Annotated in this window: 62 protein-coding genes and 1 other annotated feature (2 of these 63 cut by a window edge); of the genes, 17 read left to right on the top strand and 45 right to left on the bottom strand. The window is 42.9% G+C overall.

What is annotated here, in order from left to right; genetic code table 11:
- The 7 genes from WMO31_RS09775 to WMO31_RS09745 all read right to left on the bottom strand — a co-directional run.
- Window positions 1-188 carry the start of a sensor histidine kinase gene (locus tag WMO31_RS09775; RefSeq protein ID WP_367999612.1) on the bottom strand. The gene continues 1,468 nt to the left of window position 1, outside the view, so the window shows 188 of its 1,656 coding nt (coding positions 1-188); it begins with the start codon at window positions 186-188; its stop codon lies off the left edge, out of view.
- Window position 189: 1 nt separating this feature from the next.
- Window positions 190-861 carry a response regulator transcription factor gene (locus tag WMO31_RS09770; protein ID WP_015522689.1) on the bottom strand — a complete coding sequence of 224 codons (672 nt, stop codon included), beginning with the start codon at window positions 859-861 and terminating at the stop codon, window positions 190-192.
- Between the two features lie 174 nt (window positions 862-1,035).
- A complete protein-coding gene (gene phoU, locus WMO31_RS09765) occupies window positions 1,036-1,683 on the bottom strand; it encodes a phosphate signaling complex protein PhoU (protein ID WP_021883569.1) in 648 nt (215 codons plus the stop codon).
- Window positions 1,683-2,432, bottom strand: coding sequence for a phosphate ABC transporter ATP-binding protein PstB (gene pstB, locus WMO31_RS09760; RefSeq protein ID WP_015522687.1), 750 nt, complete (start codon window positions 2,430-2,432; stop codon window positions 1,683-1,685). The genes phoU and pstB overlap by 1 nt, the downstream gene beginning before the upstream one ends.
- Window positions 2,433-2,455: 23 nt before the next feature.
- The gene (gene pstA / locus WMO31_RS09755) at window positions 2,456-3,292 is read right to left on the bottom strand and encodes a phosphate ABC transporter permease PstA (protein WP_101028832.1); all 837 of its coding nucleotides are present in this window, start codon (window positions 3,290-3,292) and stop codon (window positions 2,456-2,458) included.
- A gap of 82 nt (window positions 3,293-3,374) precedes the next feature.
- The gene (pstC, locus tag WMO31_RS09750; protein WP_195231811.1) at window positions 3,375-4,244 is read right to left on the bottom strand and encodes a phosphate ABC transporter permease subunit PstC; all 870 of its coding nucleotides are present in this window, start codon (window positions 4,242-4,244) and stop codon (window positions 3,375-3,377) included.
- Window positions 4,241-5,158 (bottom strand): substrate-binding domain-containing protein, encoded by a 918-nt coding sequence (locus tag WMO31_RS09745; RefSeq protein WP_337941125.1) that lies wholly within the window; start codon window positions 5,156-5,158, stop codon window positions 4,241-4,243. The genes pstC and WMO31_RS09745 overlap by 4 nt, the downstream gene beginning before the upstream one ends.
- A 282-nt stretch (window positions 5,159-5,440) precedes the next feature.
- Here WMO31_RS09745 and WMO31_RS09740 point away from each other — a divergent pair, with 282 nt between their 5' ends.
- Entirely contained in the window at window positions 5,441-6,814 is a 1,374-nt protein-coding gene (locus tag WMO31_RS09740; RefSeq protein WP_118101898.1) for a TrpB-like pyridoxal phosphate-dependent enzyme, read from the top strand.
- Window positions 6,815-7,336: 522 nt separating this feature from the next.
- Here WMO31_RS09740 and WMO31_RS09735 read toward each other — a convergent pair.
- The 8 genes from WMO31_RS09735 to WMO31_RS09700 form a co-directional block, all read right to left on the bottom strand.
- Window positions 7,337-7,759: a hypothetical protein gene (locus tag WMO31_RS09735; RefSeq protein WP_015522684.1), complete on the bottom strand. Its 423-nt coding sequence runs from the start codon at window positions 7,757-7,759 to the stop codon at window positions 7,337-7,339.
- A gap of 29 nt (window positions 7,760-7,788) precedes the next feature.
- Window positions 7,789-9,201, bottom strand: a complete 1,413-nt coding sequence (gene gatB, locus WMO31_RS09730; RefSeq protein WP_117839064.1) for an Asp-tRNA(Asn)/Glu-tRNA(Gln) amidotransferase subunit GatB — start codon at window positions 9,199-9,201, stop codon at window positions 7,789-7,791.
- Window positions 9,198-10,652, bottom strand: a complete 1,455-nt coding sequence (gatA, locus tag WMO31_RS09725; RefSeq protein ID WP_015522683.1) for an Asp-tRNA(Asn)/Glu-tRNA(Gln) amidotransferase subunit GatA — start codon at window positions 10,650-10,652, stop codon at window positions 9,198-9,200. Before gatA ends, gatB begins: the two co-directional genes overlap by 4 nt.
- A gap of 12 nt (window positions 10,653-10,664) precedes the next feature.
- Window positions 10,665-10,943, bottom strand: coding sequence for an Asp-tRNA(Asn)/Glu-tRNA(Gln) amidotransferase subunit GatC (gatC, locus tag WMO31_RS09720; protein ID WP_015522682.1), 279 nt, complete (start codon window positions 10,941-10,943; stop codon window positions 10,665-10,667).
- Between the two features lie 89 nt (window positions 10,944-11,032).
- Window positions 11,033-12,781 carry an aspartate--tRNA ligase gene (gene aspS, locus WMO31_RS09715; protein WP_021883559.1) on the bottom strand — a complete coding sequence of 583 codons (1,749 nt, stop codon included), beginning with the start codon at window positions 12,779-12,781 and terminating at the stop codon, window positions 11,033-11,035.
- Between the two features lie 135 nt (window positions 12,782-12,916).
- Complete coding sequence (locus tag WMO31_RS09710; protein WP_367999611.1) at window positions 12,917-16,336, bottom strand: FtsX-like permease family protein; 3,420 nt, start codon at window positions 16,334-16,336, stop codon at window positions 12,917-12,919.
- Window positions 16,337-16,358: 22 nt separating this feature from the next.
- Entirely contained in the window at window positions 16,359-17,060 is a 702-nt protein-coding gene (locus WMO31_RS09705; RefSeq protein ID WP_015522679.1) for an ABC transporter ATP-binding protein, read from the bottom strand.
- Window positions 17,061-17,241: 181 nt separating this feature from the next.
- Window positions 17,242-17,817 carry a uracil-DNA glycosylase gene (locus WMO31_RS09700; RefSeq protein ID WP_015522678.1) on the bottom strand — a complete coding sequence of 192 codons (576 nt, stop codon included), beginning with the start codon at window positions 17,815-17,817 and terminating at the stop codon, window positions 17,242-17,244.
- A 118-nt stretch (window positions 17,818-17,935) separates the two neighbouring features.
- Here WMO31_RS09700 and WMO31_RS09695 point away from each other — a divergent pair, with 118 nt between their 5' ends.
- Complete coding sequence (locus WMO31_RS09695) at window positions 17,936-18,505, top strand: PduL/EutD family phosphate acyltransferase (RefSeq protein ID WP_015522677.1); 570 nt, start codon at window positions 17,936-17,938, stop codon at window positions 18,503-18,505.
- A 66-nt stretch (window positions 18,506-18,571) separates the two neighbouring features.
- On the opposite strand, the gene WMO31_RS09690 is transcribed toward WMO31_RS09695, so the two are convergent.
- Window positions 18,572-19,096, bottom strand: coding sequence for a GNAT family N-acetyltransferase (locus WMO31_RS09690; protein WP_337606155.1), 525 nt, complete (start codon window positions 19,094-19,096; stop codon window positions 18,572-18,574).
- A gap of 4 nt (window positions 19,097-19,100) precedes the next feature.
- Entirely contained in the window at window positions 19,101-19,883 is a 783-nt protein-coding gene (locus WMO31_RS09685; RefSeq protein ID WP_367999610.1) for an alpha/beta hydrolase, read from the bottom strand.
- Between the two features lie 126 nt (window positions 19,884-20,009).
- On the opposite strand from WMO31_RS09685, the gene WMO31_RS09680 reads away from it, so the two are divergent.
- A complete protein-coding gene (locus WMO31_RS09680; RefSeq protein ID WP_046431894.1) occupies window positions 20,010-20,438 on the top strand; it encodes a DUF305 domain-containing protein in 429 nt (142 codons plus the stop codon).
- Between the two features lie 114 nt (window positions 20,439-20,552).
- On the opposite strand, the gene pckA is transcribed toward WMO31_RS09680, so the two are convergent.
- From pckA to WMO31_RS09635, 9 genes are all read right to left on the bottom strand, one after another.
- The gene (gene pckA / locus WMO31_RS09675) at window positions 20,553-22,157 is read right to left on the bottom strand and encodes a phosphoenolpyruvate carboxykinase (ATP) (protein WP_015522673.1); all 1,605 of its coding nucleotides are present in this window, start codon (window positions 22,155-22,157) and stop codon (window positions 20,553-20,555) included.
- A 306-nt stretch (window positions 22,158-22,463) separates the two neighbouring features.
- The gene (gene rplL, locus WMO31_RS09670) at window positions 22,464-22,841 is read right to left on the bottom strand and encodes a 50S ribosomal protein L7/L12 (protein ID WP_367999609.1); all 378 of its coding nucleotides are present in this window, start codon (window positions 22,839-22,841) and stop codon (window positions 22,464-22,466) included.
- A gap of 53 nt (window positions 22,842-22,894) precedes the next feature.
- Window positions 22,895-23,455, bottom strand: a complete 561-nt coding sequence (rplJ, locus tag WMO31_RS09665) for a 50S ribosomal protein L10 (RefSeq protein ID WP_021883551.1) — start codon at window positions 23,453-23,455, stop codon at window positions 22,895-22,897.
- A gap of 29 nt (window positions 23,456-23,484) precedes the next feature.
- Window positions 23,485-23,625: a sequence feature (ribosomal protein L10 leader region), on the bottom strand.
- A 27-nt stretch (window positions 23,626-23,652) separates the two neighbouring features.
- Window positions 23,653-24,348: a 50S ribosomal protein L1 gene (gene rplA / locus WMO31_RS09660; protein ID WP_117931594.1), complete on the bottom strand. Its 696-nt coding sequence runs from the start codon at window positions 24,346-24,348 to the stop codon at window positions 23,653-23,655.
- Between the two features lie 56 nt (window positions 24,349-24,404).
- Entirely contained in the window at window positions 24,405-24,830 is a 426-nt protein-coding gene (gene rplK, locus WMO31_RS09655) for a 50S ribosomal protein L11 (protein WP_015522670.1), read from the bottom strand.
- 113 nt (window positions 24,831-24,943) lie between these two features.
- On the bottom strand, window positions 24,944-25,471 hold the full coding sequence (nusG, locus tag WMO31_RS09650; RefSeq protein ID WP_015522669.1) for a transcription termination/antitermination protein NusG: 528 nt from the start codon (window positions 25,469-25,471) through the stop codon (window positions 24,944-24,946).
- Window positions 25,472-25,515: 44 nt separating this feature from the next.
- Complete coding sequence (gene secE, locus WMO31_RS09645) at window positions 25,516-25,773, bottom strand: preprotein translocase subunit SecE (protein ID WP_015522668.1); 258 nt, start codon at window positions 25,771-25,773, stop codon at window positions 25,516-25,518.
- 12 nt (window positions 25,774-25,785) lie between these two features.
- Window positions 25,786-25,935 carry a 50S ribosomal protein L33 gene (rpmG, locus tag WMO31_RS09640; protein ID WP_015522667.1) on the bottom strand — a complete coding sequence of 50 codons (150 nt, stop codon included), beginning with the start codon at window positions 25,933-25,935 and terminating at the stop codon, window positions 25,786-25,788.
- Between the two features lie 210 nt (window positions 25,936-26,145).
- Window positions 26,146-26,934, bottom strand: a complete 789-nt coding sequence (locus WMO31_RS09635) for a DUF7674 family protein (protein ID WP_046431899.1) — start codon at window positions 26,932-26,934, stop codon at window positions 26,146-26,148.
- Window positions 26,935-27,072: 138 nt separating this feature from the next.
- Between WMO31_RS09635 and murI the strand changes: the two genes are divergently transcribed.
- From murI to argS, 3 genes are read left to right on the top strand one after another with little or no spacing between them, the layout of a single operon-like run.
- Window positions 27,073-27,891, top strand: a complete 819-nt coding sequence (gene murI / locus WMO31_RS09630) for a glutamate racemase (RefSeq protein WP_015522666.1) — start codon at window positions 27,073-27,075, stop codon at window positions 27,889-27,891.
- An 11-nt stretch (window positions 27,892-27,902) separates the two neighbouring features.
- Window positions 27,903-28,367 carry a YwiB family protein gene (locus WMO31_RS09625; protein WP_021883548.1) on the top strand — a complete coding sequence of 155 codons (465 nt, stop codon included), beginning with the start codon at window positions 27,903-27,905 and terminating at the stop codon, window positions 28,365-28,367.
- 1 nt (window position 28,368) lies between these two features.
- Window positions 28,369-30,105 (top strand): arginine--tRNA ligase, encoded by a 1,737-nt coding sequence (argS, locus tag WMO31_RS09620; protein WP_367999608.1) that lies wholly within the window; start codon window positions 28,369-28,371, stop codon window positions 30,103-30,105.
- Between the two features lie 298 nt (window positions 30,106-30,403).
- On the opposite strand, the gene WMO31_RS09615 is transcribed toward argS, so the two are convergent.
- Entirely contained in the window at window positions 30,404-30,724 is a 321-nt protein-coding gene (locus tag WMO31_RS09615; RefSeq protein WP_298178856.1) for a dockerin type I repeat-containing protein, read from the bottom strand.
- A gap of 463 nt (window positions 30,725-31,187) precedes the next feature.
- Between WMO31_RS09615 and WMO31_RS09610 the strand changes: the two genes are divergently transcribed.
- A complete protein-coding gene (locus WMO31_RS09610; protein ID WP_021883545.1) occupies window positions 31,188-31,397 on the top strand; it encodes a helix-turn-helix domain-containing protein in 210 nt (69 codons plus the stop codon).
- 222 nt (window positions 31,398-31,619) lie between these two features.
- Here the strand turns inward: WMO31_RS09610 and WMO31_RS09605 are convergent, their stop codons facing one another.
- Window positions 31,620-32,129: a hypothetical protein gene (locus tag WMO31_RS09605; RefSeq protein WP_367999607.1), complete on the bottom strand. Its 510-nt coding sequence runs from the start codon at window positions 32,127-32,129 to the stop codon at window positions 31,620-31,622.
- A gap of 247 nt (window positions 32,130-32,376) precedes the next feature.
- Between WMO31_RS09605 and WMO31_RS09600 the strand changes: the two genes are divergently transcribed.
- Together WMO31_RS09600 and WMO31_RS09595 are read left to right on the top strand one after the other, a co-directional pair.
- Window positions 32,377-32,586, top strand: coding sequence for a helix-turn-helix domain-containing protein (locus WMO31_RS09600; protein WP_021883545.1), 210 nt, complete (start codon window positions 32,377-32,379; stop codon window positions 32,584-32,586).
- 70 nt (window positions 32,587-32,656) lie between these two features.
- Complete coding sequence (locus WMO31_RS09595; RefSeq protein ID WP_046431906.1) at window positions 32,657-32,908, top strand: hypothetical protein; 252 nt, start codon at window positions 32,657-32,659, stop codon at window positions 32,906-32,908.
- Here the strand turns inward: WMO31_RS09595 and WMO31_RS09590 are convergent.
- Both WMO31_RS09590 and WMO31_RS09585 read right to left on the bottom strand, forming a co-directional pair.
- The gene (locus WMO31_RS09590; RefSeq protein ID WP_367999606.1) at window positions 32,853-33,623 is read right to left on the bottom strand and encodes a YdcF family protein; all 771 of its coding nucleotides are present in this window, start codon (window positions 33,621-33,623) and stop codon (window positions 32,853-32,855) included. The two genes, WMO31_RS09595 and WMO31_RS09590, sit on opposite strands and share 56 nt — an antisense overlap.
- A 22-nt stretch (window positions 33,624-33,645) precedes the next feature.
- Entirely contained in the window at window positions 33,646-35,187 is a 1,542-nt protein-coding gene (locus WMO31_RS09585; RefSeq protein ID WP_367999605.1) for a 4Fe-4S dicluster domain-containing protein, read from the bottom strand.
- 352 nt (window positions 35,188-35,539) lie between these two features.
- Here WMO31_RS09585 and WMO31_RS09580 point away from each other — a divergent pair, with 352 nt between their 5' ends.
- Window positions 35,540-35,977 carry a hypothetical protein gene (locus WMO31_RS09580; protein WP_367999604.1) on the top strand — a complete coding sequence of 146 codons (438 nt, stop codon included), beginning with the start codon at window positions 35,540-35,542 and terminating at the stop codon, window positions 35,975-35,977.
- A gap of 78 nt (window positions 35,978-36,055) precedes the next feature.
- On the opposite strand, the gene WMO31_RS09575 is transcribed toward WMO31_RS09580, so the two are convergent.
- The 11 genes from WMO31_RS09575 to WMO31_RS09525 all read right to left on the bottom strand — a co-directional run bounded on the left by WMO31_RS09575 (window position 36,056) and on the right by WMO31_RS09525 (window position 44,622).
- Window positions 36,056-36,838, bottom strand: coding sequence for an acetyl-CoA carboxylase carboxyltransferase subunit alpha (locus WMO31_RS09575; protein WP_367999603.1), 783 nt, complete (start codon window positions 36,836-36,838; stop codon window positions 36,056-36,058).
- Between the two features lie 2 nt (window positions 36,839-36,840).
- Window positions 36,841-37,704 carry an acetyl-CoA carboxylase, carboxyltransferase subunit beta gene (gene accD / locus WMO31_RS09570; RefSeq protein ID WP_367999602.1) on the bottom strand — a complete coding sequence of 288 codons (864 nt, stop codon included), beginning with the start codon at window positions 37,702-37,704 and terminating at the stop codon, window positions 36,841-36,843.
- Between the two features lie 5 nt (window positions 37,705-37,709).
- Window positions 37,710-39,068: an acetyl-CoA carboxylase biotin carboxylase subunit gene (gene accC / locus WMO31_RS09565; protein WP_117949824.1), complete on the bottom strand. Its 1,359-nt coding sequence runs from the start codon at window positions 39,066-39,068 to the stop codon at window positions 37,710-37,712.
- Between the two features lie 69 nt (window positions 39,069-39,137).
- Window positions 39,138-39,557 carry a 3-hydroxyacyl-ACP dehydratase FabZ family protein gene (locus WMO31_RS09560; RefSeq protein WP_015522656.1) on the bottom strand — a complete coding sequence of 140 codons (420 nt, stop codon included), beginning with the start codon at window positions 39,555-39,557 and terminating at the stop codon, window positions 39,138-39,140.
- Between the two features lie 12 nt (window positions 39,558-39,569).
- Complete coding sequence (gene accB, locus WMO31_RS09555; protein ID WP_021883538.1) at window positions 39,570-40,043, bottom strand: acetyl-CoA carboxylase biotin carboxyl carrier protein; 474 nt, start codon at window positions 40,041-40,043, stop codon at window positions 39,570-39,572.
- A gap of 14 nt (window positions 40,044-40,057) precedes the next feature.
- Window positions 40,058-41,287, bottom strand: coding sequence for a beta-ketoacyl-ACP synthase II (gene fabF, locus WMO31_RS09550; protein ID WP_367999601.1), 1,230 nt, complete (start codon window positions 41,285-41,287; stop codon window positions 40,058-40,060).
- Window positions 41,288-41,304: 17 nt separating this feature from the next.
- Window positions 41,305-42,048: a 3-oxoacyl-[acyl-carrier-protein] reductase gene (gene fabG, locus WMO31_RS09545; protein ID WP_015522653.1), complete on the bottom strand. Its 744-nt coding sequence runs from the start codon at window positions 42,046-42,048 to the stop codon at window positions 41,305-41,307.
- 22 nt (window positions 42,049-42,070) lie between these two features.
- Window positions 42,071-42,973 carry an ACP S-malonyltransferase gene (gene fabD, locus WMO31_RS09540; protein WP_367999600.1) on the bottom strand — a complete coding sequence of 301 codons (903 nt, stop codon included), beginning with the start codon at window positions 42,971-42,973 and terminating at the stop codon, window positions 42,071-42,073.
- Complete coding sequence (gene fabK, locus WMO31_RS09535) at window positions 42,961-43,911, bottom strand: enoyl-[acyl-carrier-protein] reductase FabK (RefSeq protein ID WP_021883534.1); 951 nt, start codon at window positions 43,909-43,911, stop codon at window positions 42,961-42,963. Before fabK ends, fabD begins: the two co-directional genes overlap by 13 nt.
- 210 nt (window positions 43,912-44,121) lie before the next feature.
- On the bottom strand, window positions 44,122-44,451 hold the full coding sequence (locus WMO31_RS09530; protein WP_101070763.1) for a hypothetical protein: 330 nt from the start codon (window positions 44,449-44,451) through the stop codon (window positions 44,122-44,124).
- Between the two features lie 18 nt (window positions 44,452-44,469).
- Window positions 44,470-44,622, bottom strand: a complete 153-nt coding sequence (locus WMO31_RS09525; protein ID WP_155130864.1) for a hypothetical protein — start codon at window positions 44,620-44,622, stop codon at window positions 44,470-44,472.
- A gap of 153 nt (window positions 44,623-44,775) precedes the next feature.
- On the opposite strand from WMO31_RS09525, the gene WMO31_RS09520 reads away from it, so the two are divergent.
- From WMO31_RS09520 to WMO31_RS09510, 3 genes are read left to right on the top strand one after another with little or no spacing between them, the layout of a single operon-like run.
- Window positions 44,776-47,229 (top strand): transglycosylase domain-containing protein, encoded by a 2,454-nt coding sequence (locus WMO31_RS09520; RefSeq protein ID WP_367999599.1) that lies wholly within the window; start codon window positions 44,776-44,778, stop codon window positions 47,227-47,229.
- 45 nt (window positions 47,230-47,274) lie between these two features.
- On the top strand, window positions 47,275-48,510 hold the full coding sequence (locus WMO31_RS09515; protein WP_021883530.1) for a homoserine dehydrogenase: 1,236 nt from the start codon (window positions 47,275-47,277) through the stop codon (window positions 48,508-48,510).
- A 24-nt stretch (window positions 48,511-48,534) separates the two neighbouring features.
- Entirely contained in the window at window positions 48,535-49,740 is a 1,206-nt protein-coding gene (locus tag WMO31_RS09510; protein WP_015522647.1) for an aspartate kinase, read from the top strand.
- A 288-nt stretch (window positions 49,741-50,028) separates the two neighbouring features.
- Here the strand turns inward: WMO31_RS09510 and WMO31_RS09505 are convergent, their stop codons facing one another.
- The 4 genes from WMO31_RS09505 to nrdD form a co-directional block, all read right to left on the bottom strand.
- Window positions 50,029-50,244 carry a hypothetical protein gene (locus WMO31_RS09505; protein WP_367999598.1) on the bottom strand — a complete coding sequence of 72 codons (216 nt, stop codon included), beginning with the start codon at window positions 50,242-50,244 and terminating at the stop codon, window positions 50,029-50,031.
- 201 nt (window positions 50,245-50,445) lie between these two features.
- Window positions 50,446-50,745, bottom strand: coding sequence for a zinc-ribbon domain-containing protein (locus WMO31_RS09500; RefSeq protein WP_367999597.1), 300 nt, complete (start codon window positions 50,743-50,745; stop codon window positions 50,446-50,448).
- Between the two features lie 138 nt (window positions 50,746-50,883).
- Window positions 50,884-51,420: an anaerobic ribonucleoside-triphosphate reductase activating protein gene (nrdG, locus tag WMO31_RS09495; RefSeq protein ID WP_046431920.1), complete on the bottom strand. Its 537-nt coding sequence runs from the start codon at window positions 51,418-51,420 to the stop codon at window positions 50,884-50,886.
- A complete protein-coding gene (nrdD, locus tag WMO31_RS09490; RefSeq protein ID WP_101028935.1) occupies window positions 51,420-53,591 on the bottom strand; it encodes an anaerobic ribonucleoside-triphosphate reductase in 2,172 nt (723 codons plus the stop codon). The genes nrdG and nrdD overlap by 1 nt, the downstream gene beginning before the upstream one ends.
- Before the next feature lie 270 nt (window positions 53,592-53,861).
- Here nrdD and WMO31_RS09485 point away from each other — a divergent pair, with 270 nt between their 5' ends.
- The 4 genes from WMO31_RS09485 to WMO31_RS09470 form a co-directional block, all read left to right on the top strand.
- Window positions 53,862-54,503: a Crp/Fnr family transcriptional regulator gene (locus tag WMO31_RS09485; protein ID WP_293639500.1), complete on the top strand. Its 642-nt coding sequence runs from the start codon at window positions 53,862-53,864 to the stop codon at window positions 54,501-54,503.
- 377 nt (window positions 54,504-54,880) lie between these two features.
- The gene (locus tag WMO31_RS09480; RefSeq protein ID WP_015522642.1) at window positions 54,881-55,648 is read left to right on the top strand and encodes a DeoR/GlpR family DNA-binding transcription regulator; all 768 of its coding nucleotides are present in this window, start codon (window positions 54,881-54,883) and stop codon (window positions 55,646-55,648) included.
- A complete protein-coding gene (pfkB, locus tag WMO31_RS09475; protein ID WP_015522641.1) occupies window positions 55,626-56,531 on the top strand; it encodes a 1-phosphofructokinase in 906 nt (301 codons plus the stop codon). The genes WMO31_RS09480 and pfkB overlap by 23 nt, the downstream gene beginning before the upstream one ends.
- 15 nt (window positions 56,532-56,546) lie before the next feature.
- Window positions 56,547-56,588 carry the start of a PTS fructose transporter subunit IIABC gene (locus WMO31_RS09470; protein WP_117979572.1) on the top strand. 1,884 nt of this gene lie beyond the right edge of the window, so the window shows 42 of its 1,926 coding nt (coding positions 1-42); its start codon is at window positions 56,547-56,549; its stop codon lies off the right edge, out of view.

Raw genomic sequence — 56,588 nt, 5'->3', positions numbered from 1 at the left:
TTTGAAAGGTCGATTTCGCTGTCGGAATTATAAACGCTGATGATTTTATCGGTATATTGCCGAACCTCTGCCTCCTGTTCATCGGAAAACACAAACCAGAAAGCAGCTGTTGAAAAAACAGCCGTCAGAAGAATGGACACCACAGCGATAACCGAAAAGTTTTTTAAAAGCTTTTTACTCAGTTTCACTTTATTCCCCCGCCTTATATCCAACATTTCTCACAGTTTTGATGAGGTTTCCGCAGCTGCCGAGTTTTTGCCTGAGGGTTGTAATGTGCATATCAACCGTTCTGCTCTCGCCCTCAAAATCATATCCCCACACATTGAGAATGATATTTTCACGGGTAAGCGCCATCCCTTTATTTTTGAGAAGATACTTTAAAAGTTCGTATTCTTTGAAGGTGAGGTTACATTCCTCACCGCAGCTTGTTACAATGTGCTTGGAATCGTCAAAAACAATCTGACCGAGCTTGATGACATCCTGTCTGTCATCAACAGAACATCTGCGGAGGATTGCACGGACTCTTGAAATAAGCTCAAGGACTGAAAAAGGTTTTGTAATATAGTCATCGGCACCCATGTCAAGACCTTTGACCTTATCCATTTCACTTCCCTTTGCAGTAACAAGAATAACGGGAACATTTTTTGTCACGGCATCCCTGCGCATTTTTTCAAGCACGGAAAGTCCGTCAAAATCGGGTAACATAACATCAAGAATTACAAGCTGAGGAATTTCGGCTGTACAAGCCTTAAAAAAGCTCTTGCTTTCACCAAAGCTCTGAACCTCATATCCGCTGCTTTTCATAGCATAAGATTCAAGCTCTCTGATATCGGTATCATCTTCAACAATGTAAATTAACATCTAATACTCTCCCTCAACAAATGTGTATTTAAATGCACCGCAAAGGGGCGTCTGCACTTAAATTAAAATCGGAACATCCGCCATAATTATAGACTTTTTTTGCAAAAATGTAAAGTTTAATAAAACAAAAATCAGGAGCATACAGCTATGCTCCCGTTTGTTAAGCAAAATATATCAGTCGGACAAATCGCAGCTGCCTGTAATTGAAAAAGCAACCCACTCTGCAACATTAACCGCATGGTCTGCAATTCTTTCAAGATACTTTGCAATCATAACGATATCGAGAGCCTCTGAGCCAAGTTCCTTATTCTTATGAATGAGTTCAACCGTTTCATTCTTTGAACGGTTAAAAAGTTCGTCAACGATATCATCCTGACGGGCTACCTTTTTGGCAACCTCAATATCGCTCTTAACAAAAGCGTCAATAGCCTCCGTTACCATTTTTGAGGCATTGTCTCCCATTTCCAAAATGTGAGTAAGATTGAACACCTGCTTTTTGTCCTTGATGTAAACAGACATTTCAGCAATATCAACTGCCTGATCGCCGATTCTCTCAAGGTCGGTAATCATTTTGAGTGCGGCGGAAACATATCTGAGGTCGTGTGCAACAGGTGCCTGATGAAGAAGAAGGTGCAAACATCTGCTTTGGATGGATTTTTCCGCCTCGTTAATACGATTTTCATGTTCTCTTGCGATATCAAGCAAATCTTCGCCGTCAACAATCATCTTCATTGTATTTTTGATTGCCTGTTCAACAAGACCGCCCATTTCAATAAGGCTGTCGTTAAGCTGTGTAAGCTCTTTATCAAAATATTCTCTCATTAGCCAAACCTTCCCGTAATGTATTCTTCGGTACGCTTATCCTGCGGATTTGAGAAAATTGCGTCGGTTGAATTACATTCAACCATTTCACCGAGTAAAAAGAACGCTGTTTCATCTGAAATACGCAAAGCCTGCTGCATATTATGTGTTACCATAACGATTGTATAATCGTTTTTCAGTTTAAGGCAAAGCTCCTCAATTTTACCCGTTGAAATAGGATCAAGTGCAGAGGTTGCCTCGTCCATAAGCAGAACTTCGGGTTTTACGGCAAGTGCCCTTGCAATACAAAGTCTTTGTTGCTGACCGCCCGAAAGACCGAGAGCGCTCTTTTTGAGCCTGTCTTTAAGCTCATCCCAGATTGCGGCGTCACGCAAGGATTCTTCAACAATCCTGTCAAGTTCTTTCTTGCTTTTGATTCCGTGTGTGCGAGGACCGAAAGCGATATTATCGTAAATGCTCATCGGGAACGGATTGGCTTTCTGGAACACCATACCAACCCTTTTGCGGAGGATATTTACATCCATATCTCCGTAAATATCTTCGTTGTCAAGGCGAATGTCGCCTGTTATCTTACAACCCTCAACAAGGTCGTTCATTCGGTTGAGCGACTTTAAAAGAGTTGACTTACCGCAGCCAGACGGACCGATGAAGGCTGTGATTCTGTTTTTCTTCATACGGATATTTACATCCTTTAACGCATGAAATTTTCCGTAGTAAAGATTCATGTTTTCTATGGTAAATTTATCCATTGTAAAATAATTATCCTTTCCTGTTACTTCTTGTTGTTTCCGAGTTTCTTTGCAACAAATGCCGAGAGTGTATTGATTGCAAAAACAAGTACAAGAAGTACAACTGCGGTACCCCATGCCTGATCCGTATGAAGTCCTTCGTTGGTAAGTACATACATATGAACGGCAAGTGACCGTCCCGAATTGAGAGGGCCTGCCGCATAGCCTGTTGCCGAACCGTAAGTATAAATAAGTGCGGCTGTTTCGCCTACTATTCTGCCGACAGCAAGAATGATTCCGGCAAGAATACCGGGCATCGCACTCGGAAGAATAATTCTCATAATTGTTCTGAGCTTGCCCGAACCGAGTCCGTAACTGCCCTCACGGTATGAATCGGGAACTGTGAGAAGTGCCTCCTCGGTTGTACGCATAATTGTGGGAAGTACCATAATTGCAAGCGTAAATGCACCGGCAAGAAGTGAATAACCCCAGTTAAGAGCATACACAAAGAAAAGCATACCGAAAAGACCGTAAACAATTGACGGAATACCGGCAAGGGTTTCTGCCATTGTTCTGATTACCTTAACAAGCTTGTTGCCACGCTTTGCATACTCTGCAAGATAGATTGCCGCTCCCACACCGAACGGTACCGAAATTATAAGGGTTACAAGCGTAAGAACAATTGTGTTGATAATTGACGGCATACACGATACATTGTCGCTGTTGTACTCAAGTGAGAACAGCTCGGGGGTAAGGTTCGGAACACCTCGCACAAGAACATAGGCAATGATAAATATGAGAGCCGCCGCAGAAAGTGCCGCCGCAAGACCTACAAGAATGAGCAGTACAAGCGAAAGGGGCTTTCTTTTGTAGGCTTTCATTCTCTGTTTAAACGATACTTTGTTGATTGCCTTAATCTGTGACACATCAACCAAAGCGGCATCGTTTTTTATATTATCGCTGTTAGCCACGCTTTTCACTCCTACTCTTTATAGCCTGCATTGAAAGTGTGATGAGCAGAACAAATACGAACAGAACAACACCCGTTGCAATAAGTGCCTGACGGTGCAAGCCTGTTGAATAACCCATTTCAAGAACAATGTTTGCGGTCAGGGTACGAAGTCCGTCCGTAACGCTGTGCGGAATCTGAACCTTATTGCCTGCAATGAGTACAACTGCCATTGTTTCGCCCAACGCTCTGCCTATGCCGAGAACAACTCCTGCAAGAACGCCTGATTTTGATGCCGGAAGAATTGTCTTGAACACACTTCTTTCCTTTGTTGCTCCAAGTGCCAGAGCACCTTCGTAGTAGCTTTCGGGAACTGCCTTGATTGCCGACTCCGACACACCGATGATTGTCGGAAGAATCATAACTCCGAGTACGATTGACGCCGCAAGCCAGCTTGAACCGTCACCGCCGAAGTTATCACGGATGAACGGTACAACTACCACAAGTCCGAAGAAGCCGTAAACAATTGACGGGATGCCTGCCAAAAGCTCTGTTGCCGGTTTAAGCACCTTGTAAAGCGGTGCAGGACAAAACCTTGCAAGAAATACTGCTGTGAGAATTCCTATCGGAACACCGATTATGATTGCTCCCGCAGTAACATATATGCTTGCGATAATCATATCAAAAATTCCATATGATGCAGGCACATTCGTAGGCGCCCATTTCTGTCCGCCTACGAAATCAAAGAAGCCTATTTCTGCCATTGCAGGAACACCGTTACAGAATAAGAATATACAGATTATGACAACCGCCGCTATACTTGTTACAGCTGTGAGGAAGAAAACTCCCTGCATTGCCTTTTCACGAAATCTGTTTAATCTCATTTAATTATGTCACTCCAAACAGTTGTTTCACCTGTGTAAATTGATTTCACCTGATCAAGTGTGAGGTCATCACATGTGTTTGCATTGTTTACGATTACTGCGATACCGTCTTTTGCGATTGTTTCAACCTTGAGTGCGCTCTTTTCCTCATCTTTAAGGTCACGGGACGCCATACCGATATCACATGTACCGCCCATAGCTGACTGCATACCTGCCGATGAGTCGGATGTCTGGATTTCAACCTTAGCGTTTGTGTTTACCTTCTGATAAGCCTCGGCAAGCTTTTCCATTACAGGTGATACCGAAGATGAACCTGCTACGCTGATTTTGCCCGACGGCTTCTTACCGCTGTATGCGGCATTTTCCGAAACTGTTACATAACCGTTGTCTGAAACAATCTTCTGACCGTCTGAGCTCATTATGTAATCGACAAAATCCTGAGCAACATCGCTGAGTTCGCCCTTGTAAGCAATGTTGAACGGACGGCTTACTGCATAGTCGCCTGACTTTACATTATCGGCTGTTGCCTCAACACCGCCGATTTTAAGAGCCTTTACCGTATCGTTGAGTGAACCGAGTGAAATGTAACCGATTGCCGCATCGTTATCCTTAACATTTGTGATAACAGCCTCTGTGCTGTTGATTGTTACAGCCGAAGTAGTTGTGTTGTCTGTCTTGTTGTCGCCGTCCTTAACAAGAACGCCTGTAAGCTCTGTGAATGCGTCTCTTGTGCCTGAGCCTTCTTCTCTTGTTACAACAGAGATTGTTTTTGATGCGTCAAACTTTGCTGCGTCCGAACCTGCGTCGGATGAACCGTTTGATGAAGAATTTGCACCGCCGCAGCCTGCAAATGCAGAAACTGCAAGAACACCGAATAATGCTGTTGCCGTAATTTTTTTAGTCATAGATTTCATTTGAATTTTCTCCTTAAATTCATATCATTTGTGTACCTCTTTCGTACAACATCAGTCTATGACTGTTTTGTAAAATACGCTGTTTGTCAATTGTAAAAAGAGTGTAAATAAAAATATAGGTTTTGTATGCCAAAACAAATTTTTACAAATTTGCGTGACAAAGCCTTTTATTTGTGGTACAATATTACAGAAGTGTGCAGGATGTAAAATAATTCCTGCAAATTTTCAAAATGAGATTACATTCTGTTTACAGAGAAATATTATTCCAAGGAGGTCATTTTAGTGGCTGAAAACAAAATCCCATACAAAATATACCTTGACGAAAGCGAAATCCCGACACAATGGTACAATGTTCGTGCAGATATGAAAAACAAGCCTGCACCGCTTTTAAATCCTGCAACACTCAAGCCTATGACACACGCAGACCTTGCTCCCGTGTTCTGTGATGAGCTTATTGACCAGGAGCTTGACGATACAGACGCATACATTGACATTCCGGAAGAAATTCAGAACTTCTATAAAATGTACCGTCCATCTCCGCTTATAAGAGCATATTTTCTTGAAAAGGCTCTTGACACTCCGGCAAAGATTTACTACAAATTCGAGGGCAACAACACAAGCGGAAGCCACAAGCTCAACAGCGCAATTGCTCAGGCTTACTACGCTAAAAAGCAGGGACTTAAAGGTGTTACAACCGAAACAGGCGCAGGTCAGTGGGGTACTGCCCTTTCAATGGCTTGTTCATATTTCGGCCTTGACTGCAAGGTATTTATGGTAAAGGTTTCATACGAGCAAAAGCCTTTCAGAAGAGAGGTTATGAGAACCTACGGTGCAAGCGTTACTCCGTCACCGTCAACAACAACGGAAGTCGGCAAAAAGATTCTTGAGGCTCACCCCGGTACAACAGGAAGCCTTGGCTGTGCTATTTCTGAGGCTGTTGAGGTTGCAACTCATACAGACGGCTACCGTTATGTACTCGGAAGTGTGCTTAATCAGGTACTTCTTCATCAGTCCGTTATCGGTCTTGAAGCAAAAGCCGCTCTCGAAAAATACAATGTAAAGCCTGACATTATCATCGGCTGTGCAGGCGGCGGTTCAAACCTCGGCGGTCTTATCTCTCCGTTTATGGGTGAAAAGCTCCGTGGCGAAAATGACTACAAGTTTATCGCTGTTGAGCCGGCATCATGCCCAAGCCTTACAAGAGGTAAGTTTGCATATGACTTCTGCGACACAGGTATGATTTGTCCTCTCGCAAAGATGTACACACTCGGCAGCGGATTTATTCCGTCAGCCAACCACGCAGGCGGTCTTCGTTTCCACGGTATGAGTTCAACACTTTCTCAGCTGTATCATGACGGTCTTATGGAGGCAAGAGCAGTTGAACAGACAAGCGTGTTTGCAGCAGCAGAGCAGTTTGCAAGAGTTGAAGGTATTCTCCCTGCTCCCGAAAGCAGTCACGCAATCAGAGTTGCAATTGACGAGGCTCTCAAGTGCAAAGAAACAGGCGAAGAAAAGACAATTCTCTTCGGTCTTACAGGTACAGGCTACTTTGATATGGTTGCTTATCAGAAGTATAATGACGGCGAAATGAGTGACTACATTCCGACAGATGCCGACCTTCAGCAGGGCTTTGACGGCTTGCCAAAGGTTGACTAATGCGAGTGTCTCGCACCCGGTTCGTGTAGACAGTTTCATTTTTCTAAAACTTATTATGCCCGAGCATTACTCGGCACGCACATAACTTTTCAGAATGCGAGTGCATTTTTAGAATTACATAAAAAAGAGGTCAGCAATGCTGACCTCTTTTCAACTGTATTATTTCGGTAACTGTATCTCATTTATACAGTTTATTTTCATCATAAATTTTCTGTCATTACTTGGCGGGCGTCCAATGAACGCCCCTACGGAATTGTGCGAACGGTTGCAATGTTACGCTCGGGCATAATATGTTTTTTTACATTACAAACTGTCTTCCCGACATTAATTTTCCATTTTCAATTTTCAATTTTACATTTAATTAAAACTGTCTTCACGAACTGGGAACGGCGACTCGCCGTGTAGGCGGATATTGTCCGCCCATACGGTTCTAAAAGAAAAATTACAAAAACAAAAACGGTTGGATTACTTTTTTCGTAAATCCAACCGTTAATTTTTTATTTGGTAATCTAAAATCCGAACTTATTCTCTGCCGGCACGAACGCTTGCGGAGGCAAGTATATACACAAAACCGAGGAGAATATCGGTTGCTATGTCGAACACTTCAATCACAAAAACAACCTGTCCGTTGACAACATTAAATATGATGTTAAGCACTCCGATAAGCACAAGCACTACTGCGAGTTTGCCCGAAGTTTTCAACATTTTTTGCATATCCGGCGGTGATGTCTTTTTTGAAACGGCTCTCAGTCCCATTGAACCTACTGCGAGCTTCAGCACCATTGAAACGGTGACGGTCACGATTAGCATATAGTCAAAAACCGATGCCGATCCGCCGTCAAATGACGGGATAATCGTATTAACCAGCTTGTATGCAACCAAAATTCCCGAAAATATAACTCCGAGAAACATTACAACTGCCGTTACTTTGATTTTTTCTTTCATAAGACACACCCCCGTGAAGGTTTAAGTTATCAGCCGATAAGTTCCTTGATTTTTGACTCTGCAAGAGCAGGATCTGCCTTACCTCTGCTGTTCTTCATAACATTTCCGACAAGCGACTTAATCGCCTTTTCCTTGCCGTTCTTATAGTCCTCAACAGCCTTTGGATTGCCCTCAACAGCTTGCTTGCACAAATCGTTGAGTGCGTTTTCGTCAAGACCGCCCATATCGCTTTCGCTGATAAATTCAAGAGCACCCTTGCCGCTGTCAAGCATTTTTTCAAGCGTTGCCTTCGCAAGGTTGTTGCGGATTTTACCGCTGTCAAGAAGTTTTACAAGCTCGTTAAGCTGTTCCGGAGTAACCGCAACATCAAAGATTTCCTTGTCAGCCTCAGTTTCCGTTCTGCGGAATATCTGACCAATAATGAAGTTTGAAACTGTCTTTGGTGACTTAACACCCTCGCAAGCCTTGTCAAAATACTCGCTGATTTTGCGGTACTTTGTAAGAAGCTGTGCATCCTTTTCGGGAATTGCAAGTTCGTCAATATATCTTCTGCACTTGTCGGCAGGAAGCTCAGGCATTGCAGCCTTGATTTCCTCAACAACATCTTTCGGAACATGAATAGTAACGAGGTCGGGATCACGGAAATAACGGTAATCGTGAGCGTCCTCTTTACTTCTCATTGAAGATGTTGTGTTGGTTGCGTCGTCATAACGGAGAGTTTCCTGAACAACACTTCCGCCGTTTTCAATGAGGTCAACCTGTCTTTCAAACTCATACTCCATAGCCTTTGCTATGTTGTTGATTGAGTTCATATTTTTAATTTCGGTTCTTGTACCAAGCTTTTCGCTGCCCTTTGGACGAACCGAAATGTTTACATCGCAACGCATTGAGCCTTCCTGCATCTTACAGTCGGAAATTCCGATGTAACGCATAACCTGCTGAAGCTTTTCAACATACTCTCTTGCCTCGTCAATTGAACGAATGTCAGGCTCTGAAACGATTTCGATAAGAGGAACACCGCCACGGTTATAGTCAACATATGTGTCGCCGTGCTGATGAATGAGCTTTCCTGCGTCCTCTTCGATGTGAATATGGTGCAAACGGATTTTTCTGCCGTTTGAAAGCTCAACATAACCGCCTATAATAAGCGGAGCATAAAGCTGGCTGATCTGATATGCCTTTGAAAGGTCGGGATAGCAGTAGTTCTTTCTGTCCATTTTTGAAATCTCTGCGATTTCACCGTGAACTGCAAGACCTGCACGGATTGCATAGCGAACTACCTCACGGTTAAGCTTTGGAAGTGTTCCCGGCAGACCGATACACACGGGACAGCAATGGCTGTTTGGCGCACCGCCGAATTTTGTAGTACAGCCGCAGAAGATTTTTGTCTTTGTGGCAAGCTCAATATGGGTTTCAAAACCCGCAACTAATTCGTAACTCACAGCTTAACACCCCACTTTGTATCCTTAAAGTTTTCAGCAGCAGCCTGCTGATATTTGTATGCCGCATTAAGAATTTCAGCCTCGCCAAAGCTCTTGCCGATAAGCTGCATACCAATCGGCATACCCTTTGCGTTGAATCCGCACGGAACCGAAACACCCGGCAGACCTGCAATATTGACAGGTACAGTGCAGATATCCGTAAGATAGGTTTCAATCGGATCGCTTACAGCATGTCCCTTTTCAAATGCTGTCATAGGAACTGTCGGAGCAAGGATTACATCGCACTTTTCAAATGCGTTGTTGAATGCCTTAACGATAGTGCCACGAAGATTCTGAGCCTTTTTGTAATAAGCGTCATAGTAACCTGCGGAAAGAACATAGGTACCGAGAAGGATTCTGCGTTTAACCTCTTCGCCGAATCCCTCCGAACGGGTACGGCAGACCATATCGTGAGTGCCGTTGTAATGCTCGGTTTTGTAACCGAAACGGATACCGTCATATCTGCCAAGGTTTGAAGATGCCTCGGCACAGGCGATGATATAGTAAACAGGAAGGGCAAATTTGAGTTCTGGCAGGTCAAAGTAAACAATCTCTGCGCCCATTGACTTGTAGATATCGGCAGCCTTTAAGACAGCCTCTTTTACATCGTCACGGACACCCTCAAGATATTCCTTTGCAATACCGATTTTCATGCCCTTGATGTCATTGTTGAGTTTTGAATAAGTGTCACCGACAAAGCCCTTTGAGGTTGAATCTTTTTCATCTCTCTTTGAAATTGCATCAAAAACAATTGCAGCGTCCTCAACAGACTTTGTAATCGGTCCAATCTGGTCAAGCGAACTTGCATATGCGATAAGTCCGTAACGGGAAACCGCACCGTAAGTAGGTTTAAGACCTACAATACCGCAGAATGATGCCGGCTGACGGATTGATCCGCCTGTATCAGAGCCAAGACCGTAAGCGGCAATGTTTGCGCCTACCGCACTTGCAACACCGCCTGATGAACCGCCTGAAACATAGTTTGAATCAAACGGATTCATTGCACCGCCAAAGTATGATGTTTCGCATGAAGAGCCCATTGCGAACTCGTCCATATTCGTCTTGCCGAGCATAACTGCGTTTTCGCCTGCAAGAGTTTCCCAAACGGTTGCGTTATAAATCGGCTTATAGCCTGTGAGAATTTTTGAACAACAGGTTGTTTCAATTCCCTTTGTTGAAATATTGTCCTTGAGCGTCATCGGAACACCCTCGAGCATACCGATTTCCTCGCCTGAGGCAATTTTTCTGTCAACAGCCTCGGCAGTTTTCAGAGCCTCCTCGCCTGTTACATTAACATATGCGTTAAGCTCGCCGTCAGCCTTTTCGATTTCGTCAAGATAGCTTTTTGTAAGCTCGGTACATGAACACTCTTTTGACACAAGCATTTCATGAATTTTTTCAATAGAACCCATTTTTACACCGCCTTACTCTCTGTTTCTTACAAGGAAGTGATCCTCTGCCTGCTCGGGAGCATTTGAAAGGATCTCCTTTGTATCGTAGGACTCAACAACCTCATCCTCACGAAAAACATTTGACAGATTGTTAATATCGTCAAACTCCTCGCCGTCTGTCGGAGCGTTATTGATTGTGTCGGCAAAATCTATGATTTCCTGCATTGACTTTGTAAGGCCGTCAAGCTCCTCTTCGGGAACAAAAAGCTTTGAAAGCAACGCAATGTTTTCAACATCTTCTCTTGTTACCATAAAAACCGTCCTTTTTAAAGAAAATAGGGCAAGTCATATAATATATAACTCGCCCTTTGAGTTTGAATATATGACTGCAAATGCAGTTTTTATCTTAATTTAATATGAACCTCACGGAGCTGCTGTTCTGTTACCTCACCCGGTGAACCGAGGAGAAGATCCTGAGCATTGGAGTTCATCGGGAATGCAATAACTTCTCTGATGTTCTCTTCCTCTGTAAGGAGCATAATCATACGGTCAACACCCGGAGCCATACCTGCGTGCGGCGGAGCACCGTACTGGAACGCATTGTAGAGTGCAGAGAACTTAGCCTTGAGGTCATCCTCGCTGTAGCCGGCAAGCTCGAACGCTTTCTTCATAATTTCAATATCGTGGTTACGAACAGCGCCTGATGAAAGCTCTACACCGTTGCAAACGATATCGTACTGATAAGCAAGAACCTCTTCGGGATCCTTGTTAAGAAGGCTGTCAAGACCGCCCTGCGGCATTGAGAAAGGATTGTGTGTGAAGATAATTTGATTTGTTTCTTCATCTCTCTCAAACATCGGGAAGTCAACGATAAAGCACATTTCAAAACGGCTTGTATCGATAAGGTCAAGACGCTTTGCAACCTCTGTTCTGATCTGACCCGCAAGCTTTGGAGCTTCCTGAGCAGTATCGGCGATAAAGTAGATTACATCGCCTGCTTTTGAACCGTTACGGCTGATAAGTTCTTCACGGTCGCCCTCTTTAAGGAACTTGTCAATCGGACCGTCAAATGTGAGGTCATCTCTAACCTTAACATAGCCAAGGCCCTTCATTCCGATTGAAAGAGCAAACTCCTCCATCTTCTTGAACCACTTTTTTGACTGACCTGCGGCGTTCGGAACATTGATTGAACGAACTGTCTTTTTGCGGAACGGAGCAAAGTCTGTTTCCTCAAACATATCGCTGATTTCAACAATTACGAGCGGATTGCGGAGGTCAGGCTTGTCTGTACCGTACTTGAGCATACTCTCTGCATACGGAATACGGGCAAACGGAGGCTTTGAAACCTCTTTATTTGAAAACTTCTTGAATGTTTCGTAAAGAACCTCTTCAGCAACAGCAAATACATCTTCCTGTGTTGCAAAAGCCATTTCAAAATCAAGCTGATAGAACTCACCCGGTGAACGGTCTGCACGGGCGTCCTCATCACGGAAGCAAGGTGCAATCTGGAAATACCTGTCAAAACCTGACACCATAAGGAGCTGTTTAAAAATCTGAGGAGCCTGTGGGAGAGCGTAGAATCTGCCCTTGTGCTTTCTGCTCGGGATAAGGTAGTCACGAGCGCCCTCCGGAGATGAAGTTGAAAGGATAGGAGTCTGAATCTCCATAAAGCCCATTTCGTTCATCTTGTTGCGCAAAAATGTGATAATCTGCGAACGAATCATAATATTATTGTGAACCTTCGGGTTACGGAGGTCAAGAAAACGATATTTAAGTCTTACTTCTTCATTGGTATTTGTAGAGGTTGCAACCTCAAACGGAAGAACATTCTTACACTTACCGAGAACCTTGATGTCCTCCGTGTGAACTTCAACGAAACCTGTTGCAATCTTCTTGTTGATTGTTTCTTCGTCACGCTTAACAACAGTACCGCTGAGAGTTACTGTACATTCCTTGTTGATATCTTTAAGGAGTTCATCGTTGTGAACAACAACCTGAAGCACACCGTACTGATCACGGATATCGAGGAACATTACACCGCCGTGGTCACGGATATTTTCAACCCAGCCCGCAACTCTGACCTGCTGTCCGATATTTTCTTCTCTTAACTCACCGCAGGTGACTGTGCGGTATTCATTAGCTTTTATCATTACTGTAACTATCCTTTCACAGATATTTTGCCTGTCAGCCTATTTATTTAGCCTATTCTTCTGTATTATAACACAATTGCTGTATTCAATCAATATTTTACAAAAGATTTTTTAAGCATACGGCAAAATATTCCGTTATTCAACGCTTTTAAGACTTTCAACCATATTAACGGCTTTAATCTTAAAGCTCATAACCGCATTTACAAGAATTGAAAACAGGAATGTCAGCCCTGCCGCATAGAGGTATGAAGTGAAATAAATATCTCTTCCGAACATAACGTTGTCAACCTCAACCGTCTGAATGATGAAACCTGTCAAAAGGTTTCCGAGGAACAGACCTACGAAAATTCCGAGGAGGGTCAAAATTATGTTCTCTTTGTAAATGAAGGATGAAGTTTCACGGTTGTAGAATCCGAGAACCTTAAAGGTTGCAATTTCACGGACACGCTCGGCAATGTTGATATTTGTCAGGTTGTAGAGTACAACAAAGGCAAGTGCCGCTGCGCAGATTATCATAACCGTAACAACCATATCAAGCGAGTTGAGCATATTTCTAAATTCGTTCAAGCTTGATGCAATGTAGCTTACCGCCGCAATTTTATCATCTGATAAAACCTGTGAACCGAATTCGTCGCAGGCGGAATCCGAGGTATCTTTGAGTGCGACATCAGCCATATTATAGGTGCAGTCACTGCCGAACAAGCTCTTATAGGTGGTTGGCGTCATATAAACAAAATTGTAAATGTACTGTTCAAAAATTCCGCTGACCTTAACCTCTGCCTTTTTGCCGTCAACATTCAGTGTGATTTTGTCGCCTGTTTTTATTCCAAGCTCACTGCACATTTTTTCACTGAGCATTACTACGCTGTCCGAAAGCTTGAGTTCTTCTTTGCCATTTCTTGTATGCAGAGAAACAATTTCGTCAAACTTTTCGGGATTCTGCGGTACAACAAGATTTGTGTCGCTGTCCTTAACCTTACTGCCGTGTGTTACCGTGCATTCCTGCTGTGAAACAAGCATTGAGTGTTTGACATTGCTGTTTTTATCAAGTGTATCTGTCAAAAACGAAAGATTGTCGGCACTTCCGCTGTCTTTAGGAACAACAACGGCATCGTATTTATAGATTGTTTCAAACTGATCGTGTGTCATCGGTTCAAAGCTGTTGAGCAAACCGAATGCGGCAACAATCAGAGCCGTACAGCCTGCCACACCGATAACAGTCATACAAAGTCTTACCTTGTATCTGAACAGATTTCTTGCGGTCAGCTTTGAGTTAAAGCTCATATGTGACCACAACGGTTTTATGCGTTCAAGCAAAATTCTCTTGCCCGCCTTTGGTGCTTTCGGCCGCATAACAGCCGCAGGCTTTTCGTGCAGAGATTTTGCACACACTACAACCGACACAACAACCGTGCAGACAACTGCGGCAACAATTCCGAAAATTATGCTTGTATAGTCTGGTATCAGCGTTATATCGCCGATGTAGTACATAATTTTGTAAGCATCATAAATTACAAACGGCAAGGTGAAAATGCCGATTAAAATACCGATTACACTTCCGATAACAGCCGCAAGCAATGAGTAGATTACAAACTTCATTACAATGCTTGTGTTGCTGTAGCCGAGTGCTTTCAGCGTTCCGATTTCGGTACGCTTCTCCTCAATTAGTCTTGTCATTGTAGTTACGCAGACAAGCACCGCTACGAGCAGGAAGAATACTGGAAATACCGTTGCAACAGCGCCGAGTCTGTCTGCATTTGACGAAAATGTTGAGTAACCCGGGTTGTCGCTTCTGTCGAAGACATACCACTTTGGTTCTGTAAGAGAATTAATTTCTTCCTCTGCATCTTTGATTTTATCCTCTGCCTTTTTGAATTCTTCATCGGCTTTTTTAACACCGTCATCGTATTCTGTCTGTGCATCGGAGAGTTTTTTCTCGCCATTTTTCTTTTCCTCGGCAAGCTTTGCAACACCGCTGTCATACTCGCTCTGAGCGTCATTCAGCTTGCTTTCTGCCGAATCAAGCTGTGCCTGACCGTCTGCCGACTGTTGTGCAAGTTCTGCTTTTGCGGCATCAAGCTGTGTTCTTCCGCTTGAAATCTGTGAATATGCGTAGTCAAGCTGAGCCTGTCCCTCACTTTTTTTCTGTTCAAAAAGTGCCTTGCTTTCGGAAAGTCGGCTTTCGCTTTCTTCAAGCTGTGCCTTTGCGGAATCGTATGTTGCGTTGAGTTCGTCAAGCGTCTGCTGAGCCTGTTCAAGCTGTGCGTTCAAAACAGCAAGCGTTTCTTCATCGGTTGTCTGACTGATTTGATACTGCAAAGCGGAAACGGCATCCTCAGCCTGACTTATTCCTGCCAAAAGCTGGGGTTCCTGTTCGGTTTGAAATGTATCCTTTGCCGACTGCAGCTGATATTCCGCATTTTCTATTTCAGCCTGTGATTTTGAAATTTCTTTATCAAATTCTGCTTTTGAAGAACTATATTGTTTTTCGGCAGAATTAAGCTGACTTTCCTTTTCGGCAATCTGAGCCTGTGCATCGGCAATTTTTGTGTTGTATTCATTGCGTGAATTTTCAAGCTGTGTCCTGCCGTCCTCAATCTGCTGTTTTGCCGAATCAAGTTTTTTCTGTGCATCATCGGTCTTGGTTTTCAGCTCTTTTTTGCCGTCATCAATCGCCGTCTTTGCATCGGCAAGCTTCTTTTCGGTTTTTTCTTTATTGTCCGAATACTCCTGTTTTGCATCTGCAAGGTCGCTCTTAGCCTTGTCGATAACCTCGACCGTAAAGCTGTTACTCCTGTTCTCTCCCACCTTTTCAAAATCGGCGGCTTTATCCTCTATGGCATTATCATAATCGTCCGTGTATGCCAGGAATTTATCCGAAATATCGGTTTTTACATAAAGCTCCGTGTAGCGTTCAAAGGCAAAATCTTCGGGGCAAATGTAGAAATAATCCGAGATTTTTCCGTTGCCGACCGTCGTAGTTCCTCGCTGATATGCTATGTAAAGAGGTGACTGCACAAGACCGACCACAGTGTATTCGAGGGTTTTAAGTTCGGTTGAAGTATCTGTATCGCCCGTCTGTTTTGCAAATCTGATTTTGTCACCGATTTTATAACCCTCTGCCGTGAACGAGCTTGAATCGGCTGCAATTTCACCCGACTTTTCGGGAAGTCTGCCTTCCGTCAAAACAAGCTTGTTCTGAACGGAATTATCACCGTATTTTTCGGGAAGCGCAATGACTCTCATAGTCCTGCCGCCGCTGTCGGCATCGGTCTGAACATCGCAGAAATATGATGGCATAACAGAGGTTACTCCGTCTGTATTTTTTACCGCCTTAATGTCGTCCTCATCAAATCCGACCGTTGACACAAGTCGGTAATCCATAAGCTCCTGCTCGTCCGTGTAGGTTCTTGCAAGATTGTACATTGACGGAACAGTTGCCTTTATTCCTGCGAAAAATCCCACTCCGAGGGCAATAATCGCCATAATTGAGATGAATCTTGCTTTTGTATTTTTAATTTCTCTGAATGTGTTTTTTATCAAGGATTTAGTCATTGTGACACCTCCTTTTCATTTTTTACCACTCAATTTCTTCAACATTTTTCGGATTTTCATTGTAAATATCTTCAACAATTTTTCCGCTTTTCATTCTTATAATGTGATCCGCCATCGGTGTTATTGCTCCGTTGTGAGTGATGAGAACAACGGTCATTTTGTCTTTACGGCAGGTTTCCTGCAACAATTTCAGAATCTGTCTGCCTGTGTTGTAGTCAAGCGCACCTGTCGGTTCGTCACAAAGCAAAAGCTTCGGTCTTTTGGCAAGTGCTCTTGCGATTGAAACTCTCTGCTGTTCACCGCCCGAAAGCTGTGCAGGGAAGTTGTTTGCCCTTTCAAGCAAGCCCACGCTGTCAAGAGCAGTTTCGCTGTCAAGAGGATTACTGCAAATCTGAGCGGCAAGCTCAACATTTTCCTTTGCCGTTAGGTTATGAACAAGGTTGTAGAACTGGAACACAAAGCCTATGTCATGCCGTCTGTACTCAATAAGCTGTTTGTCTTTAAATTTGCTTATATCCTTTCCGCCGACAATGATTTCGCCCTCGGAACAGCTGTCCATTCCGCCGAGAATATTCAGAACGGTTGTTTTGCCTGCACCGGACGCACCGACTACAATTGCAAACTCGCCCTCCTCAACCTTGAACGAAATGCCGTCAACCGCATTGATGACAATCTCACCCGTTTTGTATCTTTTGTAAACATTATTAAATTCTACAAGACTCATAAAATCACCCTTTTCATATGTTTCTTACAGAAAAAATCACTGTGCTTTGCATACTAATTATACCAAATTAATACCGCAATATCAACAGAAATCTTACCTTATTCGTCATCTGTATGTACAATATTTTGAAATTATACATATAAAAACAGCAGAGGTCACACTAAACCTCCGCTGCAAAAAATTATTCATATGTATGATTACAGACCTCGTTGATTTTATCACGGAGCTTTAAGAAATCGTCAAAAGCGTCGGGCTTTCTGCGTGGATCACGCAAAATTGCCGCAGGATGAAGCATTGCCATCATAAGCACACCGTTTTTCTCAATCCACTGACCGTGTTCCTTTGTGATTTTGATATCCGATTTAATAAGCCTTGCCGCCGCAATTCTGCCAAGACAGACAATGATTTTCGGCTTGATCATTCTCACCTGTGTTCTGAGCCACTCAATGCACATTTCCTGTTCTTCGGGCTTTGGATCCCGGTTCTTCGGCGGACGGCACTTTACCATATTGGCAATGTAAATATTCTTGTTTCTGTCAAGGTCAACAGCCGCAAGCATTTTGTCAAGCAGTTTGCCTGCTCTGCCGACAAACGGTTCGCCTTGAAGATCCTCGTTTTCGCCAGGACCTTCACCGATGAACATAACCTCTGCATTTTCGTTGCCGACGCCCACAACAACATTTGTGCGAGTTTCGCAGAGTTCACACCTGTGACAGTTTTCACAAGCTGATTTTAATTCTTCCCAGGTATTATACATAATTTTCTCTCCCAAAATAAAGATTTAAATTTATCAAAAATGTTGAAATTCCAAGAATAAAGTAGTAGAATAAACACGAAGCCGTACGGCGAATTCTAATTGAATGGTGGTACACAAAATGAAAGTAATGGTTGAAACATCAGCGCATCATGTTCATGTTACAAAAGAAACTCTTGAGGCTCTCTTTGGCAAGGGCGCAACTCTTACAAACAAAAAGAATCTTTCACAGCCCGGACAGTTTGCCTGTGTTGAAAAGGTAACTGTTGTAGGTCCGAAAAGTGAAATGAAAATGTCAATTCTCGGTCCCGAAAGAAGTGCAGATCAGGTTGAAATCTCTCTTACAGACGCTCGTAAGCTCGGCATAGCCGCTCCTGTCAGAGAATCAGGCGATATTGCAGGCACACCCGGTTGCAAGCTTGTCGGCCCCGAGGGCGAAGTTGAAATCGAATGCGGTGTAATTGCCGCTAAAAGACACATTCACCTTGATCCGAAAACTGCCGAGGAGTTTGGTCTTAAAGACAAACAGCTCGTTTCGGTTAAGGTTGGCGAAAATACAGGCAGAGCAACAACATTCGGTGATGTTGTAATCAGAGTAAACGCAAACTACGCTCCTGCAATGCACATCGACACAGACGAATCAAATGCCGCAGGTCTTGGCGGTACGGTTGACGGCGAAATCATCGCATAATTTCGATTTAAACCAAATCACATTTTTGGGACAGTCTTAAAGGCTGTCCTTTTGTTTTGCCCCAAATCATAAAATTTCCTTTTTCAAAAGGAAATCGGTTTGCATATCGTCACCAATGACAAATGTGTGATGTGAAAATTTTTCATATCCTTTTGATTTGTAGAATTTCTTTGCAGGCTCGTTATGTTCCCATACACCGAGCCATATTGTTGAAAGTTTTTTCTTACTTGCAAAATTCTCCGCAATCTGCATAAAGGCTGAGCCTATGCCCTGTCCTTTGGCACTTTTCAGGATATAGATGCGTTGAATTTCAAGCGCATTGTCAAGGCATTTTTCAGTCTGCGCATTGCCGATATTCAGTTTTAGATATCCGAGAGGAGTACCGTTTTTGTACGCTATAAAGGTTACACTTTCGGAGTTTGCAAGTTCTGCTGACAGCTTTTCCGCTGAATAGGTTTCTGCAAGAAATTTTCGCATATCCACCTCATCGGTTGAATCGTAGAAAGTTTCGTAAAAAGTTGTTCTGCAAAGATATTGCAGGTCCGTCAGCATATCAATGGTGCATATTTTTATATCAATTTTGCTGTTCATATTATCAAAGTCTGCTCAAAAATGTGTGGAGAAAATCGGGGAAAATTTCTCGCCAAGATTTTTCATTGTGTGCGTTTTCAAAAAGAATGACCTCGTTCATTCTGTCATACGGGTAGAAGCTTTCCTCCAAAAGTTCGTAGAGCATTTCGGTGCTTTCAAAAATCATCTCTTCAAGCTCGTCACCATTACCTGTATAGATGTAGAGGTACGGCATATTTTCAACAATTTTTGTCGAAAGATATTTTGCCCAATCCTCTCTTGTGTAACAGAGAAATGCAGGAGAAAACACACCTGCATAGCCGAATTTTTCCGGGTGTTCAAAAGCCGAAAAGAATGACATAAGTCCGCCCGATGAACTTCCGCAGACGGCAACATTCTGTCTGTCGGTGCATACGGGGAAATTATTTTCAACATACGGAATGACGGTATTCATAAGAAAATTATCAAAGATTTCGCCCTCGGGTTTGAAGTCCTCACAAAGCATTTCAAGGTGCTGAACCTCACCGATTGATTTCGGTGTAAGCTCGCTGTCACGCCAAGCATTACCGTTGTCAATACCTACGATTACAGCGTTGCCTACACCGCTTTTCTGCTCGTTTTCAACAGCTTTTACAACCTCCCACGAACCGTACGGAGTTGAATTATCGTCAAAAAGATTCTGTCCGTCTGTCATATAGACAACGGGCAGTTTTTCGCCGTCGGAATGTGACGGAACATAAACCCAAACATTTCTGTCACCCTTGTCGGGATACGGAAGTTTTATTGTATGTAACTTTGCGTCAGCCATAAAATCACCTGTTTTTTATTATCTAATAGATATTAAACCATAAAAACGGCTGTGTTGCAACCTAATTTTTTACGGTTGCATAAATACAAAAATTCCCGTAAATAATATCTACAGAGGTGATTTGTTATGACTAATGATATTGAAATGCTCAACTGCGTTTTGCAGAATGCCGAAATGGGCTGTCAGGGAATTACGAGCGTGAGGAAAAGTTTGAAGGACAGCAAGGTTGACGGCGTTTTGTGCGAACATCTTATTAAATACGGAAAGCTGTATCATTGTGCAAATAAAATGTTGCAAAATCGTGGTGCAGAGCCACACAGAGTGAGTAATATGACAAAAGCAATGACACGCTATGCCGCACAAAGGGATTTAAAGCGTGACTCATCATCTTCGCACATTGCCGAAATGATGATAAAAGGCAACACAATGGGAGTGAATAAAATGTCACGCAAAATTCGAGAATATAACGGCAATGATCCCCATGTCAGCCTCCTCGCCAAAAGAATGTTAGAAACCGAAGAAGAAAACATAAAAGAAATGTCCGCATTTTTGTAAGTATAATCTCAATAAAAAACACCCGAAAGGAATTTTTTCAAAAACCTTTCGGGTGAAAATTTTTATTTAGATAAAGGTTGCACCAATATGATGCGTTAAGCGCAGTCGGGCAAATTAAGCCTTAGGACCTGCTTCAACGAGAGCCTTACCAGCTTCGTTGCCTTCGTACTTAGCAAAGTTCTTAACAAAACGGCTTGCAAGATCCTTAGCCTTCTCTTCCCAATCAGCAACATTTGCATATGTGTCACGAGGATCGAGGATGCCTGAATCAACGCCGGGGAGCTCTGTAGGAACTTCAAAGTTGAAGTGTGGAATTGTCTTTGTAGGAGCCTTTGTGATAGAACCGTCAAGGATAGCGTCGATGATACCACGAGTATCCTTAATAGAGATACGCTTGCCTGAGCCGTTCCAACCTGTGTTTACGAGGTATGCCTTAGCACCGCTCATTTCCATCTTCTTAACGAGCTCTTCAGCATACTTTGTAGGATGAAGCTCGAGGAATGCCTGACCGAAGCAAGCTGAGAATGTTGGAGTTGGCTCTGTGATGCCACGCTCTGTACCAGCAAGCTTAGCTGTGAAGCCTGAGAGGAAGTAGTACTTTGTCTGCTCAGGTGTGAGGATTGAAACAGGCGGAAGTACGCCGAAAGCATCAGCTGAAAGGAAGATTACATTCTTTGCAGCAGGAGCTGAAGAAACAGGACGAACAATGTTGTCGATGTGATCAATCGGATATGATACACGAGTGTTCTCTGTTACAGTCTTGTCGTTAAAGTCAATCTTGCCTTCCTTGTCAACAGTAACATTTTCAAGAAGAGCATCTCTTCTGATAGCGTTGTAGATGTCAGGCTCTGACTCTTTGTCAAGGTTGATAACCTTAGCATAGCAGCCGCCTTCAAAGTTGAATACGCCGTTGTCGTCCCAGCCGTGCTCGTCATCACCGATGAGGAGTCTCTTAGGATCTGTTGAAAGTGTAGTCTTACCTGTACCTGAAAGACCAAAGAAGATAGCTGTGTTCTCGCCGTTCTTATCTGTGTTGGCTGAGCAGTGCATTGAAGCGATGCCCTTGAGCGGGAGGTAGTAGTTCATCATTGAGAACATACCCTTCTTCATCTCACCGCCGTACCATGTGTTGATGATAACCTGCTCACGGCTTGTGATGTTGAATACAACAGCTGTTTCTGAGTTAAGACCGAGCTCCTTGTAGTTTTCAACCTTAGCCTTTGATGCGTTGTAAACAACGAAATCAGGCTCAAAGTTTTCAAGCTCTTCAGCTGAAGGAGTGATGAACATATTTGTTACAAAGTGAGCCTGCCAAGCAACCTCAACGATGAAACGAACAGCCATTCTTGTGTCCTTGTTAGCACCGCAGAAAGCATCTACAACATAAAGCTTCTTGTTAGAAAGCTCTTTCTTTGCGATTTCCTTAACTGCCTTCCAAGTTTCCTCAGATGCAGGATGGTTGTCGTTCTTGTACTCGTCAGAAGTCCACCAAACAGTGTCCTTTGAGTTCTCGTCCATAACGATGAACTTGTCCTTAGGTGAACGACCTGTGTAAACGCCGGTCTTAACATTAACTGCGCCAAGCTCAGTTTCCTGACCAACTTCATAACCCTCGAGTTCGGGTCTTGTTTCTTCTTTGAAAAGCTCTTCATAAGAAGGATTGTGAACGATTTCAGTAGTACCTGTAATACCGTACTTTGTTAAATCAATCTTTGCCATTTCAGTATCAACCTTTCTATGTTTTCTGAATTCACATAGATAGTGGAATTGCGACAAATACCCCTTGTCAGCGTTAATATCCAACACCCTATGTTCGTTAATAGTTTATCACAAAAGAATCGGCTCGTCAAGCAAAACAGTAATCAAAAGCAGTTAAAACAGACATTGTGATTATATTGTCCATACTCTTTTATTGTAAGATAAAAAATTGAATTTATACAAAATCAAAAATGACAAATTTTAACAATAAACGCAAAAAAGTCCGACAGAAATCTGTCGGACTTAAAATGCAAGCTATAAGTAAAATTACTTAAGTTCTACTTCAGCACCGGCCTCTTCGAGCTTAGTCTTAATAGCTTCAGCGTCATCCTTAGAAACGCCTTCCTTGAGAGCCTTAGGAGCACCGTCAACGAGTGCCTTTGCTTCCTTAAGACCAAGACCTGTTACTTCACGAACAACCTTGATAACAGCAATCTTGTTGCCGCCTGCAGCCTTAAGAACTACATCAAACTCTGTCTGCTCAGCAGCAGCAGCGCCACCGTCAGCAGCAGGACCAGCAACTGCAACTGCAGCAGCAGCTGATACACCAAACTCATCCTCTACAGCGTGAACGAGCTCTGAAAGCTCAAGAACTGTGAGGCCTTTTAATTCTTCAATAATAGCAGTAATTTTCTCTGATGCCATTGTAATTTACCTCCAATATGATAATTAGTAAAATTTTAATTAATTGCAGCCGATTATTCTGCTGCAGGAGCTTCTGCCTCAGCAGGAGCCTCTTCTGCTGCCTCAGCAGCACAAGCTTCAACGCCGCCCTTGTCAACGATAGCCTGTACGGCACGTGCAAAGGATGCGATAGGTGCCTGGAATGCACCAAGAACATTTGCAAGAAGAACTTCTCTTGTTGGGAGCTTTGAAAGGGCAACGATTGTGTCCATATCAATTACGGCACCGTCAAGATAAGCTGACTTAACCTTAAAGTTGTCATGATCCTTAGCATAGTTGCAAAGGATTCTTGCAGCAGCAGCGTACTCGCTGTCGCTTGTAGCAATAGCTGTTGTACCCTCGAGAACAGGCTTAATGTCATCAAGACCTGCTTCCTCGCAAGCACGGGAAAGAAGTGTGTTCTTTACTACAGTGTACTTAACATCGTTCTCACGAAGCTCTTTTCTGAGCTTTGTATCGTCCTCTGTGTTGATACCCTCGTAGCTGACAACCACACCTGTGATTGAGCTTTTGAGTCTTTCTGAAAGCTCTGCAACAATTGCTTTCTTCTGCTCTAAAACACTTTGACTTGGCAAGATAAATTCACCTCCAAAATATTTGTAACGCAGTTCATAAAAAACAGCCGTCCGTTTTACCTCGGACGGCTGCAAAAACACAAAACAATGTAATTTGCATCTTCCTCGGCAGGCAGGAAAAACCTTTACGCTTACGCACCTGCTGTCTTTAGAACAGCGAATTTTATATATTTACACTATTGTGTAAATAACTGAAATTAAGCACCAAACTTAGCAGGGTTGATGCGAACGCTCGGACCCATTGTTGAAGTAATGGCAACTGAGCGGATGTACTGACCCTTAGCTGCAGTAGGCTTAGCCTTTACGATAGCGCCCATGAGAGTGTCAAGGTTTTCACCGAGCTTCTCAGCGCCAAAGCTTGCCTTACCGATTGGGCAGTGAATGATGTTTGTTTTGTCAAGACGGTACTCAATCTTACCTGCCTTAGCTTCTTTAACAGCCTTGGCAATGTCAGGAGTTACAGTACCTGCCTTTGGGTTTGGCATAAGACCGCGGGGACCGAGGATTCTACCGAGACGACCTACAAGACCCATGCAATCGGGAGTTGTAATAAGAACATCAAAGTCCATCCAGTTCTCCTGCTGAATCTTCTGTGTCATATCCTCAGCACCGACAAAGTCAGCACCGGCTTCCTTGGCAAGCTCTTCGTTAGCGCCCTTACAAATTGCAAGAACTCTAACCTTTTTACCTGTACCGTTAGGAAGAACAACCGCACCTCTAACCTGCTGGTCAGCATGACGGCTGTCAACGCCGAGCTTTACATGAAGCTCAACTGTTTCGTCAAACTTAGCAACTGCAGTCTTGATAACTGTGTCAAGTGCCTCGTTTGTATCATATAATTTAGTTCTGTCAACGAGCTTAGCAGCGTCAACATATTTCTTACCGTGTTTCATCAGTCTTCCTCCATTGTTAGGTGGTCAATCGGAATTATCCTCCCACCCGGAAATAATTAGTCAACTACTGTAATACCCATGCTTCTTGCTGTACCGGAAATCATGCTGATAGCAGCATCAAGTGAACCTGCATTGAGGTCAGGCATCTTCTGCTCTGCAATCTTTGTGATCTGCTCACGAGTAATCTGAGCTACCTTTGTCTTGTTAGGTACGCCTGAACCGCTGTCGATACCGCAAGCCTTCTTAAGAAGAACCGCAGCAGGCGGAGTCTTTGTAATGAAAGTGAATGAACGGTCTGCATATACAGTAATTACTACCGGAATGATAAGACCGATATCATTCTTTGTACGCTCATTAAAATCCTTTGTGAACGCAACAATGTTTACACCGTGCTGACCGAGAGCCGGACCAACAGGTGGTGCCGGAGTAGCCTTTCCGGCGGGAATCTGCAGCTTAATTAAGCCTACAACCTTCTGAGCCATTGTGTTTGCACCTCCAAAATTCGTGGTAAATTGCGGGACGCCACTGTGTAGGGTCCCTCCCACAGGGAGCGTTACACTCCCAATAAAAAGCCAATCGGCTGATTATTATTTGATTAATCTTCTATCGGTTCAGCCTGAGCAAGCTCAAGTTCAACCGGAGTTTCTCGTCCGAACATAGAAACAACTACACGGACATAATCTTTGTCAGCATCAATTTCTTCAACAACACCGACAAAATCCTCAAGCGGACCGTCTATAATGCGAACTGAATCGCCGACAGAATAGTTAAGCTTAACGCTTCGTGTTTCAACACCCATTCTGTAAACTTCCGCATCTGTAAGTGGTACGGGCTTTGATCCGGGTCCCACAAATCCTGTACAGCCTCTGATGTTGCGCACAACATACCAGGTTTCGTCTGTATAGACCATCTTAACGAAAACATAGCCCGGAAACAGTTTGTTTTCAACCTCTTTGGTCTTATCGCCGACTGTTTCGGTTACGATTTCAACAGGAACTTTGACATCAATAATCATATCCTGAAGATTTCTGTTTTCGGCTGTGGTCATAAGATCTGTTGCAACCTTATTTTCATAACCCGAATAGGTATGAACAACATACCATCTTGCTTCTGATTCTGCCATAACAACTTTCTTCCTTTCGTGATTCAAGCAATGTCAGATACGAATCAGGCGGTTGTGTTCATAAAAAGACCAACGAGAGCGTACAAGCCCTGATCAAGGGCAAAGATAAATACGCCTACAATAGCTACCATAGCAATGACAATACCAAAGTTCTTTGTTGTCTGCTTCGCTGTGGGCCATGTGATCTTTTTGATTTCACTCTTACAGGAGCCGAGGTACTTTGCGAGCCTTTTGAAAACATTAGGCTTTTTAGCAGTCTTTTTAGCAGCTGCTTTTGCATTTTCAGACTTTTTCTCAGCCATGATGTACCTCCGTTATTTTGTTTCCTTGTGAAGAGTGTGTTTTTTACAGAAACGGCAGTACTTGTTCATTTCAAGTCTGTCAGGACTGTTCTTCTTGTTCTTCATTGTGTTGTAATTACGCTGTTTGCACTCTGTGCAGGCCAATGTGATTTTTACTCTCATAACGGCACCTCCCGGTTTTTTCGGAATATTTTAGCCTCCCTCAATAGGGCACAAAAAAATAAGCCCCTTTCAGAGGTAAGGTTATTCTACCATATATAAAGGCTTTAGTCAAGCCTTTTTTGCAATTTATCCGCAGAAATTCTGTGTTTTCTGCGATATTCCGTAAAACCCGCCCGTCAAGACGGGATTTTACGGTGAATTTCAATTAAATCAGTTATTTGTAAGAGTGTTTGCCTTTGCCTTAACTTTCTTAACTTTTTCAGGCTTTACCGTTTTGCCCTTAAAAGCCCTTGCATTTAAAGCGGCAACCTTGAGTTCGTCGTTGAAATGCTCATAAAGCGCATTATACTCAGCGTCATCAAGTGAATTGAGCAAAACGATTGTGATGATTGCCCTTGTATCAACATCACCGTTGTTGTACTGAACATTGAACACATTTGCAAACTTCTCGATTTCATTCTTATTTGCACGCTTAATATACATAGGAATCTTCGGAGCAATATGCTCTTTTGCGAATGTTGCGCCTCTGAACGGGAAGTAACAATCCTCCTCGTTTTTAATTTCCTCACGAAGCTCCGGGAAATATGTTACAAAACGCTTTGCCAGAAACTTCGGATCTGCGGTTCCGTCGTCATCCTTTTTCTTTTTCTGCTTAACCTGCTTTGCCCTTTTGATTGCAAGTGTACCCGAAACGCCTTCGATAAAGTCATTTGCGATACTGTCGGCGTCCTTCTGTGTGCCGACTGTTTCATCGTAAAGCCATGTTGCAAGTGTTTTCCATTCGTTGTCAGGACCTTCATCGGTCATTGTGCAGGAACGGAGCACCATCTGTTCCTTATCCTTATAATATACTACCGAATATGCAAGTGACGCACTTGTAAAAAGCGAAACAAGCTCGTTGTCGTTTTCGGCAACAACCTTCTGTTTTGTATAATTCTGTTTTACAAGTTCTTCTTCAACCTTGCCGACGATATAATCAAAAGCTTTTTTAAATTCCAACTTAATCTTCCTCTCGGATTAGTCTGTCAGAATTCATTATACAATCAAATAACAGATTTGTCAAAGGTTTTGACTTGCAAGACGCACATTATTGTGTTATTATTTAAGCTGTATATTAATGTAAAAGAAGGTTTTATTATGTCTTGTCAAGATGCTATCGGAGTTTTTGACTCCGGATTAGGCGGACTCAGCGCTGTAAAAGAGTTTTTGCATGTGCTGCCAAACGAGAAAATAATATACTTTGGAGATACGGGAAGAGTACCCTACGGCAACAGAAGCCGTGAAACAATTTCAAAGTATGCCCTTCAGGACGCAAATTTTCTGTTGAAACACAATGTTAAAACAGTTGTTGCAGCCTGCGGTACGGTAAGCTCGGTTGCAGGCGATATGCTTGAAGAAAAGCTTTCCGTTCCGTACACGGGTGTTGTAAACCCGACCGCATTCATTGCCGACCAAAAAACAAAGAACGGTAAAATCGGAATTATCGGCACTGCCGCAACTATTTCGAGCCACAGCTACAAGCTCCGTCTTGAAAAGCTTAATCCGAAATACAAGGTTTACGAGCAGGCGTGTCCGCTTTTTGTTCCGCTTGTTGAAAACGGTTTCATATGTCGTGACGATCAGATTGTACGGCTTGTCATCAGAAGATATCTTTCCGAACTCAAGGAAACAGGCGTTGACACCCTCATTCTCGGTTGCACTCACTATCCGCTTTTGCGTGATGCAATTGCTGACTTTATGGGTGACGGAGTTACGCTTGTTGATTCGGGATATGAAACTGCAATCTATTGCTCAAAAATTCTCAGAGAAAACAATCTGCTCAACACAGACGGTGTGCATCAGACTCCCGAATTTTATGTAAGCGACACTCCCGACGGATTTAAAAGCGTTGCAGGACTGTTTCTCGGCAGAAATATGGAGCATACTGTTACACAAATTGACATTGAACAGTATTAACGAGGGAAGATATGACAGATAAGGAAAAGAAAAAATGCAAATATATGATTTCCATTCTGGGCGAACAGATTCTTGACGATGAAAGCGACAGAATTGAGGTTCTCACAGAGGGAAATTTTCTGATGAAAAAAGACCATTGTTACATAGGCTACAAAGAATATGACGAGGATGCACCGCAGAGCTTTTACGACAATCTCATCAAAGTTCAGGACAATACGGTGACAATTACACGCAAAGGTCCCATGCGTTCACAGCTTATGCTTGAAAAAGGCAGACGGCATCAATGCCTGTATCAGACGCCTGCAGGCGACCTTATGATAGGAGTTTTCACAAAGACAATGAACAACTCCCTCACCAAAAACGGCGGAACGCTTGAGGTTAGTTACACGCTTGATTTCAACAATGACCTTGTGAGCGAAAACAAGTTTAAAATTACGGTTGAAGAAAAAGAAAAGTTTGAAAATGAGGTAGATTGATATGGATACATACGCACTTGCTGTACAACAGCTAAAAAAAGCAATTGAAAACGCTATTGAAAAGGCAATAACAAACGGTGAACTTCCCCAGGCGGAGGCCGCTCCGTTTATCATTGAAACACCCGCAGACAGAAGCCACGGCGACTTTGCAACAAATGCGGCAATGGCAGGCGCAAAGGCATTCCGTATGCCGCCTTTCAAAATTGCACAGGCTATCACATCAAACCTTGACCTTGAGGGTACAATGTTTGACCGCTTTGAAACAGCAGGTCCGGGATTCATCAACTTCTTCCTCGGCACTGAATTTTATTCGGCTGTAATCAGAGAAATCCTTGCCAATCCCGAGGCATACGGCAGAAGTGAATACGGCAGAGATGAAAAGGTTATGGTTGAGTTTGTATCAGCCAACCCGACAGGTCCTATGCACATGGGCAACGCAAGAGGCGGTGCTCTCGGTGACTGTCTTGCCGCTGTTCTTGACAAAGCGGGCTACAACGCATGGCGTGAATTTTATGTAAACGACGCCGGCAATCAGATTGAAAAGTTCGGCTGTTCACTTGAAGCAAGATATCTTCAGATTTTCAAGGGCGATGAGATAGAGTTTCCCGAGGACGGCTATCAGGGTGAGGACATCAAAGACCTTGCAAAAGAATATGCAGACCTAAACGGCGACAGCCTTGTTAACGTAAGCGCAGAAGAACGCAAAAAGGCTCTTGTTGACTATGCACTTCCTAAGAACATCAAGAAGATGCAGGCTGATATGGAAAAATACAAGATTTTCTATGACAAGTGGTTCTTTGAAAGCGAGCTTCACAAGAGCGGTGCTGTTAAGGCTGTTGTTAACCTTCTCACAGAAAAAGGACTTACCTACGAAAAAGATGGTGCCGTTTGGTACAAGAACAAAGAGGTGCTCACACAGAAGCTTCTCAAAGAGGGCAAGTCACAGAAATACATTGACAACCTTGAATTAAAGGACGATGTTCTCATTCGTCAGAACGGCAACCCGACATATTTTACAGCCGACATTGCATACCACAAGAACAAATTTGACCGTGGATTCACAACTCTTATTGATGTTTGGGGAGCAGACCATCACGGTCATGTTATGAGAATGAAAGGCGCAATGGACGCTATCGGCTATGACGGTGACAAGCTCAATGTTGTTCTTATGCAGCTTGTTAAGCTTGTTAAGGACGGTGAGCTTGTAAAAATGAGCAAGCGTACCGGCAAGGCCATTCAGCTCGGCGATTTGCTTGACGAAGTGCCTGTTGACAGCGCAAGGTTCCTCTTTAACACCAAAGAGGCTAACACACAGATGGACTTTGACCTTGACCTTGCGGTAAGTCAGGACAACCAAAACCCTGTTTATTATGTTCAGTACGCACACGCAAGAATTTGCAGTATCTTCAAGTCGCTTGCAAAAGAGGGCATTTCTCCGAGAGAATGTACAGACGCAGAACTTGCACTCCTCACAGCTCCCGAAGAAAAAGAGCTCATCAATCATCTTGCGTCATACACCAACGAAATCATCAGCGCGGCAAAGGATTACGACCCGACCAAGGTTACACGCTATGTAACACAGCTTGCAACACTTTTCCACAAATTCTACAACGCTTGCCGTGTTAAGGGCGAAGAAGAAGGTCTTATGCAGGCAAGACTTGCACTTTGCAACTGCGTAAGAGCCGTTATCAAAAATGTTCTTACAATGTTCAACATCTCTTGTCCCGAAAGCATGTAAGCAGCGTGTCGCTGCACCCTGTTCGTGTAGATAGTTTTATTAATGCGAAGCTTATATTTCCCAAGCGGAAGTTTATAAATTGAAATTTAAAAATTGAAAATGTAAAATGGATGTCGGGAAGACAGTTTGCATAATGCAAAACAATGTCTTCCCGACTGATTTTTATTTATATCCAATTGTCATGCCTTATGAGGGTTAAGCCCTATTAATAATACATATAATTCAAGGCATAATAAAGTCCCGAAGTACACACAATACCTCGGGACTTAATTATTATTACTGTGATTATGATTTAAAATCATTCAGTAACAAATTGCTGACCGACTTTTCCGCAATCGTTAAGACCTACAATATACTTTTGAATTGAAGTCGCATCAATAACAGAAATAATACCGTCACTATCAACATCTGCAACTGACTTACTGTCTGCTGTAAATTCTTCAAGACCGACAATGTACTTCTGAATATCGGTAGCATCGATTACGGTAACAGCACCATCAATGTTCACATCGCCGTAAACAAGAGCATTTTTTGTTTCATCCTCAACCGCAAAAGCGCTGAATACGCTTACTGCCATAAGAACAAACAATGTCGCAATACTAATAAGTTTTTTTGCCATACCAAAATCCTCCTTAAAACAGTGCATTTTCAACCAATAATACACCGAAATTGAATTTGATAATCAACATTATATAAACAGCGAATGAGAAAACAAGGATATACTTTTACTTTTCTTTGTTGTTTATAACCGTTCGGTTATCTTATAAAATATTCTATCACAAAGACTCTGTTCTGTCAATAGCAAATAAACAAAAAGATGATAAATTGTTTTATTATAAACAAATATGAGAATTGTATGAAGATAACAATTTAACAAATAACGAATAACAACAATGTGTTTTTATTAGATTAATATCTTCTATACATACAATAAGGTTCACATCACACTAATTTATGCATCACAAACGCAATAGCAATACTGAATTTTGCCACTGTTATAACCATTTAGTTATCATACGAAAATTTCGTTGCAAAGAATGTTATTCTGTCAGTATAAATAAATAAATAAAAAGGGTGATACAATGCCTTATTATAAAAGGATAAGGGAGTTGCGTGAGGATCACGATATGACGCAGAATGATGTTGCAGAATATCTCGGCATGAAACAGCCGCAGTACTTTAGGTATGAAAACGGAAACCGTGACGTGCCGACTGAGGTGCTTATTTCTCTTGCAAAATTGTACAAAGTTTCAACCGACTACATCCTTGAGTTGAAACACGATACAAATTAGTTTTTTTCTCTGCATATAATTTAAAATTCTGCAAAAAATAAAACCACCTCACAGAAAGGTGGTTTTATTTTAATTAAAACTACTTAAAGTCGCACCGATTTTACAATCGGCACGATTGGCGAACACTGTTTGCCGCTACACCAAATTGTATAAATGGGATATAGCCCTGAGATATGTTAAACCTCAGGGCTTTGTTGTATTAAAAATATGTATCAATTAGTTTTAATTACCTTTTAATGAATTTATTGCTTCAACCATACGATCAGTTTGACGATCACCCTGCACTCTATTGTTGGTGTCATCTAATCTACTTCCGATAATATGATTGATCATTGAAGCAGCCTGTTCGGCTTTTGACTTTTCAAAAATTAAAATTGATGCTGATTTAATTTCTCCGGATGTAGTTCTGATAGTTAAAACTGTTTGGAATGAATTTATAACCATCGCCGCTCCTATAAGAAGAAGTATGAATCCAATTAAAAAATTAGTTCCGAAAAGGACAATGCCTATTATTGCAACAATAATTCCAATTAAAAAATCCTTAAATAAAAGCTTGAAATCTGTGCTTACAGAAGAAATTTGCGTAACAGGTATTTTGTCATTTTTCCTTCCTAGCGGTATCAATGTAAGAATAGTATTTGGTACTTTGAGGGTCAAAAAATTCTGCTCTGTCGAAATCTCACCTTTCAAGTAAAAAGTCAAAAGTGATGTCATAAATTCAATTTTCTGCATATGTTTCTCTCCTTATAAATATATTATTAATTTTTATGCAAATGTTTTCGCAACTACGCAGTTGAGTATATAAGTATTTACTTATATAAAATTGCACTAATATTGATACCGTATTTTATTTGCAATCAATTCAATACCAATCTGTTGTATAAAGCCATCTGCATTATAACCGTTTGGTTATTACAGAATAATTTTATCACAAAGAATGTTATTTTGTCAATAGCAAATAAATAAAAAGGGTGATAAAATGCCTTATTATAAAAGGATAAGAGAGTTGCGTGAGGATCACGATATGACGCAGAATGATGTTGCAGAATATCTCGGCATGAAACAGCCGCAGTACTTTAGGTATGAAAACGGAAACCGTGACGTGCCGACCGAGGTGCTTATTTCTCTTGCAAAATTGTACAAAGTTTCAACCGACTACATCCTTGAGTTGAAACACGATACAAATTAGTTTTTTTCTCTGCATATAATTTAAAATTCTGCAAAAAATAAAACCACCTCACAGAAAGGTGGTTTTTATTTTGAGTTTTTACGATGTTAATCATAACGAGGGACAGCACGAAAAATATCCGATTGAGTTGCCCTCACGGAACAGCAAAAAGGAAATTTCCCCTATTGTTGATGTTACGGAACACGAGGTTTATCCGCTTGAGTTTGCAAACTGTCACAGGACAAAGCCTCATTTTGACACAAACGGTGACATCACCGAGATTGTGACTACCGAAACAGAAGCTGAAACGGAAGAGCGAACCACTCACGAACAGCATAAGTAGGGACATACAAAAGTCTTGTGTCGGAGCTTACTGCTCCGACATTTCCTTTTATGCCGAGTTGCGAACAGATTATCCTCGCTCTGAGCTGATGAAAACCGTCCGTCACAATCGTAATATCGGTATTAAGGTTGTTGTCCTCAATAATTTTCATTGAATTTCTTATATTCTCGGTTGTGTTGGTTGACTTGTCCTCCATATAAAGTCTTGAAGAATCAATTTTCGACTCCGTCAGCACATTGTACATGCATTGTGCCTCACTCATAATCTCGTCACTGCCCTGTCCTCCGCTGAGAACGGCATTTGCGTTCGGAGAATCGTCAAGATATGATTTTGCGGCGTCAATTCTGCCACGCAAAATTACCGACGGTCCCCACGGCTTAACCTGAGCACCGAGGACAATTGCAGTTGAGTTTTCGGGCGGAGCCTGACAGGTTGCCCACACCATTGCAGAGGTGACAATCGCACCGTAAACGGCAAAAACGATAAAACCGATATTAACTACACGAAAAACTATTTTAGTAAACAAATGCTTAAAGCAAAATGCCTTTATTGCGCCGTGAACTGGCGGAATTAACACGCACAACAGCCACAGACACAAAAAAGTTCCTGCAATATTGCCCGGGTTGATAATTCCGTGAGTCATAGGGATTACGAAAAATCCGAGAAACACAACTGCCACGGCAATGCCGATTATGCGTAAAATTAACATCACCATTTTCAAAATATCACCCGACCTGTTAAATTTCTTTCATCTTGTCAAACTCATTGTACATATTTTCAAGTGTTGACAAGCGGTCAATAAACGGAGTGTCAACAGCACCCTCAAAGCACGATTCTTTCTTGCTTTTGAGAACCTCCATTGCAGATTTGTCGGGATTGTTGATTGTTCCGGCACCTGCAACACAACCGCCCGGGCAAGCCATACCCTCAAGCAGATAGCCGTTGTACTTGCCGGCCTTTGCCATACGCAAAAGCTTTACGCACTCGTCAAGTCCCTGTGCATTGGCAACCTTGACCTCTCTTTCGGGATCAAGCTTGTGGATTGCATTGACAACAGCCTTTGCAACACCGCCGCTTACGGCAAAGCCTCTGCCGTCTGCGCTTGAGAACGAAAGCGGTTTTTCGTCAACCTCAACAGCGTTAAAATCAACCTCTTTTGCGGCAAACATTCCTGCAACTTCTTCAAAAGTCAGCACAAAGTCGATATCACTTCGGATACTTCTGCGGCTTGCCTCAAGCTTTTTAGCGGCACATGGTCCGATAAACACAACCCTGCAATCGGGATAATGCTGTTTTGTAAGTCTGCCAGTGAGAACCATAGGAGTGAGTGCCATTGAAATGTACGGAGCAATGTCGGGGAAAGTTTTCTTCGCCATAACGCTCCATGACGGGCAACAGGAAGTCGCCATGAACGGTTGTTTTTCGGGAACCTCTTCCATAAAATCCTTTGCTTCTTCAACCGTACAAAGGTCGGCACCAACCGCAACCTCGACAACATCGGTAAAGCCGAGAGCCTTAAAGGCATTTCTGATTTTATTTGACGGAAGTCCCTTGAACTGACCTGCAATTGCAGGTGCAACTGCGGCATAAACAGGTGTGCCGCTGTTGATTGCCATAATAGTCTGGAAAATCTGACTTTTGTCAACAATTGCGCTGAACGGACAGCTTACAAGGCACATTCCGCATGAAACGCACTTGTTATAGTCAATATCTGCTCTTCCATGCTCATCGCTGTGGATAGCTTTCATACCGCATGCGGCGGCACACGGACGCTCCTGCTTTATGATTGCATTGTACGGGCACGCACCCTGACATTTTCCGCATTTGATGCATTTTTCATCGTCAATATGCGATTTTCCATGTACAATCGAGATTGCTCCCTTCGGGCAAACCTCTGTACACGGGTGTTCAAGACAGCCCTGACAGCCGTCTGTCACAACCACTCTTTTTTCGGCACACTTATGACAGGCGAATTTTATAATATTGATTAACGGCGGATCGTAAACCTTTTCGTCAATCATACTTTCTTCAACACCTGTTGAAATAGGCGCTTGTTTTGAAACGGGCAAAAGCGGAAGTCCCATTGCAAGGCGAAGTCTTTCGCCGACAATGGCTCTTTCGAGAAATATACTTTCACGGTATGTTGAAATTTCACCCGGGATAATTTCATACGGAAGATTTTCAAATTTTGAATAATCTCCGCCCTCGTATGCAAACCTTGCAACCTCGGTGAAAATTTGATTACGGATTTTTGTCTTTGACGAATACAGTCCTCTCAAGGCACTCATCCTTTCACTGTGTGTATTTTATTTTCTATTCAATCATTCACTAAATTTAAATCGCAGCAACGCTCTGCCTTGCTTGCAATCTTGTACATAGGAGCGTTAGCTCCTCAGAGGTTCAATGGAACATTGAATCTCTGAATTGCAACATAATGTTGCAATTCGTACTTAGATTATACACTACACTACCCTTGTTTTCAACAGATACAGGCTTATTTTGCAAAAAATTTGCGATATTATTTACATAATATCAAACTTTATTCCGAGCGATTTTGTCACATTTATTGACTTTAAGTGAATATTGTTATAAAATGGTGTCATACTATCAAAAATTACGAGGTACAAACCTATGAAATGTCCTAATTGCGGTTTTGAAACCGAGTCTGCGTTTTGTCAGATGTGCGGAACGAAAATTTCCGAAGCTTTAAATACACCGAATAATGAAACAACCGAAACTGAGTACACCTCGCCTTTGCCGCAGACAGGCTTTGAACAGGCGGAGGGTTTTGCACCGCAGTTTCAAAATGAAATGCCCGAACTTGAAATAAATCAGCCACCTATTCCCTACATTCCGCCGGCAGAACAGCCGATTGATAAAAAGAAAGCTTTTAAAATCGTAAAAATTGTTGCCGCCTGTGTGATTGGTGCGGTCATTATTGCAGGCATTGCAATCAATGTAACTGCGGCGGTATCGGGCAACAGCAAGTCAATTTTCGGCAACAACTCCATTAGTGACTGGGTGAATCGTCCTGAAATGCACGACGGAGATTACAGCACATATAATTAAAAAATAAAACGGTAGGAAAGGCATTGCAGTTTTGCAAATTGTCTTTCCTGCCGTTTTTATGTTTAGGTTTAAAATAAATTATTCGGGTCTGCCGATTTTACGGAAACGCTCATAGCGTGCATTCAAAAGCTCTTCGTCATCAAGGGCAAGGTTCTTTTCAAAAGTTCTCTTAATGAGCATTTTAAGGCTTTCAAACATAGCATGATCGCCTGCCTTTGGCTGACGGATGATTCTCTCGATTACACCGAGGTCAAACAAATCCTGTGCGGTAAGCCTGAGAGCCTCTGCCGCATCAGCCGCCTTTGAGCTGTCTTTCCAGAGAATTGACGCACAACCCTCGGGAGAAATTACCGAATAAACAGAATTTTCAAGCATCCATACTTCATCGGAAACTGCAAGTGCAAGCGCACCGCCGCTGCCGCCCTCACCGATAAGAACGGTAAGTACGGGAGTTTTGAGAGTCATCATTTCCATGAGGTTTTCGGCAATAGCCTGTCCCTGACCTCTTTCCTCCGCACCGATTCCGGGGTATGCACCGCTTGTATCAACAAGGCAAAGAACAGGTCTTCTGAACTTTTCAGCCTGTTTCATAAGTCTTAAAGCCTTGCGGTAGCCCTCGGGATGAGCCTGACCGAAGTTGCGTTCAACACGCTCTTTTGTATTTCTGCCCTTTTCAATTCCGATTACAGTAACAGGAGTGTCAAAGAGCATTGCGAGTCCTGCAACAACTGCTTTATCATCGGCATATCTGCGGTCACCGTGAAGCTCAATGAAGCTGTCACCGAACATATGGGCAATATAGTCAACCGAGGTCAGCTTGTTAGCATCTCTCGCCGCCATAACCCTTTCGTAAGCTGTCATTTTTAAGCCTCCTCACCGCTGTAACCGTGCAATTTAAGCAGTTTTACAAGTGTAGATTTCAAATCATTTCTGCTGACAACCGAATCGATAAAGCCCTTCTGAAGAACAAATTCCGAGGTTTGGAAGTCCTTGGGGAGCTTTTGACGGATTGTCTGCTCGATTACTCTCGGACCTGCAAAGGCAACAAGGCAATCGGGCTCGGCAAGAATAATGTCGCCCTCCATTGCAAACGATGCCGTAACACCGCCTGTTGTCGGGTCTGTAAGCACGGTGATGTAGAGATTACCTGCGTCGCTGTGTCTTTTTACCGCACCAGAAGTTTTTGCCATTTGCATAAGCGAGAGAATGCCCTCCTGCATTCTTGCACCGCCTGCGGCAGTACAAACAACAATCGGCATTGCATTTTCGGTTGCATATTCAAACGCACGGGTGATTTTTTCGCCCGTTACAACGCCCATACTTCCCATCATAAAGGTCGGATCCATAACGCAGAGAACGGCATCAATGCCGTTCATCTTACATTCGCCGCAGATAACAGACTCCTTAGCACCTGTTTTTCTCGCCTTTTCAAGCTTTTCGTCATATCCCGGAAAATCAAGAATATTATGGCTTGAAAGGTCTGCGTCAAACTCAACAAAGGTATCCTTGTCGGCAAGCATTTCAACTCTGTCTCGTCCGTTCATTCTGAAATGGTGGTTGCACTTTGTGCAGACATGAAGATTTTCCTCCATATCAGTCGTAAGGAGCATAGTGTTGCATTTGGGGCATTTTATCCACATTTCTTCGGGAACGAAGGGTACATTTTTGCTCTCGCCCTCATCGGACTCAAGCTCATTCTTCGGTTTTCTGAAAGCAAACAAATCCATATCTTTTACTTCTTCCTGTCGGCGTGTTTCTCTTCAAACTCTGCCATAAAATCTGTTGTATATTCACCGCTCACAAACTGTTCGTCCGAGAGAATCTCGGCAAGAAGGTCACGGTTAATGTCAATTCCGTCAATGGTAAGCTCGGAAAGAGCCATTTTCATCTTTCTGATCGCCTCGGCACGGCTTCTTGCCTGAACAATCAGCTTGCCGATCATCGAATCATAGTACGGAGGAACAAAATAGTCCTGATAAATCGCCGTATCAAATCTTACAAATGCACCGCCCGGGGTGTGAAGTCTTGTAATTCTTCCGCAGCTCGGTCTGAATCCCTTTTCCGGATTTTCGGCATTGATTCGGCATTCAATTACATTGCCGTGTGTGAAGATGCTGTCCTGAGTGCGGGAAAGCTTTGCACCTGCGGCAATTCTTATCTGCCACTGAACAATATCAAGTCCTGTTACCATTTCCGTAACACCGTGTTCAACCTGCAGACGGGTGTTCATTTCCATAAAGTAGAAGTTGTTGTCCATATCAAGCAAAAATTCAACTGTGCCTGCATTGACATAGTTGACTGCCTTTGCCGCCTTAACAGCCGCAATCATCATCTCTTTACGGGTTTTCTCATCAAGAGCGGGGCTTGGACTTTCTTCAATCATCTTTTGGTTCTTTCTCTGAACAGAGCATTCACGCTCACCCAGACAAACGATATTGCCGTATTTATCACACAAGAGCTGCATTTCAATATGTTTTACAGGGTGAATGAATTTTTCTATGTAGCAGGCACCGTCACCGAATGCTGACTGAGCCTCGCTTGAAGCTGACAAAAATGCCTCTTCAAACTGCTCCATTGAATCAACACGGCGAATACCCTTTCCGCCGCCGCCCGAACGAGCCTTGATGAGAAGCGGAAAACCGATTTTTTCAGCTTCCTCTTTTGCCTGTTCAACGCTTTCAACAATATCGCAGCCGGGGGTTACGGGAACACCTGCGGCACGCATAGTCTTTCTTGCGTTGTCCTTGTCGCCCAAAAGCTTTATCATTTCGGATGAAGGACCGATAAAGTTGATGTTGCACTGTTCACAGAGCGAAACAAACTTGGCATTTTCGGACAAGAGTCCGTAGCCGGGATGAATAGCCTGAGCACCGCTTTCAACGGCAACGGTGAGAATTGCAGGCATATTGAGGTAGCTGTCGGCAACACGGTTACCGCCTACGCAGTAGCTTTCATCGGCAAGCTGAACATGCAGGGAATCCTTGTCTGCCTCAGAATAAATTGCTACTGTGCTGATGCCCATTTCACGGCAGGCACGGATAATTCTTACTGCAATTTCGCCTCGGTTGGCAATCAGAATTTTTGAGAACATTTTTTCACTTCCAGTTATTTATCGCATTACGGCTGTCTGCACCCAAAACGGCACAGACAGCCTTTAAAATCACTTATTTTCAACAAGTGCAAACGAAAGCTCGGCACTTACACAGAGCTTGCCGTCAACATAACCCTTTGCGTCAATAAAGTAGAATGCACCTCTGCTCTTTGTGAGTGTGCAGACACTTTCAAGAGTGTCGCCCGGTTTCACGGGATTTCTGAACTTAACATTGTTCATCTTTGTAAAGTAAGGTGTGCAGTTCTTAACCTTGTCTGCAAGAAGGCAACAGCTTGCCTGTCCCATCATTTCGCAGAGAATAACACCCGGAACAACGGGGTTACCGGGGAAATGTCCCTGTAAAAAGAACTCGTCACCTTTTATTGTATATCTGCCCTTTGCTGTGTTTTCGTCAACGCTTTCAGCCTCTTCAACAAGAAGCATATTGTCACGGTGCGGCAAAATCTTTTTAATTTCTTCCTGATTCATACTGTCCTCCGATTATTTAACCTTGAATAACGGCTGACCGTATTCAACAAGATCTCCGTCCTTAACAAGAACTTCAACGATTTCATAGTCGTCCTCAGCCTGAATTTCGTTCATACACTTCATAGCCTCGATAATGCAAACGGTTGAGCCCTTGCTTACTTTCTTTCCGACAGGAGCAAAAGGAGCCTTGCCCGGTGCCGATGCGGCATAGAATACGCCGACAATCGGAGCGTTTACAGTCTTGGCGTCTTCCTCGGGAGCGGCAGACTGAGCCGCAGGAGCCTGTGGCTGAACAGGCGCAGGAGCAGGAACATCTGTTGCAGTCGGCTGATATGCACCGATTGGAGATGCATTAAAAATCTGCTGTGCCGGATGTTCTTTTTCAAGATGAATCTTTGTACCGTCCTCTTTTTCAATTTCAAGAACGCTCAAAGAAGAATTTTCAAGAAGGGAAATATATTCCTTGATTTCTTCAATTTTATTCATAGTAATTCCCTCGCTTAATATTTTTTAAATACAAGACAAGCGTCATGTCCGCCAAAGCCGAGGTTGGTTGAAGCGGCAACATTTACATCACGCTTAACTGCTTTGTTAGGTGTATAGTTAAGGTCAAGACCTTCATCGGGTTCGTCAAGGTTGATTGTCGGCGGAATAACACCGTCATTGAGAGCCATAACAGAAGCGATAGCCTCAATTGCGCCTGTTGCACCGAGGAGATGACCTGTCATTGATTTTGTTGAGCTGATATTTGCATCATAAGCCTTTTCACCGAGAGCCGTCTTGATAGCCATTGTTTCGGTAAGGTCGTTAAGATGTGTGCTTGTGCCGTGAGCATTGATGTAAAGCTGTGCGTCATCGGCAACATTTGCCTCCTCAAAAGCAATCTTAATTGCTCTTGCAAGACCTGCACCGTTAGGATCGGGAGCTGTAACATGATGTGCATCACAAGTATTGCCGTAGCCTGAAAGCTCTGCATAAATCTTAGCACCTCTTGCAACTGCGTGCTCATACTCTTCAAGAAGGAGCATGCCTGCGCCCTCGCCCATGATGAAACCGTCACGGTTTTTGTCGAACGGACGGGATGCGTGCTTTGGATCATCGTTTGTTGAAAGAGCTTTCATATTCTGGAAACCTGCAATTGTGAGAGGAGCAACAACTGCCTCTGCACCGCCTGCGATGATAGCGTCAGCGTAACCGTCCTTGATGCAGTGGAAAGCCTCACCGATTGAGTTTGTACCTGTTGCACAGGCACTCATAACCGAAAGAGACACACCTTTTGCATTAAAACGGATTGCAACATTGCCTGTTGCAATATTACCGATCATCATCGGAATGAAGAAAGGAGAAACCTTTCTCGGGCCTCCGTTTTCCATGCCCACTGTATTCTTAACAAAGGTCTGCAAACCGCCGATACCTGCGCCGATATAAACACCGAAACGGTTCTCGTCAATCTTGCCTATGATACCGCTGTCGTCAACAGCCTGCTGTGCCGCTGCGATTGCGTACTGTGTATATGGATCAAGCTTTCTTACTTCTTTTTTCTCAATATACTGTGTGGGATCAAAATCCTTGACTGTACCTGCGATGTGAACCTTGAGGTCACTTGTATCGAAAGCTGTGATTGTTTCGATACCGCAAACGCCGTCAACCATATTTTTCCACATTGTAGGCACATCGTTACCGATCGGTGAAATTGCGCCCATACCTGTTACAACTACTCTTCTGCTCATTATATCCTCCAAATCAATTACATTGCAAGTCCGCCGTCAACTCTGATAACCTCGCCTGTTACATAAGCGGCATCGTCAGAGCAGAGGAAAGCTACTACATCTGCAACATCATCGGGAGTACCGATACGCTTTGCAGGAATCTGTGCTTTCATTGCGTCCTTTACCTTATCGGGAAGTACACTTGTCATATCTGTTGCAATGTAACCCGGAGCAACTGCATTAGCCGTAACGCCTCTGCCTGCAAGTTCCTTTGCAACCGACTTTGTAAGACCGATAATACCGGCCTTTGACGCAGAATAGTTAGCCTGACCTGCGTTGCCGGTAAGACCGACAATTGACGCTGTGCTGCAGATTCTGCCGTAACGCTTTTTCATAAAGTGCTTGTATGTATGCTTAATCATGTTGAATGTACCCTTGAGGTTTACATTGATTACAGCGTCAAAATCTTTTTCGTCCATATTTAAAACGAGCTTATCTCTTGTGATGCCTGCGTTGTTTACAAGAATTTCGATACTGCCGAATTCCTCGATAACCTTATCGACAACCTTCTTTGATTCTTCAAAATTTGAAACATCGCAGAAATACTGCTCAACCTTTGTGCCGTACTGTGAAAGCTCTTCCTTAGCCTTAATGCCCTCGTTTTCGTCACCTACATAGAGAATTGCGATGTTAGCACCCTCTTTTGCAAGCTTCGTTGCGATTGCAAGACCGATACCTCTTGAGCCGCCTGTTACTACGGCTGTTTTATTTTCAAATCTCATTATATTATACCTCCGAACAGTATCAAAGTTCAAGTGCGTCAATATCAGCCGCAGTTTCAACCTTGAATGCCTTTACATCTCCGTTGATTCTCTTTACAAGGCCTGTGAGAGTTTTGCCCACACCAACCTCGATAAAGGTGTCAACGCCGTCATTAATCATATTTTCAACAATAGTCTGCCATTTTACGGGATTCTCAACCTGTGCCTTAACAAGCGTTTTGAAATCACCCGAATACGGCTGAGCCGTGTAATCGGAATAAATCTGAACCTTTGGCTGAGCAAAGTCAACATTTTCCATATACTTTCCGAGTTCCTCTGCGGCATCAGCCATAAAGGGAGAATGGAACGCACCGCTTACTGCAAGAAGTTTTGCCCTTCCGCCCTCTGCTTTAACTGCCTCGCAGAAAGCGTCGGCATTTTCACTTGTTGTTGCAACAACAGTCTGAGCCGGTGAGTTGTAGTTTACGGGATATGTTTTGTCAAACCTTGAGCAGATTTCTTCAACCTTTTCGGGAGTAAGCTTTAACACGGCAGCCATTGCACCGGGATTTTCCGTTGCGGCTTTGTCCATAAGCTCGCCTCTTTTGCAAACGAGTCTGAAAGCCTCTTCATCGGAAAGGATTCCCGAAAAAGCAAGTGCAGAAATCTCACCGAGTGAAAAGCCTGCTACGCAGTCGGGAGTGATACCCTTTTCAACAAGAGCTCTTGCGGCCGCAAGGTCGGCAGTAAAAATACACGGCTGTGTATTTACTGTCTTTGAAAGCTCCTCCATTGTACCCTCAAAGCACTGCTTTGAAGTGTTTTCTCTTATAGAATCAGCCATTTCGTAAACAGCCTTTGCGGCAGGCGAATTATCGTAAAGATCCTTGCCCATACCGCTGTACTGTGCGCCCTGACCTGAAAAAATAAATGCTATTTTACCCATTTTGTTGCTCCGTTCAATACTTCTTCTGCCTGTGAGAACATCTCTTCAATCATTTCTCTTGCCGGCTGTTCCTTTTTAACCATACTTGCAACCTGTCCTGCAAGAACGGTACCCTGAGAAACATCGCCCTCTCTCACGGCTCTTCTGAGTCTGCCGAGTCCCATATTTTCAAGCTCCTCATCGGAAACATTAGCCGAATCGTACTCAGCCTTTGTATATTCACGGGTAAACGAGTTACGGATTGAACGAACAGGATGACCGAGTCTTTTACCTGTTACAACCGTGTCAATATCTCTTGCTTTGAGAATTTTGTTCTTATATTCCTGAGAGATAGTACATTCCTTTGCAACGAGAAATCTTGTGCCGACCTGAACGCCCTGAGCGCCGAGCATAAATGCTGCGGCAATCTGTCTGCCGTCTGCAATACCGCCTGCGGCAATTACAGGTATATTTACTGCATCAACAACCTGAGGAACAAGAGCCATTGTTGTGAGATCACCGACATGACCGCCTGACTCGCCGCCCTCTGCGATAACGGCAAAAGCACCGTCTTTTTCCATTTTCCTTGCAAGTGCAACGCTAGGAACAACAGGAATAACCTTGATGCCTGCCTCAAGCCACTTTGCCATGTACTTGCCGGGGTTGCCTGCACCTGTTGTGATGACCTTGATGCCCTCTTCAACTACAACATCGCTTACTTCCTCTGCAAACGGACTCATAAGCATGATGTTTACGCCGAAAATTTTATCGGTCATTGTTTTGCACTTTCTGATTTCCTCACGGAGCTGTTCGCCGTTGGAATTCATAGCTGCAATAATGCCGAGACCGCCTGCGTTTGAAACACCTGCGGCAAGCGATGCATCAGCCACCCAAGCCATGCCTCCCTGAAAAATAGGGAACTCAAGACCGAGCGACTGGTCAATGACAGTAGAAATCATATGTAATATCTCCTTTTCTGCATTTTTACTTGATTTTCAGAAACAGAAAATTTGCAAGATTTCATTATTTTGAAAAATTTACGGCAAATTCTGCACCTGATTCCATACTTTATGGCATATCAGTCTGATTTTACTCCAAAAGCACAGAAAAGTCAATATAAAAGCACAGAAAAGTCAATATATATGAAGAATTATCTTACCATTAAGCCTTTAACTGCAATAGTCCTCAAGAGCCCTCATAAGGTTTTCTTTCCCCTTTATTTCAATTCCTTTTTCAAGGTAAAGTGCGTCGCCTTTCGGAAGATTTGATACTCTGCAGTCGGTTGTCAGATACGCTTTGTCCTCGCCTTTTTTGTACACTACAATGTACCCTTTTTCAGCTTTTATGATGTAGTCGCCTTCCGTTGTACCGTTATTCTGCGACGACGAATAATTGCTTGTTGCAGAGGTGTTTTCCGCAGAATTCACGGGAGCAAAAAGCGAACTTATCATCATACACGCAATCAGAATCACACCTGTTAATCCAACTATTTTTTTCATATTACAGCACTCTTTCCGTCAGTTTTTACTTTTATTTTTTCCCGAACCAACGGTTATATTCATCATTTTTATAAAATTCCAACCAAAAGACCGCCTTAATTCTGCATATTTTTTAAGAGAAATTTGCATTAATATATTTATTTTTTTCTTTTCAGGTGATATAATAATCAAATGAGTATTCCTGCTTGTAATTTTGAATATATATGTTATTATATAATTTATGTATTACAGCCGGCGCACTGCGTTTGTGCAAATCACTCAGACAAATTACAAACCGACAGTTGTTCGTTTAACCGTAAATTGTGAATTGATAAAGGAGATAATATGCGAAACAAGCGTGAAACTGACATCAGTCAGTATAAGAAGGATATTCAGCAAAATGAATTATCCGAAAAAGCTGACGGAGGTGTAAAAAGATTTTTCAGGGGTTTTGGCAAGTTCCTGATTACCGTTTGTTCGGTATGCCTGGTTGCTCTGCTTATTACGGGCATTTCACTTGCTGTCTACATTTTCACCATTGCGTCCGAGCCTACGGGCATCGACCTCAAGGCAAAGTCTATGAACCAGACAAGCCGAATATATATTCAGAATGAGGATACAAAGGAATTTAAGGAGTATCAGAAACTATACGATACCGAGAACAGAATCTGGGTTGACAATCAGGATATTCCTCAGGCAATGAAAGATGCGGTTGTCGCAATTGAGGACAAGCGTTTCTTTGACCACAACGGTGTTGACTGGGGCAGAACACTTTCCGCCGTTGCAAATCTTGCAACCGGTTCGGACTCATACGGCGGTTCAACAATCACCCAGCAGCTCATTAAGAACATTACAGATGACAACGAGGTTTCAATTACAAGAAAGCTTCGTGAAATCACAAAGGCACTAAAGCTTGAGCAGGAATATACAAAGGATCAAATTCTTGAAGCCTACCTCAATGTTGTAAACTTCGGCAATAACTGTCAGGGTGTTGAATCTGCGGCTCAGCTTTACTTCGGCAAGAGCATAAAGGACTGTTCAATTGCGGAATGTGCGGCAATTGCGGGAATTACACAAAACCCGTCAAGATGGAATCCGCTTGTTTTCCCTGAAAACAACAAGGAGCGCCGTGAAATCGTTCTCAATGAAATGTATGATCAGAAAAAAATTTCTAAAGACGAATTTGATGCGGCTATGAAAGAAAGTGCCACAATGACATTTGTCGGCTGGCAGGCGTCCGATGACGATGACGACGATGACGAGGCAGATGTTCAGAACTGGTATATTGATCAGCTCTTTCGTGATCTTCAAAAGGACATTGCAGAATATTACAACATAAGCGAAACTGCGGCATCTTTAAAGCTTTACACAGAGGGACTTAAAATCTACTGTGCAATGGACGAAAAAGCTCAGACCTACCTTGAAAATGCGGCACTTAATATTGATAAATCAAATGATTCCGACCTTCAGATTGCGTCAACAATTATGGGATATGACGGCAGAGTAATTGCAACAGTCGGTTCTTCAACAAAGAAAGAAGGCGCTCTCGGCTGGGACAGATCCTACAACTCCGTACTTCAGCCGGGTTCTTCAATCAAGCCTGTTGTTGTTTACCCTTATGCAATCGAATCAAAGAAGCTTTATTTCTCATCAATGGTTCTTGATGAACCGCTTGACAACTATCGTACAAATGAAAGCGGTCAGCTTGTTTCGGGTCCTAACAACGCATACGGCTACTACAACGGCAATATGAGTCTTCCCGATGCAATCGAGTGGTCATCAAACGCAACAGCCGCTCAGACCATGGAGCTTATCGGCGGTCCGAGCGTTGCATATCAGCAGGTTGTTACAAAAATGGGATTCAAGAATCTTACGGAACAGGATGCACAGAATACGGGTGCTCTTTCAATCGGCGGTATGAACGGCGGTGTTACAGTAAGAGAAATGGCGGCTGCTTACACATATCTCGGCAACGGCGGTCTTTACTACGAACCGTACACATACTACTATGTAACCGACTCAGAGGACAACATAATCATTGATAACCGTGACGCAGTTCCGAAACAGGCTTATTCAGCCGAAACAGCAGGAATCATGAACAGACTGCTTCACTACAATGTTACAAACAGTGCTCACACAAACGCACATTACGCTCAGATTTCAGGCTGGGACATTATCGGCAAAACAGGTACAACCGATGACGATAAGGATTCATGGTTCTGCGGATGTTCGCCATATGCCGTAATGGCTACATGGTGCGGTTTTGATAAACCTAAAACCATTTCCTACAGTGGAAGAACAACGGCAACAAAATTCTTTGCAAATGTTATGGGCAAGTACCTTAAAGGCAAAGAAAACAAGGAATATAAGATATCCGATAACCTGATTGAGGCAACATATAATCCTACAACGGGACTTATTGTTTCAACAGATAATATTTCGGGACGGTATGTGGGCTACTACACCGAGGACAATATGCCGAGTTCGGGAGGTTCATATTACAGCGGTAACTATGAATACGGCTCAGATGTTTCAGACTCCTCAAGCTACTACAATCCCAATTACGGCGGTGACAACAGCGGTAGCAATTACGGCGGCGACACAAGCAACAGCGGAGGAGATAATTCAGGCGGCGACACCTCAGGCGGAGGAGATAATTCAGGCGGAGAACCTTCAGGCGGAGGAGATAATTCAGGCGGAGAACCTTCAGGCGGAGGGGAATCCTCAGGCGGAGGCGAAAGCTCCGGAGGCGGTGAATCGTCAGGCGGCGGTGAGGAAGCTCCCCCTGCCGCAGAATAAAATAACAGGTTAAAACCAAAAACTCGAAAGGAAAGGTTTTTAGATATGGTTTCAATAGCAATTATGGGTCACGGTGTTGTAGGTTCGGGCGTTGCCGAAATCTTTACAACACACAAACAGAAGCTTTATGCAAGCATCGGTGAAGAGGTTTATGTCAAGAAGATTCTTGACCTTCGTGAATTTCCCGACAGCCCGCTTGCAGACAGATTCACAAAAAACTTTGAAGATATCATCAACGACCTCGAAATAAGAGTTGTTGTTGAAGTTATGGGCGGCCTTAATCCTGCTTATGACTTTGTAAAGAGATGTCTTAAAGCAGGCAAGAGTGTTGTTACTTCAAACAAGGAGCTTGTTGCCGCTCACGGTGCAGAACTCCTTGAAATTTCAAAGGAAACAAACACAAACTTCCTCTTTGAAGCATCGGTAGGCGGCGGTATTCCGATTATCCGCCCGATGAGCCAGTGTCTTGTTGCAAATAATGTTGACGAGATTGCCGGTATTCTTAACGGTACAACAAACTTTATCCTTACCAAGATGATTGAAGACGGTATGCAGTTTGACGATGCGCTCAAGCTTGCTCAGGAGCTTGGCTTTGCCGAGAGAAATCCTGCCGCTGATATCGAAGGTCACGACGCTTGCCGTAAGATTTGTATTCTTGCATCTCTTGCATACGGAAAGCATGTTTATCCCGACTCTGTACATACAGAGGGCATTACAAAAATTACACTTGAAGATGTAAGATACGCTGAGGCTTTCCATTGCGTAATTAAACTTATCGGCAGTGTTAAGCGTCTTGCGGACGGCAAGATTGACATTATCGTTGCTCCTATGCTCGTTCCGAACAAGAGCCAGCTTGCTAATATTGACTATGAGTTCAACGGCATTATGGTAAGAGGCGACTGCACAGGCGATGTAGTATTCTACGGCAAGGGTGCAGGCAAGCTTCCTACAGCAAGCGCAGTTGTAGCCGATGTAATCGACTGCTGTAAGCACCTCAAGACAAGAAAGTTCCTTTACTGGGCAGACGGCAACGGCAAAAACATTCTTCCTTGGGAGGAGTCAAGCCGTGCCATGTATGTTCGTGCAAACGGCAGTAATGTTGCAGAAAAGGCAGAAAAATTATTCGGTGAGGTAACAGTAATCAATAAGGCTGACGCACCTGCCGACGAAAAAGCATTTGTTGTCAAGGCTATGCCGTACAACGAATTTGCCGAGAAGATTGCTCAGCTTGAGGCTGACGGTGTTTCGGTACTTTCAAGTATCCGTGTGGCTGATTTATAATTTTATAGAGGGAGTATTAAGTACATGAGTTTGATAGTTCAGAAATTTGGCGGCAGCTCTGTTGCCAATGCCGAAAGAGTAATGAATGTTGCATCAATCGTAACAGACACTTACGCAAAGGGCAATGATGTTGTAGTTGTTGTATCCGCTCAGGGCGACACAACAGACGATCTCATTGAAAAGGCAAACGAAATCAATCCAAAGGCTTCAAAAAGAGAAAAGGATATGCTTCTTGCCGCAGGCGAGCAGATTTCTATTTCACTTCTTGCAATGGCAATCGAAAAGCTCGGTTACCACGCCGTTTCTCTTCTTGGCTGGCAGGCAGGTTTCAATACCACTTCTGCTCACACAAGCGCAAGAATCAGAAAAGTTGAGCCTGACAGAATTAAGAAAGAGCTTGACAAGAAGAACATTGTAATCGTTGCAGGCTTCCAGGGCATTTCAAAATACGGCGATATTACAACACTCGGCAGAGGCGGTTCAGACACAAGTGCCGTAGCTATTGCGGCTGCAATGCACGCTGATCTCTGTCAGATTTTCACCGATGTTGAGGGTGTTTACACAGCTGATCCGAGAAAGGTTAAGAACGCTAAGAAGCTTCAGGAAATCTCTTATGACGAAATGCTTGAGCTTGCTACACTCGGTGCTCAGGTTCTTAACAACCGTTCGGTTGAAATGGCTAAAAAATATAATATCGAGCTTGAAGTGCTTTCAAGTATGACAAAGGCTTCGGGTACAATTGTAAAGGAGAAAACTAAAATGGAAAAAATGTTAATCAGCGGTGTTGCTAAAGATACAGATGTTGCAAGAATTTCTGTTATGGGTGTTCCGAATATCCCCGGTCTTGCTTTTAAGATGTTCTCAAAGCTTTCTGCTAAAGATATCAATGTTGACATTATTCTTCAGTCAATCGGTCATGACGGCAAGAAGGACATCAGCTTTACAGTTGCCAAGAACAGAGGCGAAGAGGCTGTTGCTCTTATGAAAGAATACACAGAGAACCTCGGTGCAGAGGAAATTCTCTATGACGATAAGGTAGCTAAGATTTCAATCGTCGGCGCAGGTATGGAAAGCCACGCAGGCGTTGCTACAAAGATGTTCGAGGCTCTTTATGACGCTCAGGTCAACATCCAGATGATCAGCACAAGCGAAATCAAGGTTTCGGTTCTTATTGATTCAGCAGACGCTGACAAGGCTGTAAGCGCTATCCACAGCAAGTTCTTTGACTAATAGAAGAGCCGAGGTTCGCAGCCCTAAAATAACGACCGGCGAGGACTAAGCCGTGAAAATTACGCAAGTAATTGAAACGGATTAGACGAGTGGAAGTTATTTTAGGAATAGCGGAGAACAACGAGGCTTGACATTAGAAGAGCCGAGGTTCGCAGCCCTAAAACTTTTTTATAATGCAAATGAAAATCCCTGTCCGTTACGGACAGGGATTTTTTTGTATCGGTAAACTTTGTTTTTAACATTATAAAGCTGTCTGTACGAATTGGGTACAGCTATTCACCGTTAAATTTAATGATAGTAATATCCTGAATTGGAAAATTCGTTGAAGATACTGATACCGCAGACTGCAAGAATAATTGAAACAACTACAACAAGCACAACTCCGATAAGAGCCAGGATAAGAGCGGCTCTTGCATAGTTTTTGAGTGACTTCTTTGTTGATGAGCTGAATGCCCAAACAAAGAGCATAATGAGGTTTACAATCGGCAGACAGCTTAAAAGCATAACGCCGATCCAACCGCCTATGCTTACAGGCTGAGTATCCGGAGTACCGTATGGCGGTGCAACGGGCGGTACAGGCTGTGAGTTGTATGTCTGCTGATACTGCGTGTTGTACTGCTGATTATAGCCGTTGTTGTAGCTCTGATATTGATTGCCGTACTTGCTTTGATTTGCGCCGTAATCATTGTTCGGTGAGTTTGTAAACTACTGCTGACCGTATGAAGTTTTGTTAGGCTGCGGTTGCTGATAATAAGTTTGATTTGGCTGACCGTACTGCTGAGAATACGGATTCTGCTGTGGCTGACTGTCGGCAGTCGGCTGTGCGTTATCAACCTCAGGCTGTGCAGCCTGCACATTCTCGTAAGGGTTCTGTGCAGCATCTTCGGTTGAAGCATTTTCAACAGGCTGTGTTTCAGGCTCCGGAGTCTGCTCAACAGGTGTTCCGCAGTAAGTACAGAACATTGCTCCGTTGTCAATTTCGTGATTGCAATTTTTACATACCATATATAATCGCTCCTTGCATAATATTCTATAAATAGTATGCTATCATTTTACACTATTTGCCTTGCAAAATCAACAACATTCCACGCAATAATTCAATAATATTACAAAAAGCGACAGTTTTACGGCTGTCGCTTTTTATTACACTCCCCTTTTCATAAGCTTGTGAGGAATTATTTTATTTTCTTTGAGTGACGCTTTTACATCTATAATACGCTGATTTGACGAGCCTCTGAACGCAAGGCTTATATCGTGAAGAGCCTCAACAAATTCACCGTCAACAAGCACATCAATCATTGAAAGCATTTCATCCGTACATTCACATCTTGCTCTGCTGTCGGAAAGAAGCTCCTTGTCAAACAAATAGCCCGAATAACACCAAATTGTTTTGTCGGAATATTTTTCTCTGACACGCTTTAAAAACGGCACTAAGGCTCTTTGATTTGAAGGTTCAAAGGGTTCTCCGCCGAGCAATGACAAGCCGTCAATATATGACGGTTCAAGCTCTTTGAGAATTTTATCCTCAACCTCTTTTGTAAAAGGTTCGCCGTAATCAAAACTCCATGTCTGCGGATTAAAACAGTTTTTGCAATGATGCGTACAGCCGGATACAAAGAGCGATACTCTTACTCCCTCACCGTTTGCAATATCGCAGAGTTTAATTTCTCCGTAATTCATCAAAGGTGAAGCACCCTTTCCTCAATTTCCTGAGTTCTGCCCTGATTCCAGAACTGAGTTCCGATATATCCACAGGTTCTTCTTGCAACATTCATCTTATCCTGATCACGGTTGCCGCAGTTAGGACACTCCCACACAAGCTTGCCGTCATCGTGAACGATCTTGATTTCTCCATCATAACCGCAAACCTGACAGTAATCGCTCTTTGTGTTAAGCTCTGCATACATAATGTTATCGTAAATGAACTTGATAACCTGTAAAACAGCGGGAATGTTATCCTGCATATTCGGAACTTCAACATAGCTGATTGCACCGCCCGGTGACAAAGCCTGAAATTCGGATTCAAGCTTCAGCTTGCTGAATGCGTCAATATTCTCGGTAACATGAACATGATAGCTATTAGTGATGTAGTTCTTGTCTGTTACCCCCTTGATAATGCCGAAACGCTTTTGAAGACACTTTGCAAACTTATATGTTGTGCTTTCAAGAGGAGTACCATAAAGGCTGTAGTCAATGTTTTCAGCCTTTTTCCACTTTGCACAATAGTCGTTCAGCTTCTGCATAATTTCAAGACCGAGTTCTTTGCCCTCTTTTTCTGTGAGCTTTTTGCCGATAAGGCTGTAAACGCACTCCCAAAGACCTGCATAACCGAGTGAAAGCGTTGAATAACCGCCATGGAGAAGCTTGTCAATCTTCTCACCCTTTTTAAGTCTTGCCAAAGCACCGTACTGCCACAAAATAGGAGCGGCATCCGAAAGAGTGCCTGTAAGACGCTCGTGACGGCACTGCAATGCTCTGTGGCAAAGTTCCATTCTCTCGTCAAAAATCTTCCAGAATTTATCAAGATCCTTGCCTGCGCTGAGTCCGATATCAATAAGATTTACAGTCACAACGCCCTGATTGAATCTGCCGTAATATTTCGGCTTGCCGTTTTCGTCAACATAAGGAGTAAGGAAGCTTCTGCAACCCATACAGGTAAAGCAATGTCCCTCGCCGTTTTTATCAATTTTGCTCTGGAGCATAACCTTCTCCGAGATATAGTCGGGAACCATTCTCTTTGCGGTACATTTTGCAGCAAGCTCCGTAAGATACCAATACTTGCTGTCCTCTGTTATGTTATCCTCCTCAAGCACATAAATAAGCTTTGGAAACGCAGGTGTAATCCACACACCCTTTTCATTTTTTACGCCCTTGTGACGCTGTTTGAGAGTTTCTTCGATAATCATAGCGAGGTCGTGCTTTTCCTGCTCGTTTTTAGCCTCGTTAAGATACATAAACACGGTTACAAACGGAGCCTGACCGTTTGTTGTGAGCAAAGTAACAACCTGATACTGAATGGTCTGAACACCACGGTTTACTTCTTTGCGAAGTCTTTGCTCAACGATATCGTTGATTTTCTCTTCTGTGGGATGAACACCGAGTTCTTCGATTTCCGCAAGAGTTTCTCTGCGGATTTTCTCACGGGAAACCTGAACAAACGGTGCAAGATGAGCAAGGCTTATGCTCTGACCGCCGTACTGGTTACTTGCAACCTGTGCAATAATCTGAGTTGCAATGTTACACGCCGTTGAAAAGCTGTGCGGTCTTTCAATAAGCGTATCGCTGATAACGGTACCGTTCTGCAACATATCCTCAAGGTTTACAAGGTCGCAGTTGTGCATATGCTGTGCAAAATAGTCCGAATCGTGGAAGTGAATAATACCTTCCTTATCAGCCTCAACAATATCAGCCGGCAAAAGCATTCTTCTTGTAAGGTCACGACTGACCTCACCAGCCATATAGTCACGCTGAACGCTGTTAACGGTAGGGTTCTTGTTTGAATTTTCCTGCTTTACTTCCTCGTTATTGCACTCGATAAGCGAAAGAATCCTGTTATCGGTAGTGTTTGCCTTACGAACAAGCGAGCGGTTGTAGCGGTAACGCACATATCTTCTTGCAAGCTCAAACGCACCCTTTGCCATGAGCTGATCCTCAACCATATCCTGAATTTCTTCAACGGACACTGCTCTCCTGATTTTGTTGCACTTATATTCAACATAGTCGGCAACATCCTCAATCTGTTCGTCTGTAAGGAACTTGTGTTCCCCCGAACCGTTTGCTTTTTTAACGGCATTAATAATTTTTTCAATGTTGAAATCTTCTTCTGAGCCGTTACGCTTAATAATTCTCATAATCCTTCCCCTTTTTATTATTTTGCGGTACTTCCTTGGTAAAAATATCCTATATCTGTTAATCCGAATAAAAAAATAAATTTTTCAATAATGCCGTTTAAAAAATGCGTTATGTAATAAAATTGCAAGGAACCAAACTATCCCTGCAATGTAAGACCAATTATACAATAATTGCAATATAAATACTGTTGCACAGGCAACAATTATGTGATATACTATACTATATCTTGTGGCAAGACAAAAAACGCCACACATTATGGAGTGTTGCAAATGATAGAAGAAATAGGCGGTGCAAGGCTTAAAAAATCAGATTTCATCGGGATAAACGAGTGTTTTAAACCTATTGAAAGAGAGTATAAAAGGGGTGAAATCATAACTACATATTCACCCGAAAATGACACAATTTGCATCATAAAAGAAGGAACTGTTTATCTGACAACAGACAATGCCGAAAATCAGCGGAGAATTATTTCTTTTTATGAAAAGGGCGACATAATCGTCACCTGCATTGTACCCGAATCAGACAACAGAATTTTTTATCTGAGTGCCAAAACAAACTGCAAAGTTGATTTCGTGAAATACTCAAAATTTACAGCCTGTTGTGAAAAGCATTGCAGTAAACACCAGCGGATTATAAGTGCATACATCAAAAAATCTCATAAAAAAAGTCTTGCTCACACAGACATTCTCTGTCAGCAGACGCTGAGGAGCAAGCTTTTGACTTTTTTTGAATACATTAAAACCGAAAAAGGAAAAAACACCTTTTATCTTCCTCTCCCTCTTTCCGACCTTGCAGATTACCTTTCTGTTGACCGAAGTGCAATGATGCGTGAAATAAAAAAGATGAATGAGGAAAATATTATAATCTCCGAAAAGCGAAAAATCACAGTCATTGAAGATTTGTCAGAATGACATATAACATATATATATGTATAAAAAAACATAAAAAACAAAAAATATAAATGCGTGATTTCGCCGTTTTGAGCCTGCAAAAAACTTGCAGGCTTTTTTTGTACACAACGATTAATATTGTAGTATAAAAACACCTTGCAGTCAACACGCTAAAAGAATTATAGTCAAAATAATTAATTTGACTGATTTTGAATGAAGAAAAACAAAAATACCAATTTTAATTGCAAAAACGGTAAAATTATACTGTTTTTAAATAACGCTCGACACTTTTTTTGTTAGCTAATTTTGCTGTCTTTAAATTTTTTTGAATTTTTTTGACCGATTTTGCTTGACTTTTAAAAAACGGGTGTTATAATATAAGTCAAGAGGTGAGGATAATGCTTACACAGGACAGATATCGTGCAATACTTGATTTGCTCGAAGAAAAAAATTCGGTCACGGTGTCGGAATTAACAAAGTTGCTTGACTCATCCGAGTCAACAATAAGAAGAGACCTTTCCGCTCTTGATGAGATGGGAAAGCTCACAAAGGTTTTCGGCGGTGCAACTTCAATCACCAGAAACGAGGGTGTTTTTGAAGATGCGGTAAGCAATCGTGAAACCGTTATGAGCGATGAAAAAGATGCGGTTGCAGAATACTGTGCAAAGCTTATCCATGACTCTGACTTTGTTTATATTGACGCAGGAACAACAACATTAAAGCTTGTTGACCACATTACAAATACAAACGCAACATATGTTACAAACGGCATAACACACGCCAGAATGCTTATCCACAAGGGTATGCAGACATATATAGTAGGCGGAAAAATAAAACCGCTTACCGAGGCTGTTGTGGGTGCCGAAGCGATAAAAAGCATAAACTGCTTTAACTTTACAAAAGCTTTTATGGGAGCAAACGGAATTGACATCGGTTCGGGATTCACAACCCCCGACATTGAAGAAGGTCTTATAAAGGAAACGGCAATCAACAAATCTTATATGGCATTTGTTCTTGCAGACCATTCAAAATTTCGCAGGGTGTATTCCGTAACATTTGCCCCTCTGCAAAAATGTTGTATAATCACCGACAAACTGCCTACGCCGGACTTTTCGCAGGCAACGGTGATAAAGGAGGTAAAAAATGATTTACACCGTAACGCTTAATCCGTCAATTGACTACATTGTCAGACTTGATTCGCTTGTTCCGGGAATAACAAACCGAACAACCGCCGAAGAATATTACTACGGAGGTAAGGGAATCAATGTTTCATGCGTACTTGCAGAGCTTGACCTTGAAAGTACGGCATTCGGATTTGTTGCAGGCTTTACGGGTGACGCCATTGAAAAGGGTATTCGCAACGACAGGATTATCACCGACTTTATTAAGCTTGAAAGTGGAATTTCAAGAATCAACATAAAAATCAAAGCCGGCGTTGAAACAGAAATCAATTGTCAGGGACCTCACATAAGTGAAGGCGAACTTGAAAGGCTGTTTTCAAAAATTGACAGAATATCCGACGGCGACACAATCGTAATTGCAGGAAACATTCCGAATACGATGCCTGATGATGTTTATGAAAGAATCCTTGAAAGAATCAAGGGCAAGGATGTACGAATTGTAGTTGACGCAACAAAAAAACTTTTACTCAACGCACTCAAGTACAAGCCGTTCCTCATCAAGCCGAACAGACAGGAGCTTTCCGAAATGTTCGGAGTTGAAATCAACACCGAGGATGATATTGAAAAGTATGCAAAAGAGTTGCAGAAACTCGGTGCAAAAAATGTTCTGATTTCACTCGGCGGTGACGGAGCAATGCTCATTGACGAATTTGGGAAAAGGCACAAAGCAGGAGTCCTCAAAGAAAAGGTAATTAACACAGTCGGTTCGGGAGACTCAATGGTAGCAGGCTTTGTGGCAGGATATGAAAAAACAAAAAGCTACCCCTATGCGCTGAAATTGGGCAGTGTGTGCGGAAATGCAACGGCATTTCTTGACGGACTTGCCACAAAAGAAAAAATAAATGAATTGCTTGCAAAATTCAATTAAAAAGGAGAGAAAAATATGCGTATCACAGATTTATTAAAAAAATCGGGTATTGCTCTC

It is taken from the genome of Ruminococcoides intestinale, from assembly GCF_040095935.1.
Lineage (GTDB): Bacteria > Bacillota > Clostridia > Oscillospirales > Acutalibacteraceae > Ruminococcoides > Ruminococcoides intestinale.
The sequence above is the reverse complement of the archived record's forward strand: the minus strand, read 5'-3'. Positions and strand labels throughout refer to the sequence as shown.

Excerpts from the sequence above, each read along its gene's own strand:
- WMO31_RS09770 (WP_015522689.1), bottom strand. The coding sequence starts at position 861 with ATGTTAATTTACATTGTTGAAGATGATACCGATATCAGAGAGCTTGAA.
- phoU (WP_021883569.1), bottom strand. The coding sequence starts at position 1,683 with ATGAGAGAATATTTTGATAAAGAGCTTACACAGCTTAACGACAGCCTT.
- pstB (WP_015522687.1), bottom strand. The coding sequence starts at position 2,432 with ATGGATAAATTTACCATAGAAAACATGAATCTTTACTACGGAAAATTT.
- pstA (WP_101028832.1), bottom strand. The coding sequence starts at position 3,292 with ATGAAAGCCTACAAAAGAAAGCCCCTTTCGCTTGTACTGCTCATTCTT.
- pstC (WP_195231811.1), bottom strand. The coding sequence starts at position 4,244 with ATGAGATTAAACAGATTTCGTGAAAAGGCAATGCAGGGAGTTTTCTTC.
- WMO31_RS09745 (WP_337941125.1), bottom strand. The coding sequence starts at position 5,158 with ATGAAATCTATGACTAAAAAAATTACGGCAACAGCATTATTCGGTGTT.
- WMO31_RS09735 (WP_015522684.1), bottom strand. The coding sequence starts at position 7,759 with ATGAAAGAAAAAATCAAAGTAACGGCAGTTGTAATGTTTCTCGGAGTT.
- gatA (WP_015522683.1), bottom strand. The coding sequence starts at position 10,652 with ATGGGTTCTATTGAAAAAATTCATGAAATGCTTGTGTCAAAAGAGTGT.
- gatC (WP_015522682.1), bottom strand. The coding sequence starts at position 10,943 with ATGGTAACAAGAGAAGATGTTGAAAACATTGCGTTGCTTTCAAAGCTT.
- aspS (WP_021883559.1), bottom strand. The coding sequence starts at position 12,781 with ATGATAAAAGCTAATGAATACCGCACAGTCACCTGCGGTGAGTTAAGA.
- WMO31_RS09710 (WP_367999611.1), bottom strand. The coding sequence starts at position 16,336 with ATGACTAAATCCTTGATAAAAAACACATTCAGAGAAATTAAAAATACA.
- WMO31_RS09705 (WP_015522679.1), bottom strand. The coding sequence starts at position 17,060 with ATGAGTCTTGTAGAATTTAATAATGTTTACAAAAGATACAAAACGGGT.
- WMO31_RS09700 (WP_015522678.1), bottom strand. The coding sequence starts at position 17,817 with ATGTATAATACCTGGGAAGAATTAAAATCAGCTTGTGAAAACTGTCAC.
- WMO31_RS09695 (WP_015522677.1), top strand. The coding sequence starts at position 17,936 with ATGAAAGTAATGGTTGAAACATCAGCGCATCATGTTCATGTTACAAAA.
- WMO31_RS09690 (WP_337606155.1), bottom strand. The coding sequence starts at position 19,096 with ATGAACAGCAAAATTGATATAAAAATATGCACCATTGATATGCTGACG.
- WMO31_RS09685 (WP_367999610.1), bottom strand. The coding sequence starts at position 19,883 with ATGGCTGACGCAAAGTTACATACAATAAAACTTCCGTATCCCGACAAG.
- WMO31_RS09680 (WP_046431894.1), top strand. The coding sequence starts at position 20,010 with ATGACTAATGATATTGAAATGCTCAACTGCGTTTTGCAGAATGCCGAA.
- pckA (WP_015522673.1), bottom strand. The coding sequence starts at position 22,157 with ATGGCAAAGATTGATTTAACAAAGTACGGTATTACAGGTACTACTGAA.
- rplL (WP_367999609.1), bottom strand. The coding sequence starts at position 22,841 with ATGGCATCAGAGAAAATTACTGCTATTATTGAAGAATTAAAAGGCCTC.
- rplA (WP_117931594.1), bottom strand. The coding sequence starts at position 24,348 with ATGAAACACGGTAAGAAATATGTTGACGCTGCTAAGCTCGTTGACAGA.
- rplK (WP_015522670.1), bottom strand. The coding sequence starts at position 24,830 with ATGGCTCAGAAGGTTGTAGGCTTAATTAAGCTGCAGATTCCCGCCGGA.
- nusG (WP_015522669.1), bottom strand. The coding sequence starts at position 25,471 with ATGGCAGAATCAGAAGCAAGATGGTATGTTGTTCATACCTATTCGGGT.
- secE (WP_015522668.1), bottom strand. The coding sequence starts at position 25,773 with ATGGCTGAGAAAAAGTCTGAAAATGCAAAAGCAGCTGCTAAAAAGACT.
- rpmG (WP_015522667.1), bottom strand. The coding sequence starts at position 25,935 with ATGAGAGTAAAAATCACATTGGCCTGCACAGAGTGCAAACAGCGTAAT.
- murI (WP_015522666.1), top strand. The coding sequence starts at position 27,073 with ATGTCTTGTCAAGATGCTATCGGAGTTTTTGACTCCGGATTAGGCGGA.
- WMO31_RS09625 (WP_021883548.1), top strand. The coding sequence starts at position 27,903 with ATGACAGATAAGGAAAAGAAAAAATGCAAATATATGATTTCCATTCTG.
- argS (WP_367999608.1), top strand. The coding sequence starts at position 28,369 with ATGGATACATACGCACTTGCTGTACAACAGCTAAAAAAAGCAATTGAA.
- WMO31_RS09615 (WP_298178856.1), bottom strand. The coding sequence starts at position 30,724 with ATGGCAAAAAAACTTATTAGTATTGCGACATTGTTTGTTCTTATGGCA.
- WMO31_RS09610 (WP_021883545.1), top strand. The coding sequence starts at position 31,188 with ATGCCTTATTATAAAAGGATAAGGGAGTTGCGTGAGGATCACGATATG.
- WMO31_RS09605 (WP_367999607.1), bottom strand. The coding sequence starts at position 32,129 with ATGCAGAAAATTGAATTTATGACATCACTTTTGACTTTTTACTTGAAA.
- WMO31_RS09600 (WP_021883545.1), top strand. The coding sequence starts at position 32,377 with ATGCCTTATTATAAAAGGATAAGAGAGTTGCGTGAGGATCACGATATG.
- WMO31_RS09590 (WP_367999606.1), bottom strand. The coding sequence starts at position 33,623 with ATGGTGATGTTAATTTTACGCATAATCGGCATTGCCGTGGCAGTTGTG.
- WMO31_RS09580 (WP_367999604.1), top strand. The coding sequence starts at position 35,540 with ATGAAATGTCCTAATTGCGGTTTTGAAACCGAGTCTGCGTTTTGTCAG.
- WMO31_RS09575 (WP_367999603.1), bottom strand. The coding sequence starts at position 36,838 with ATGACAGCTTACGAAAGGGTTATGGCGGCGAGAGATGCTAACAAGCTG.
- accD (WP_367999602.1), bottom strand. The coding sequence starts at position 37,704 with ATGGATTTGTTTGCTTTCAGAAAACCGAAGAATGAGCTTGAGTCCGAT.
- accC (WP_117949824.1), bottom strand. The coding sequence starts at position 39,068 with ATGTTCTCAAAAATTCTGATTGCCAACCGAGGCGAAATTGCAGTAAGA.
- WMO31_RS09560 (WP_015522656.1), bottom strand. The coding sequence starts at position 39,557 with ATGAATCAGGAAGAAATTAAAAAGATTTTGCCGCACCGTGACAATATG.
- accB (WP_021883538.1), bottom strand. The coding sequence starts at position 40,043 with ATGAATAAAATTGAAGAAATCAAGGAATATATTTCCCTTCTTGAAAAT.
- fabF (WP_367999601.1), bottom strand. The coding sequence starts at position 41,287 with ATGAGCAGAAGAGTAGTTGTAACAGGTATGGGCGCAATTTCACCGATC.
- fabG (WP_015522653.1), bottom strand. The coding sequence starts at position 42,048 with ATGAGATTTGAAAATAAAACAGCCGTAGTAACAGGCGGCTCAAGAGGT.
- fabD (WP_367999600.1), bottom strand. The coding sequence starts at position 42,973 with ATGGGTAAAATAGCATTTATTTTTTCAGGTCAGGGCGCACAGTACAGC.
- fabK (WP_021883534.1), bottom strand. The coding sequence starts at position 43,911 with ATGATTTCTACTGTCATTGACCAGTCGCTCGGTCTTGAGTTCCCTATT.
- WMO31_RS09530 (WP_101070763.1), bottom strand. The coding sequence starts at position 44,451 with ATGAAAAAAATAGTTGGATTAACAGGTGTGATTCTGATTGCGTGTATG.
- WMO31_RS09520 (WP_367999599.1), top strand. The coding sequence starts at position 44,776 with ATGCGAAACAAGCGTGAAACTGACATCAGTCAGTATAAGAAGGATATT.
- WMO31_RS09515 (WP_021883530.1), top strand. The coding sequence starts at position 47,275 with ATGGTTTCAATAGCAATTATGGGTCACGGTGTTGTAGGTTCGGGCGTT.
- WMO31_RS09510 (WP_015522647.1), top strand. The coding sequence starts at position 48,535 with ATGAGTTTGATAGTTCAGAAATTTGGCGGCAGCTCTGTTGCCAATGCC.
- WMO31_RS09505 (WP_367999598.1), bottom strand. The coding sequence starts at position 50,244 with ATGCTTTTAAGCTGTCTGCCGATTGTAAACCTCATTATGCTCTTTGTT.
- WMO31_RS09500 (WP_367999597.1), bottom strand. The coding sequence starts at position 50,745 with ATGGTATGTAAAAATTGCAATCACGAAATTGACAACGGAGCAATGTTC.
- nrdG (WP_046431920.1), bottom strand. The coding sequence starts at position 51,420 with ATGAATTACGGAGAAATTAAACTCTGCGATATTGCAAACGGTGAGGGA.
- nrdD (WP_101028935.1), bottom strand. The coding sequence starts at position 53,591 with ATGAGAATTATTAAGCGTAACGGCTCAGAAGAAGATTTCAACATTGAA.
- WMO31_RS09485 (WP_293639500.1), top strand. The coding sequence starts at position 53,862 with ATGATAGAAGAAATAGGCGGTGCAAGGCTTAAAAAATCAGATTTCATC.
- WMO31_RS09480 (WP_015522642.1), top strand. The coding sequence starts at position 54,881 with ATGCTTACACAGGACAGATATCGTGCAATACTTGATTTGCTCGAAGAA.
- pfkB (WP_015522641.1), top strand. The coding sequence starts at position 55,626 with ATGATTTACACCGTAACGCTTAATCCGTCAATTGACTACATTGTCAGA.